At 62.9% G+C, this 57,115-nt stretch carries 52 protein-coding genes and 1 tRNA gene (1 of these 53 only partly in view); 23 read left to right on the forward strand and 30 right to left on the reverse strand.

Features of this window, described 5'->3' with window-relative positions; translation table 11 throughout:
- The first annotated feature begins 82 nt into the window (after positions 1-82).
- On the forward strand, positions 83-484 hold the full coding sequence (locus tag KIO76_RS08625; RefSeq protein ID WP_213322647.1) for a lysozyme inhibitor LprI family protein: 402 nt from the start codon (positions 83-85) through the stop codon (positions 482-484).
- 118 nt (positions 485-602) lie between these two features.
- On the opposite strand, the gene KIO76_RS08630 is transcribed toward KIO76_RS08625, so the two are convergent.
- On the reverse strand, positions 603-1,892 hold the full coding sequence (locus KIO76_RS08630) for an MFS transporter (RefSeq protein ID WP_213322649.1): 1,290 nt from the start codon (positions 1,890-1,892) through the stop codon (positions 603-605).
- 592 nt (positions 1,893-2,484) lie between these two features.
- Between KIO76_RS08630 and KIO76_RS08635 the strand changes: the two genes are divergently transcribed.
- Positions 2,485-3,498: a hypothetical protein gene (locus KIO76_RS08635; protein ID WP_213322651.1), complete on the forward strand. Its 1,014-nt coding sequence runs from the start codon at positions 2,485-2,487 to the stop codon at positions 3,496-3,498.
- A gap of 74 nt (positions 3,499-3,572) precedes the next feature.
- Here the strand turns inward: KIO76_RS08635 and KIO76_RS08640 are convergent, their stop codons facing one another.
- From KIO76_RS08640 to KIO76_RS08685, 10 genes are all read right to left on the reverse strand, one after another.
- Positions 3,573-4,088 carry a copper chaperone PCu(A)C gene (locus tag KIO76_RS08640; protein WP_249729541.1) on the reverse strand — a complete coding sequence of 172 codons (516 nt, stop codon included), beginning with the start codon at positions 4,086-4,088 and terminating at the stop codon, positions 3,573-3,575.
- A gap of 107 nt (positions 4,089-4,195) precedes the next feature.
- The gene (locus tag KIO76_RS08645) at positions 4,196-4,537 is read right to left on the reverse strand and encodes a DUF2946 family protein (protein ID WP_213322655.1); all 342 of its coding nucleotides are present in this window, start codon (positions 4,535-4,537) and stop codon (positions 4,196-4,198) included.
- A gap of 378 nt (positions 4,538-4,915) precedes the next feature.
- Positions 4,916-4,989: transfer RNA gene (locus KIO76_RS08650), tRNA-Gly, on the reverse strand.
- A 145-nt stretch (positions 4,990-5,134) separates the two neighbouring features.
- On the reverse strand, positions 5,135-5,926 hold the full coding sequence (locus KIO76_RS08655) for an ABC transporter ATP-binding protein (protein WP_213322657.1): 792 nt from the start codon (positions 5,924-5,926) through the stop codon (positions 5,135-5,137).
- Positions 5,927-5,978: 52 nt separating this feature from the next.
- Positions 5,979-6,773, reverse strand: a complete 795-nt coding sequence (locus tag KIO76_RS08660; protein WP_213322659.1) for an ABC transporter permease — start codon at positions 6,771-6,773, stop codon at positions 5,979-5,981.
- 10 nt (positions 6,774-6,783) lie between these two features.
- A complete protein-coding gene (locus KIO76_RS08665; protein ID WP_213322661.1) occupies positions 6,784-7,917 on the reverse strand; it encodes an NAD/NADP-dependent octopine/nopaline dehydrogenase family protein in 1,134 nt (377 codons plus the stop codon).
- Complete coding sequence (locus KIO76_RS08670) at positions 7,914-9,335, reverse strand: MmgE/PrpD family protein (protein ID WP_213322663.1); 1,422 nt, start codon at positions 9,333-9,335, stop codon at positions 7,914-7,916. The genes KIO76_RS08665 and KIO76_RS08670 overlap by 4 nt, the downstream gene beginning before the upstream one ends.
- Entirely contained in the window at positions 9,332-10,732 is a 1,401-nt protein-coding gene (locus KIO76_RS08675; RefSeq protein ID WP_213322664.1) for a dihydroorotase, read from the reverse strand. The genes KIO76_RS08670 and KIO76_RS08675 overlap by 4 nt, the downstream gene beginning before the upstream one ends.
- Before the next feature lie 30 nt (positions 10,733-10,762).
- A complete protein-coding gene (locus KIO76_RS08680; protein WP_213322666.1) occupies positions 10,763-11,899 on the reverse strand; it encodes a CobW family GTP-binding protein in 1,137 nt (378 codons plus the stop codon).
- A 51-nt stretch (positions 11,900-11,950) separates the two neighbouring features.
- On the reverse strand, positions 11,951-12,922 hold the full coding sequence (locus KIO76_RS08685; RefSeq protein ID WP_213322667.1) for an ABC transporter substrate-binding protein: 972 nt from the start codon (positions 12,920-12,922) through the stop codon (positions 11,951-11,953).
- Between the two features lie 178 nt (positions 12,923-13,100).
- On the opposite strand from KIO76_RS08685, the gene KIO76_RS08690 reads away from it, so the two are divergent.
- The 3 genes from KIO76_RS08690 (at position 13,101) to KIO76_RS08700 (ending at position 16,876) form a co-directional block, all read left to right on the forward strand.
- Complete coding sequence (locus KIO76_RS08690; protein WP_213322668.1) at positions 13,101-13,868, forward strand: IclR family transcriptional regulator; 768 nt, start codon at positions 13,101-13,103, stop codon at positions 13,866-13,868.
- Positions 13,869-14,245: 377 nt separating this feature from the next.
- Positions 14,246-15,364: a mandelate racemase/muconate lactonizing enzyme family protein gene (locus KIO76_RS08695; RefSeq protein WP_213322669.1), complete on the forward strand. Its 1,119-nt coding sequence runs from the start codon at positions 14,246-14,248 to the stop codon at positions 15,362-15,364.
- A 12-nt stretch (positions 15,365-15,376) separates the two neighbouring features.
- Entirely contained in the window at positions 15,377-16,876 is a 1,500-nt protein-coding gene (locus tag KIO76_RS08700) for a M81 family metallopeptidase (RefSeq protein ID WP_213322670.1), read from the forward strand.
- A 190-nt stretch (positions 16,877-17,066) separates the two neighbouring features.
- On the opposite strand, the gene KIO76_RS08705 is transcribed toward KIO76_RS08700, so the two are convergent.
- On the reverse strand, positions 17,067-17,819 hold the full coding sequence (locus KIO76_RS08705; protein ID WP_213322671.1) for a FadR/GntR family transcriptional regulator: 753 nt from the start codon (positions 17,817-17,819) through the stop codon (positions 17,067-17,069).
- Positions 17,820-17,903: 84 nt separating this feature from the next.
- Between KIO76_RS08705 and KIO76_RS08710 the strand changes: the two genes are divergently transcribed.
- The 6 genes from KIO76_RS08710 to KIO76_RS08735 all read left to right on the forward strand — a co-directional run bounded on the left by KIO76_RS08710 (position 17,904) and on the right by KIO76_RS08735 (position 24,875).
- Entirely contained in the window at positions 17,904-18,836 is a 933-nt protein-coding gene (locus KIO76_RS08710) for a dihydrodipicolinate synthase family protein (protein WP_213322672.1), read from the forward strand.
- A 14-nt stretch (positions 18,837-18,850) separates the two neighbouring features.
- A complete protein-coding gene (locus tag KIO76_RS08715; RefSeq protein ID WP_213322674.1) occupies positions 18,851-20,071 on the forward strand; it encodes an aminotransferase class V-fold PLP-dependent enzyme in 1,221 nt (406 codons plus the stop codon).
- 30 nt (positions 20,072-20,101) lie between these two features.
- Entirely contained in the window at positions 20,102-21,256 is a 1,155-nt protein-coding gene (locus KIO76_RS08720; protein ID WP_213322676.1) for an amidohydrolase/deacetylase family metallohydrolase, read from the forward strand.
- A 95-nt stretch (positions 21,257-21,351) separates the two neighbouring features.
- Positions 21,352-22,911: an ABC transporter substrate-binding protein gene (locus KIO76_RS08725; RefSeq protein WP_213322677.1), complete on the forward strand. Its 1,560-nt coding sequence runs from the start codon at positions 21,352-21,354 to the stop codon at positions 22,909-22,911.
- Between the two features lie 79 nt (positions 22,912-22,990).
- Positions 22,991-23,857, forward strand: a complete 867-nt coding sequence (locus KIO76_RS08730) for an ABC transporter permease (RefSeq protein WP_291976119.1) — start codon at positions 22,991-22,993, stop codon at positions 23,855-23,857.
- A gap of 64 nt (positions 23,858-23,921) precedes the next feature.
- Positions 23,922-24,875 (forward strand): ABC transporter permease, encoded by a 954-nt coding sequence (locus tag KIO76_RS08735; protein WP_213322679.1) that lies wholly within the window; start codon positions 23,922-23,924, stop codon positions 24,873-24,875.
- Positions 24,876-24,902: 27 nt separating this feature from the next.
- Here KIO76_RS08735 and KIO76_RS08740 read toward each other — a convergent pair whose 3' ends face one another.
- Entirely contained in the window at positions 24,903-25,511 is a 609-nt protein-coding gene (locus KIO76_RS08740) for a peroxidase-related enzyme (RefSeq protein ID WP_213322681.1), read from the reverse strand.
- Between the two features lie 11 nt (positions 25,512-25,522).
- A complete protein-coding gene (locus KIO76_RS08745; RefSeq protein WP_213322682.1) occupies positions 25,523-26,020 on the reverse strand; it encodes a CMD domain protein in 498 nt (165 codons plus the stop codon).
- A gap of 224 nt (positions 26,021-26,244) precedes the next feature.
- Between KIO76_RS08745 and KIO76_RS08750 the strand changes: the two genes are divergently transcribed.
- The 9 genes from KIO76_RS08750 (at position 26,245) to KIO76_RS08790 (ending at position 37,976) form a co-directional block, all read left to right on the forward strand.
- Positions 26,245-27,282, forward strand: coding sequence for a LysR family transcriptional regulator (locus tag KIO76_RS08750; RefSeq protein ID WP_502761844.1), 1,038 nt, complete (start codon positions 26,245-26,247; stop codon positions 27,280-27,282).
- The gene (locus tag KIO76_RS08755; RefSeq protein WP_213322687.1) at positions 27,279-28,793 is read left to right on the forward strand and encodes an NAD(P)-binding domain-containing protein; all 1,515 of its coding nucleotides are present in this window, start codon (positions 27,279-27,281) and stop codon (positions 28,791-28,793) included. Before KIO76_RS08750 ends, KIO76_RS08755 begins: the two co-directional genes overlap by 4 nt.
- Positions 28,780-29,640 carry an alpha/beta fold hydrolase gene (locus KIO76_RS08760; RefSeq protein WP_213322689.1) on the forward strand — a complete coding sequence of 287 codons (861 nt, stop codon included), beginning with the start codon at positions 28,780-28,782 and terminating at the stop codon, positions 29,638-29,640. Before KIO76_RS08755 ends, KIO76_RS08760 begins: the two co-directional genes overlap by 14 nt.
- Positions 29,637-30,560, forward strand: a complete 924-nt coding sequence (locus KIO76_RS31575; protein ID WP_213322690.1) for an ABC transporter permease — start codon at positions 29,637-29,639, stop codon at positions 30,558-30,560. Before KIO76_RS08760 ends, KIO76_RS31575 begins: the two co-directional genes overlap by 4 nt.
- Positions 30,557-31,408: an ABC transporter permease gene (locus KIO76_RS08770; protein WP_213322692.1), complete on the forward strand. Its 852-nt coding sequence runs from the start codon at positions 30,557-30,559 to the stop codon at positions 31,406-31,408. Before KIO76_RS31575 ends, KIO76_RS08770 begins: the two co-directional genes overlap by 4 nt.
- 4 nt (positions 31,409-31,412) lie before the next feature.
- On the forward strand, positions 31,413-32,594 hold the full coding sequence (locus tag KIO76_RS08775) for a M24 family metallopeptidase (RefSeq protein WP_213322693.1): 1,182 nt from the start codon (positions 31,413-31,415) through the stop codon (positions 32,592-32,594).
- Between the two features lie 16 nt (positions 32,595-32,610).
- Positions 32,611-34,107 carry an ABC transporter substrate-binding protein gene (locus KIO76_RS08780; RefSeq protein WP_213322694.1) on the forward strand — a complete coding sequence of 499 codons (1,497 nt, stop codon included), beginning with the start codon at positions 32,611-32,613 and terminating at the stop codon, positions 34,105-34,107.
- A 32-nt stretch (positions 34,108-34,139) separates the two neighbouring features.
- Positions 34,140-36,398, forward strand: coding sequence for a molybdopterin-dependent oxidoreductase (locus KIO76_RS08785; protein WP_213322696.1), 2,259 nt, complete (start codon positions 34,140-34,142; stop codon positions 36,396-36,398).
- Between the two features lie 186 nt (positions 36,399-36,584).
- The gene (locus KIO76_RS08790) at positions 36,585-37,976 is read left to right on the forward strand and encodes a chloride channel protein (RefSeq protein WP_213322698.1); all 1,392 of its coding nucleotides are present in this window, start codon (positions 36,585-36,587) and stop codon (positions 37,974-37,976) included.
- Positions 37,977-38,278: 302 nt separating this feature from the next.
- Here KIO76_RS08790 and cysW read toward each other — a convergent pair whose 3' ends face one another.
- The 5 genes from cysW to KIO76_RS08815 form a co-directional block, all read right to left on the reverse strand.
- Positions 38,279-39,136: a sulfate ABC transporter permease subunit CysW gene (gene cysW / locus KIO76_RS08795; RefSeq protein WP_213325164.1), complete on the reverse strand. Its 858-nt coding sequence runs from the start codon at positions 39,134-39,136 to the stop codon at positions 38,279-38,281.
- A gap of 2 nt (positions 39,137-39,138) precedes the next feature.
- Positions 39,139-40,014 (reverse strand): sulfate ABC transporter permease subunit CysT, encoded by an 876-nt coding sequence (gene cysT / locus KIO76_RS08800; protein WP_283771478.1) that lies wholly within the window; start codon positions 40,012-40,014, stop codon positions 39,139-39,141.
- A 78-nt stretch (positions 40,015-40,092) separates the two neighbouring features.
- A complete protein-coding gene (gene cysP / locus KIO76_RS08805; RefSeq protein ID WP_249729811.1) occupies positions 40,093-41,067 on the reverse strand; it encodes a thiosulfate ABC transporter substrate-binding protein CysP in 975 nt (324 codons plus the stop codon).
- 114 nt (positions 41,068-41,181) lie between these two features.
- Positions 41,182-42,288 carry a sulfate/molybdate ABC transporter ATP-binding protein gene (locus tag KIO76_RS08810; protein WP_213322702.1) on the reverse strand — a complete coding sequence of 369 codons (1,107 nt, stop codon included), beginning with the start codon at positions 42,286-42,288 and terminating at the stop codon, positions 41,182-41,184.
- A 169-nt stretch (positions 42,289-42,457) separates the two neighbouring features.
- Positions 42,458-43,564 (reverse strand): 2'-deoxycytidine 5'-triphosphate deaminase, encoded by a 1,107-nt coding sequence (locus tag KIO76_RS08815; RefSeq protein ID WP_213322704.1) that lies wholly within the window; start codon positions 43,562-43,564, stop codon positions 42,458-42,460.
- A 254-nt stretch (positions 43,565-43,818) separates the two neighbouring features.
- Between KIO76_RS08815 and apaG the strand changes: the two genes are divergently transcribed.
- Together apaG and argE are read left to right on the forward strand one after the other, a co-directional pair.
- Complete coding sequence (apaG, locus tag KIO76_RS08820; protein WP_213322706.1) at positions 43,819-44,211, forward strand: Co2+/Mg2+ efflux facilitator ApaG/CorD; 393 nt, start codon at positions 43,819-43,821, stop codon at positions 44,209-44,211.
- An 89-nt stretch (positions 44,212-44,300) separates the two neighbouring features.
- Positions 44,301-45,461, forward strand: coding sequence for an acetylornithine deacetylase (gene argE / locus KIO76_RS08825; protein WP_213322708.1), 1,161 nt, complete (start codon positions 44,301-44,303; stop codon positions 45,459-45,461).
- 11 nt (positions 45,462-45,472) lie between these two features.
- Here the strand turns inward: argE and KIO76_RS08830 are convergent, their stop codons facing one another.
- Genes KIO76_RS08830 through KIO76_RS08840 form a run of 3 tightly spaced genes read right to left on the reverse strand, consistent with a single transcriptional unit; the run spans position 45,473 to position 48,689 of the window.
- Positions 45,473-46,462 carry an Hsp33 family molecular chaperone gene (locus KIO76_RS08830; protein ID WP_213322710.1) on the reverse strand — a complete coding sequence of 330 codons (990 nt, stop codon included), beginning with the start codon at positions 46,460-46,462 and terminating at the stop codon, positions 45,473-45,475.
- On the reverse strand, positions 46,462-47,427 hold the full coding sequence (gene argF / locus KIO76_RS08835; protein WP_213322713.1) for an ornithine carbamoyltransferase: 966 nt from the start codon (positions 47,425-47,427) through the stop codon (positions 46,462-46,464). The genes KIO76_RS08830 and argF overlap by 1 nt, the downstream gene beginning before the upstream one ends.
- Complete coding sequence (locus KIO76_RS08840; protein ID WP_213322715.1) at positions 47,424-48,689, reverse strand: aspartate aminotransferase family protein; 1,266 nt, start codon at positions 48,687-48,689, stop codon at positions 47,424-47,426. The genes argF and KIO76_RS08840 overlap by 4 nt, the downstream gene beginning before the upstream one ends.
- 447 nt (positions 48,690-49,136) lie before the next feature.
- Between KIO76_RS08840 and KIO76_RS08845 the strand changes: the two genes are divergently transcribed.
- Complete coding sequence (locus tag KIO76_RS08845; RefSeq protein ID WP_213322717.1) at positions 49,137-49,676, forward strand: GcrA family cell cycle regulator; 540 nt, start codon at positions 49,137-49,139, stop codon at positions 49,674-49,676.
- Positions 49,677-49,792: 116 nt separating this feature from the next.
- Here the strand turns inward: KIO76_RS08845 and phoB are convergent, their stop codons facing one another.
- From phoB to KIO76_RS08885, 8 genes are all read right to left on the reverse strand, one after another.
- A complete protein-coding gene (gene phoB, locus KIO76_RS08850) occupies positions 49,793-50,494 on the reverse strand; it encodes a phosphate regulon transcriptional regulator PhoB (protein ID WP_213322718.1) in 702 nt (233 codons plus the stop codon).
- A 57-nt stretch (positions 50,495-50,551) separates the two neighbouring features.
- Positions 50,552-51,271, reverse strand: coding sequence for a phosphate signaling complex protein PhoU (gene phoU, locus KIO76_RS08855; RefSeq protein WP_213322719.1), 720 nt, complete (start codon positions 51,269-51,271; stop codon positions 50,552-50,554).
- Positions 51,272-51,303: 32 nt separating this feature from the next.
- Positions 51,304-52,083: a phosphate ABC transporter ATP-binding protein PstB gene (gene pstB / locus KIO76_RS08860; RefSeq protein ID WP_213322721.1), complete on the reverse strand. Its 780-nt coding sequence runs from the start codon at positions 52,081-52,083 to the stop codon at positions 51,304-51,306.
- Positions 52,080-52,937, reverse strand: a complete 858-nt coding sequence (gene pstA, locus KIO76_RS08865; RefSeq protein WP_213322723.1) for a phosphate ABC transporter permease PstA — start codon at positions 52,935-52,937, stop codon at positions 52,080-52,082. Before pstA ends, pstB begins: the two co-directional genes overlap by 4 nt.
- Before the next feature lie 5 nt (positions 52,938-52,942).
- Positions 52,943-53,938, reverse strand: coding sequence for a phosphate ABC transporter permease subunit PstC (gene pstC / locus KIO76_RS08870; protein WP_213325167.1), 996 nt, complete (start codon positions 53,936-53,938; stop codon positions 52,943-52,945).
- 284 nt (positions 53,939-54,222) lie between these two features.
- Positions 54,223-55,272: a phosphate ABC transporter substrate-binding protein PstS gene (pstS, locus tag KIO76_RS08875; protein WP_502761845.1), complete on the reverse strand. Its 1,050-nt coding sequence runs from the start codon at positions 55,270-55,272 to the stop codon at positions 54,223-54,225.
- A gap of 145 nt (positions 55,273-55,417) precedes the next feature.
- Complete coding sequence (locus KIO76_RS08880; protein WP_213322724.1) at positions 55,418-56,794, reverse strand: ATP-binding protein; 1,377 nt, start codon at positions 56,792-56,794, stop codon at positions 55,418-55,420.
- Positions 56,795-56,896: 102 nt separating this feature from the next.
- Positions 56,897-57,115 carry the 3' portion of a lysylphosphatidylglycerol synthase domain-containing protein gene (locus tag KIO76_RS08885; protein WP_213322726.1) on the reverse strand. 861 nt of this gene lie beyond the right edge of the window, so only the last 219 of its 1,080 coding nucleotides appear in the window; the start codon falls outside the window, past its right edge — the gene reads right to left on this strand; it ends in the stop codon at positions 56,897-56,899.

Genomic DNA, 57,115 nt, shown 5'->3' on the forward strand with positions numbered 1-57,115 from the left:
CCGTGCATTGCATAGGCGCTTCATACATCGCGGCAATCGTTCTATACCGGCGCGTCTGACGGTAGAGGAATGCGAAATGGCGATGAACAAGCCCCTTGTGATCCTGCTTGCGCTGAAGCTCGGCCTCGGCCTAGGTGTCCCGTCGGCATTGGCGGACGAGGCCTATGATCGTTGCATGAACCAGGCGAACGCGACCACAATGACGTTCAGCGCCTGTGGCGGCGAATGGATGAAGCGTGAGGACGGCAAGCTCAACGCGGCCTGGAAGCGCGTCTTCGCGCAGGCTGACGGCCAGACCAAGACAGACCTGCTCGATGAGCAACGAGCCTGGATCGCCTTCAAGGACAAGGCTTGCGCCTTCTATGCGAATGGCGATTGGGGTTCGGAAGGCCGCGCCATCCAGTACCCGGCGTGCCAGGCTGGCATCATTGCGGCGCGCACGCGCGATATCGACGCGATCGGCAAGTTCCTGGCGCCGAAATAGCCGCGGTAGGCACGTGGGCGCATCGAGCCGACGTGTGGCCGGCATCCAAATAATCCGAACCTCGGAAAGCGATAAAGCTGCAAGCCGCCCATGTGAGCACCGGCCGCTTTAGTGGCACTCATACGGTTGGGCTTGTGCTCTTCTGTTGTGCGCTGTGCACGGTGCCCGCGTGAGCTTGCGCGCGAGAGGACAGCGACAGGGCGGCGAGCAAGAGCCCGAGTATGATGATGGTGATGCCCCATACCTTGTAATAGAAGCCGATGTCGTCGATCCTCACCAAAGTGGGGAGCATATACATGGCCATGCCCATCGTGCTCGTGAGCATCGAGCTCAGAGCCTGTGTGCGGCCGATATGCGCCGGATCGGTCAATGTCAGCAAACGACCGTTGCACAACGACCGGGACAGGCAGAACAGACCGCCCATCACCGCATAGAGGACGAACGAAAGCGGCACCCACTGCGACAGGGCGAATCCGATCATCGCTGCGCCGAGAAGCGCGAGAAGCAGGAATTCGATCCCGCTCCTCCAGGTGCGCCGCTGCAGGCTCGCCGACATGAGCAGAACGAAACCGCCGCCGGTCGACCAGGCGGCCTCAAGCAACCCAAATACGTCGCTGCCGGCATGCAGCGTCTCCCGTACAAAGCCTGGCACGAGCGTATTGGTCATCTGGGCAACAGAGAAAAGAAGAGAAACTCCGATGATGGGAAGGCTAATCTGCGGCGAGTCGAGGGCGTATTTAAGCCCATCGCGCCAGTCATCAGAGAAACGTGTTTGTTTCCGTTCTGGTGGAAGTGACATCCCGCGGGTGAAATATTCACCAAGGAATAGCAGTGCGATAGATAACACAATAAATACGAGCACGCAGGCCGTCTCTCCCCAGATGTGCAATATGGTGCCTGTAGTGCCTGTGCCGAATATGAAGCCGACCTGTCCGACAATGGATAGGCGCAACACGATGTTCATACGCTTGTCGGAGGGAAAGAAGGACTGAAAAACGCCGCCCATGGCGCCGACACTCAGGGCGGGGCCGGCCGCGCTGAGAATGGTGAAGCTGAAGAGGCAAAAAGTCAGCCAAGCCTTGTCCTGAAGACCAGCGAGAAGGATGCTGGCGGCGACGATCCGAAGGCCCTGGCTGCGCAGGATCATGGTGCGGCGGCTGTGGCGATCGACGAGCACCCCGCCGATAGCGGAAAGAGTTATACTGACAAAACCGCCAGTGAAGTAAAGCTGTCCCACGAGCGCAACGGATCCATGCTCCGTCGCCACCCAGGACACAACGATAAGCCCTGTACCAATGAGGTACATAACGAGAAAAGAAAACAGAACATAGCAGTTGAAAGCCCATCCAACACCGCGATTTGCAGTGCCGGGACGTGAATGGAAGGTGTCGTTGTCCTGAGTGTGCATGTCTTAATCGTCGATCATGCGAGTTCGCTCGGGCTTGGGCCCGATGAGCTGATTGCTCCGCACGTCATCGCGCGGAAGCGTTTGATCTCAGAAGACGAATCTGCCCTTCCCATCGCAATGCTAAACCTTGATTTGAATTGTATTCAGATCATCGGGCCATTTCATCTGGAGAATCTATCCAGGATTTTCCGCGAAGATCTCAGTTGTGACTACAACGGAAGAATGAATTCCGTCAAATGAATAATTTGCGTATAAATTGTATCTATAGTTTGATGCTGAATTTGATATACGATTCCGAAGTTTTATTATTGATTGCCGGAATGGAGCGAATATTTTGTTGTCCGGACTTTGCATCCGGAGATTTGGCGAAGTCCGGTTGTCAGTAGGGCTAGCAAAAGGAAACTTCGATGAACGAGGATGTTAACGTGACGTTCGACCTCGATGCGATCGTGGGCAACATCGACATGTGTCTGCAGTCGCCTGAATGCTCGGACGGGCCGAGCGAGAGCACCACTCAGTCATAAGACAGCCTTGATCGGGGCGGCCAGCCAGGTCAATCGGCTGATGCGTGACATGACACATGGCCTGACGAGTGGAGGCTTTTTTGGCGAGCAATGGTCACAGAAGAGGGGAGTGTCGGGAGGGGGCGATCGTTCGCCTGCCTCTGGATGGCTGCGCCGACTTCATCAAGATACTGCAAAGTGAAGGGCGGTGCCCTGCTACTCTAGCACTGTTGCGGGGCTCCGCCTTTTTCTCAGATTATACATTCCTCATCGAAGGATTGCTGGAAGATAACCTCCAGTTCATCCGCGAGCGACTTGATGATGCTACCTGCGGGATTGTCGGTGTCGATGTGCCGCAGGGGATCGTCGCAGATTCAACTGCCGACGCATTGATGGGGAGCATCGTTGCATCCGCCATCGTTTCGGCCTTCATGATGCCTCTGCTCGACCCGCGCAACGGGACACCCTTCACAATCTACACGGCATCGCAGGACAATGAAGCGGCACTGCAAAAGGCTGGCGTCAAGTTCTACGCTCCTACGGAGAAATTGGGGTTCCATACGGATGGAATGCTGAAGAATTCCGCTGTTTACGTGCCGCGTTACATTGGGCTTTACAACATCGTTATAGCCTATAACAAGCCGGGTTGCTTCTACTGGGTTCCATTTGCCGACTGGCCGCAATTTGATGAATGGGCGGGCGTGCTGGGCTGGAACAGGACTTATCGCTTCGCTGCGACGCCAATCGTGTACGCGGGCGCGCTGGACCACGTCGAGAAGGCTGCAGCTCGTATCATCGAAGCGCCTGTTTTCTGGCGGGATGCCGACGAACATCAGCGCGCAGTGTTCATGAACGGGGATCTCTTGGGGCCCGTGGACGACGATGGCGACTTCGACAGTAGCCTCATTCAGCGCATGAAGCGATCCATCGCATGTGACGCCCGTCGCATCGTGTTGCCGCAGCGGCAGCGCCGTCTCTTTCTCATGAACAATACGGCAGGCTTCCACGCCCGGGACCTGTTCGACGCGCCCATCCCCGGCGCGCGCTACACACGCTCCTTCTTGCGGAGTGTCGCGTCTGAAGGGCCGCAGATCTCGGCGTGAGCGGTCCGCGGCCGGCGCGCGAATTGACAACGGGAGGAGAGAGCAGCCCTCTCCACCCGCTCTGCTTACATGTGTCAGTGTTGGTGGCCGCCCTTGTCTGCGGGTGAGGCGCCGATCGCTTCCACCACGAAAGATACGGAAACGGTGCCGGCCTTTTCGAAGGTCAATGTTCCGGCGAAGGGTTCACCCTCCTTCGGCGCTTTCTGCAGGTTGAGAAACATCATGTGATAGGAACCGGGCTTGAAGGCCACCTCGCCTTTTGCGGGGATCTCGATGCCGTTTGGCAACTCGCGCATCGTCATCACGCCGTCCTTCTCGCTCATCTCATGGATCTCCGCGCGGCCAGCTATTTCGGCTGTCGCGGAGACCAGACGGTCGGCGGTATCGCCGGTATTGACGATGACGAAATAGCCCCCCGCCACCTTGGCCCCAGGCGGCGTGGCACGGGACCACGGATGTTTGATCTGCAGGTTCCCCAGCTTGAACTCATGGGCAATGGCGGCAGATTGGGCGGCTGCGGCGATGAGCGGAGCGGCCAAAGCCAGCGCGGCTGCAGCACGGACGGTTTGGCGGACGAGAGACTTCAACATAGGAGAAGTTTCCATTGGATTCGTGGGCCCTGCGTGTAGCGGGCCAGGACTGAAAGGTGGGCGGGACCGGCTCGAGCCTGATCGCCGCCCCGGTCAAGAATTGGATTTCAGGCCTGGCGGGGCGGTGCGCGCGCTCTGCCTGTCACGCGCGGATGCGCATGCGGCGGGGCGTCCTGGACCCATGCATAGGAAGTGTCTATCGCATGGGGAGGGGAGCCTGTGGCCGGAAGAGCAGGCGGCGGCGCCATGCCCTGCCCCAGCATGCTGCATCCAGGCATGCAACAGGCCGGAAGATGCGTGCGGTCAGGCGGAGAGGAGGGTCGCTCCCCGCTAGGGGTGCAGAGGATGGTGGCGGGGCCGGCGGGCATGGCCGTCGCCTGCATGCCCACCATCATGCCCATGAGCAGCATTTGCGCGGCGACGAGATAGGCCATGCCGAGCGCGATCATCGCACTCCAGCCGCCGCCACGCCGTTGCCTCTGCCTGCTCAGAACGGTCCACCCATGTTTGATGCGATATCGGCCTAGCATGCCAATGCTGGGAGGGAAATGACCCGCCCATCGGTTGCGGCACTGTGACCCGACCCGAAGCACTCTCGCTCGATGAAGCTTCGAGCGTCACGCACCGATAGAGACCAGGGGAGAGGGCGTCGTCCACCACCGTCGGATTGAATTATCGACCCGTTACACCAGCTGATGTCCGCAAGTCGCCGGCTCGCCGGCGGAACGTACCGTTTCGCTGGCGCATCCATGGAATGCGCGGGCGAAGGCCTATCGAGGCGCGTTGCGCCGATGGCGAATGCTTGATGCGATCTGACGAGGAAAATCTGGAGCGGGCGAAGGGAATCGAACCCTCGTATGCAGCTTGGGAAGCTGCCGTTCTACCATTGAACTACGCCCGCCTAAAACGCCTTTGAAAATACGGCGCTTCTACCGAAAGCGCCCCCCAGGAATAGGATGTGGGGCACTCCAGGCTCGTGATTGGTACTCTACCGGCCGGTGCCGATCAAGCCCATAGATAGGTAGTTTTAAGCGCCCAGCCCGAGCTCAGCTGAGCTGCATGCCAGCGCGGACCTCCTGCTCGATGAGCTTCCATATATGGTCGACGTACCCGACGAAGGCGCTGCTGCGCTTGACCTCCAGGTCGCGTGGGCGCTGCAGATCGATGGCGATTTCCTCGCGGATCTGACCGGGCCGGGCGCTGAACACGATGACGCGGTCTGAAAGAAAAACGGCCTCATCGATCTGGTGGGTGATCAACACGACCGTCTTCCTCTCCCGCTCCCAGATGTTGAGCAGCTCGGTCTGCATGATTTCGCGGGTCTGCGCGTCCAATGCCGCAAAGGGCTCGTCCAGGAGCAGGATGTCCGGGCTCACAGCAAGCGCGCGCGCGACGTTCACGCGCTGACGCATGCCGCCTGACAACTGATGGGGATAGTGATTCTCGAAACCGGAAAGGCCCGAGACCTTGATGAAATAGCGCGCGATCTCATCGCGCTCCTTGCGCGACATGCCGCCAATGGCAAGGCCATAGCCCACATTGTCGATGACGGTCTTCCAGGGCAGGAGCGAATCGTGTTGGAAGACCATCGCCCGGTCCTTGCCCGGCCGGGTGACCGTCTTACCGCCGACAGCGATGCGGCCGGCGCTCGGTGGCATGAGCCCGTCGATAATGCGCAGCAGGGTGGACTTGCCGCTGCCGCTCGCGCCGACGATCGAGACGAACTCCCCCTTGCCGAGGCTGAGATTGATGTCGCGTAACGCTTCTACGGTGGGGCGGCCGGGGCGCTCAAAGACCTTTGAGACGCCTTCAATGGTGAGCGAGGGTGTTTCGGACATGGTTGGCTCCGCATTCAGGGGCAACGGGAGAGGACGGTGGGGACCGCCAGCCTCACTCGTGCCGCCAGGGCGCCATGCGGCGCTCGATCGTCTCAAACAGGAGGCTGCCGATGACGCCCATGGCGCCGAGCAGGATGACGTAGGCCAGGAGCGTCGCGGTATCGAACGTCTGTCCTGCCGCCAGGATTGCGAAGCCGAAGCCGGCGAAGGAGCCGAAGAACTCGGCGACAACGATACCGACGAGGGCGCGCGCCCAGGCGACGCGAATACCGCTGACCACGTAGGGAAGGGCATAGGGCAGCGTCACGGTCGTAAAGATCTGCCATCCATTGGCATTGAAGGATTTCGCGGCATCGATCAGACCCTTATCCGTGGCGCGGAGACCGACCTCCGTTGTCACGAGCACAGGAAAGACCGCCACGAGCGTCACCAGCACGAATTTTGACGCGAAGCCGAGGCCGAGCCAGGCGATGAACAGCGGGGCCAAGGCAACGACAGGCACCGAATAGAGCGCCATCAGCATAGGCCCGGCGGTGAGTGAAACAAGCCGATTGGAGGCGAGCATCAGACCCCCGGCCACGCCGACCAAAACCGCGACCGGGAACGAGATCAGAAGGGCGAGGCCGGTCGCCGCGCCGTTTGTCCAGACAGCCCCGCTCTTCGTCTCCGTGAAGAGGGCCGCGAAAACTTCGGCGGGCGGCACGAGCAGCAGACGGTTCGTTACGACGGTCGAGGTCAGGAGCTGCCAGAAAAGCAGCACGACGATAACCGAGAGCATGATCCGGACAAACCCGGCCGAACGGGAATCTCCCTGCAGAAAATCGTAGCTTTTTTGCCAAGCCGTCATGGCTGTTGTCCTATCGGGAGACTTGCGGGTCGAGAGACGCCGGACCGGAGCTTCGCTGGCCGGAGCTTTGCGGGCGATCACGGAAACCGTCCGTGGCGAGTTGCAGAAGGCCCTGTGGTGTCAGTTTTTCGAGCCCCAGCACTGGCAGAAGGTTGTTGTCCTGCGAGCAATCCTTCCCCAGCATGACGTCGGCGATCGCGATCACCGCGTCGTGCACGGGCGAGGCCACCCCGGCGAGATGTGCAATGCGGGAAGCAAAGACGATGCCGTATGGAATGTCCTGACTGAGATAGCGATGCGCCATGGACATGGGCCCGCGCGGGCCGCGGCCGTTTGCGTGGAGCGTCGCGTTCATCTCAGCCATGCTGCCGAGCGGCACCCGGAACGACCGGTGGAAATGCTCGTTGACGCTGTGGATCTCGATACCGAAAGCCGAGGCGATGGCGAGGCGCTCGCCATCAAGCGCTTCCATCAGCCGGCCGACCGCCGGCGTCGTCTGGTGATAGGGCGCCCACGTCTCCCTATGCTCGATGCGGCTGGCATTGAGAAGACAAACCGGCACATGAAACACGGGGTTGCAATTTGAAAGCAGGGCGATGGCGAGCGCGTCGGTGCGTTCTTCAAACTGCGCGGGGAGCAGGGCGCGGCAGAGTGCAAGTGCCTCCGGTGCCGCCTCCGTGGGCATGACGGCCGCCTCGATGCGCGCGCGGACGGTGCGAATATCCACATGTCCGATTGCCTCGCGATGGGCGGTGCCTGGGCTCGTGTTCCACGAGACGATCGGCACCACCACACCGCGCGCTTCGAGGAGCCGCGCCAGGTAGAGCGCGCTCAGCGAATGCGCCGCACTGATGATGAAAGGCACGCCCTGTCGCAGGACGGGGGCGACTTGATCCATCACCGGCCGGTGGCCCGCGGCATCCACCACCAGGAGGACGGCATCGGCGCCTGCCACCGCTTCTGACGGGTCCGAGGCAACCGCGATAGCCCATTCACCCGTGAGCGCGCCCGTTGCGGTGACGGTTGTCAGGCCGTGGGTCGAAGCGCCGGAAGGGGACCAGAGAATGGGTTCGTGACCGCGGGAGGCGAGGACGGCGGCCGCCGTCAGGCCCATCGCTCCGGCGCCGAGAACAGCCACCTTCATGGCCGTCGCTCCTCATCCGGAAACAGAAGGCGTATGTCCTCAAGGCTTTCGAGAGCCCGAATCCGCCCCAGAAGATCCTTTGCAAGCGGGACGGGCAGAACTTCCGCCATGTTGGCGAAAAACTTCTTGTCGAGAAGCGCGTCGCTGATCGGATTGATCGGCTTGCCTGTCGAGGCGTTCTGCTGCGCGCAGAATTGCTTACCGTCGCGACGGGTCACGGTGATGCGGGTCGCCTCGGCGGCATCGCGTGCCTCCGCCTCGCTCGCGAAGGTGAGGCCGCTTTGCATGGTGATCTTCGCCATCTCTGCCCGAATCGCGGGATTGACGAGATCATCCGCATTTAGATCGGCCGCCACGAAGTCGCCCCGATGCAGGATGCAACCCAGGGCATAGGACAAAGAGAATTGCGCCTGGGTCACATTCTGGGGATTTTCAAAAGCGAGATTGGCGGCGATATGCGGCGTGACCTCGCACCGCACGGCCGTGACGTCCTGCGCCGACAAAGCATGATCCGCCAGAATCCGCACGAGCGCCTCGGCTGCCGCCTGCACGGACGAGCAGGCGGGATAAAGTTTGTAGGAGGCGCCGGCATCCTGGAAGCTACCGAGCCCGGCAAAAGCCTCGTCGGTCCAACTGCCCGCATTGATGACCCGAATGAAGCCGCGTGGCCCTTCGAAGGCGTCAAGTGGCGCCTGTACGCCTTTGCGCGCCAGCAAGGCGGCTCTCAGCCCGGTTTCACTGGCGCGCGCGCACAACAACGGCTTCATGTCCGAACCAACGCCGATCCGCAGACCGCAGGCCTGCACGGCGGCGATCGCTAGCGCCTGCGCCGTTTCCTCGCGCGGAAGGCCCAACAGCCACGCCGCCGCGCCGGCGACGCCGACAGGGCCGAGAACGCCCGTGTTGAACCAGCCCTTGTAGAACAGGCTGTCGCGATCCTTGCGATAGGGAATGTCGGACAGGCTCTCGGCGAGCGTCCTGACGATCTCTGTGCCGATCGCAAAGGCCGCGAGGAAGCGCTCACCCGAGGCGCTCTCGCTTTCGGCGAGAGCAAACAAAGCGGGGAACAATGCGGCCGGCCCGAAAACCATGCCGCGATTGAAATTGGCGTCGAAGTCCAGCACATGCGCGGCGGTCGCGTTGGCCCGCGCTGCCGCGATGGGGGCTACGCGACGCCTTGTGCCGAAGATACGGGACGGTCCTGGCGCTGCCTCATCCAATACCTCCTCGCGAACGAGCCGCGCGAGCGGCATGCCCAGGCCGGCGTGGATGACGCCGACGACGTCGATCAGCGAGCGGCGCGCTGTCGCCCGCGCCGCCGCAGGAATGCCAGCGGCCGTGAGCCCCGCCATCCAGTCTGCCACGTGCTGCGCGACCGTAACCGGCTGGTCGTGCGGCGTCATCGCGACCATGCTCATGCGGTGCGGGCCGCGTGCTGCGCCTTCGCCTGGCGACCGAAGCCCTTTTCGCCAACCACCTTGCCGTCCTGGTAGATGGTCTTGCCCCGGAGGATCGTGCGTACAGGCTTGCCGACGAGTTTGCGACCAGCATAGGGGCTCCAGCCGCAGAGGCTGAGCACATCCTCGTCACGCACTTCATATTCGGTCTCGAGATCGACCAAGACGAGATCGGCGTGGTAGCCTTCCGCGATATGACCCTTGTCCTTGAGCCCGAAGAGCCGCGCGGGCGTCTGGGAGGTGGCTTCCGCGACGCGTTCGAGCGCGATCTTCCCGTCACGGGCGGCCGTGAGGAACATGCTGAGGTAAAACTGTGCGGATGGCGTGCCGGTATGGGCCTTCCAGCCATCTGTCCAGCCGATTTCCTTCTCCTCGCGCATATGGGGCGCGTGGTCGGTGGCGATGATGTCGATGGTGCCGTCGTTCAGCCCTTCCCAGAGGCCCGGCACATTCTTCTCCGGGACCCAATAGGAGAGCGCATAGGAGCCGAGCCGTTGGATGGACGACCAGTCGCAACCGAGAAAAAGCGCCCACGGATTGATTTCGCAGGTCACCTTCTGCCCGGCCGCCTTGGCCTTGCGGATCAGGTCCACACTACCGGCTGTCTGGGTGTGGAGGATATGGAGATGGCAGCCGGCGGCCCGCTGCAGGCGCAGGAGCGTCGCGATGGCCGTTTCCCAGATCACGCCATCATAGGCGGCGTAGGCCTTGGCATAGGCCAACGCGTCACGCTCCCCGCGCGCCCAGTATTCCTGCTCGATGACATCCATGAGAGCCTGGTCATGCGGATGCACCATCAAGGGGACGCCTTCCCGGGCGCAGGCCTGCATGATCTCGAGGATCTTGCCGTGGTCGTGCACGCCGATGCCGGGCATATGCGGATAGTCGCGGCCGGTATCGACCACCATGAAGAACTTGAAGGCGGCGATGTCCTGTTCGGCTAGGCCGGCGACCTCTTCCAGGATCGTTGGCGCCGGATTGAAATTCCAGTCGACCACGGCATCCGTCTCATAGATGGCCAGTTGGTCCTTCAGCAGCTTCAACGTGTTCGGGGGCGGGTTGACGTTGGGCATCGCCACGGAGGTGGTGACGCCACCGGCCGCGCATTGGAGTGTCGAGGTATAGATCGTGTCCTTGTACTCGAAACCCGGGAGGCTGCCCTGGCGATGGTGCGAATGCATGTCGATGACGCCGGGGAACACCGCGAGGCCTTTTGCGTCGATGATCTCCGCACCGTTCGCCTCAGGCGCGACGTTCCCCTTGAAGATGCCGCTGATCCGGCCGTCGGTGACGGCGATGGAGCCTTCGAAACGGCCTTCCGGCGTCACGACGAGTCCATTCTTCACTAGGGTGTCCATGAGGTTTCCTTTTCTGGGAAGCAGGCGTTTTCAACCTGCGCGCCGCGCAGGCTCCTGCCGGCTTGAGATGGTCGCGAGGACGCGGGAGACGTAGTCGCGCGTGAGGCCTCGCGTGATGAAGACGATGCGTGAGGATGCCCCGCTTGCGGGCCAGCTTGGCAGCTGGAACGGCGGGTGGAAGAGGCGCTGCACGGATTGGACGACGACCGGTTTGTCCTGGCCCTCGATGTCGAGGATACCCTTCACCCGGAGGAGGTCGTCACCATGGGCGATGACCAGCGCGTCCAGCCAATGTGCCACGTGCTCCCAGGCGAGCGGCTCATTGAAGGTCAGCGTGAAGGTCGTGAAGTCGCTGCCATGATGGTGGTGCGAATGTTCATGGGTGTGGGCTCGCCCATGGCCGTGATCGGCCTGGGCATGGTCATGATGATGGTGGTCGTGCGCGTGATGCCGATGGGGCGCGCTTGGGCGCGAATTCTCATCGAGATCGGCGGGGGCGAGGCCCGAAGCCACGAGCCAGGCATCCATGTCCCTGACTTCCGCCTGGGGGTTGAACGCCCCGGGTTCCAGCAATTGTGTCGGCATCACCGGCGCGGCGGAAGACGACAGCAGAACGCGCGCTGAAGGATTGCGCGCCTTCAGGAGCGCCATCAGCTCATCGGGCACTGCCGCAAGATCTGTCTTCGACAGGATGATGTCGTCGGCGACGACAACCTGACGCGCGGCTTCTTCGAAATCCGTGATGGTGCGCTGCCCATGCAGGGCGTCTACCACCGTGATGATCCGGTTGAGCACGTAGCGGCCGGCGACTGGGAAAGTCATGAGCGACTGGATGACCGGGACCGGGTCAGCCACGCCGGTGGTCTCAATGAAGACCCTCGTGAACGGACGGATCTCGCCGCGTGCACGTTTTTCATTCAATTCACGCAAGGTCGTCACGAGATCGCCGGACACCGAGCAGCACAGGCACCCCGTGCTGAGTTCGATGGTGTTGTCGTTACTCGCGGCAATCAGAGTATGGTCAATACCGATCTCGCCGAATTCGTTGACGATGACGGCAACATCGGCAAAGGCTGGATCCCGTAGCCACGAGTTCAATAGGGTTGTCTTTCCGCTGCCAAGGAAACCTGTCAGCAGATTTACGGGAATACGTTCCTGGTTCATCATGTCCATTCCGGCGAGGGCATGCGCGGACCGGGGGCCGCGCATGGGCAGGCCTCAGTTTCCGGCGAGGAAGCTCGGATCGTAATAGTTCTTCAGATCGAACGGCTTTTCGCTTTCCTTGGCGGCTCCCACGGCCTCACTGATCTTCAGTAGATTGCGCAGGCTGTCGGGGGTTACTTCAAGCCCGCGACCGATAGCCTTCTGCTGCTCGACAATAAAAGCGTAGGATTCGGCGCAGATTGCCGGGTCGACCTTGGTGTAGGCAGCAAGAATATCGATAGCCTTCTGCTTGTTAGCTGGATCATAAATCCAGTTGGCGGCGTCGCGTGTTGCTTGTGTCAGCCCGACGGCAGCCTTGCGGTTGGAGGCGGCCCAAGTCTTGTTCAGGATCAGGGGCGTCTGCAGATAGTCTTGCGTGTAGTCCCCAAGAACTTTCATGCCGTCGCGCTGTGCCATCGAGTCGAATGGAGCAATCAGCAGGGAGCCAGCGACCTGGCCATTCTGCATGGCGACGATGCGGTCCTTGGAGTTCGCCATGGCAACAAGCTTTGCGCCCTTGCCGTCGACACCGGCCTCGATCATTAGATAACGCAGGAGATTGGCGGTGCCTCCCTGGACGCCACCGGCGGTCACCGGCTTGCCTTCGAGATCCTTGGCGCTCTCAACGCCCTTGCCGCCGACGAAGCGCAGGATGGAATGTCCAAGGATGGCGCCGGAGATGACAATCGGCGCGTTCTGGTCGATGGCGCGCATCGCGAGATCTGCAACGGCGACACCGGCCTCGACACTGCCGCTTGAAACCGCCTGCAGCAGGGCCGGGCTGGTCGCGGCGACGAGTTCCTTCACCTCGATGCCATGCTTCGCGTAGAAGCCCTGATCCTTGGCGATCGCGTGAAGCCAGAGCAGGGCGCTTGGCGCCAGCATGGCGACGCGCACTTCCTGCTTTTCTTGAGCTCGAACCATTGCCGGAGCAAAAGCGACTGTCGCTGCGAACAGACCCGTCGCAAGTGTCTGCAGAAGTTTCATGTCAATTCCCCATCACTGGTGGCAGGGGCCTCTCCGGGGCCCCTTATCGCCTGCGCAATCTATTGCTGTCGCATAGGAGCAATCAAGCAAAATTGTCGTATATTGTCAATTTTGACGATTTGCGTCTTAGTTGCAAAGCCCATAAAGAGGCTCCACAGACGGAAGTGACGAATTTCCCATGACGCAGAGCAATCTCCTCGCCATCCTGCAACTCTTCGACGGCGATGCCGTCGTCCTGACGGTCGAGGACATAGCGCGCGAAATGGGCATCTCGGTCCGCACGGCCTACCGCAACGTGCGCGAACTCAGCCAGGCGGAGTTCCTCGATCCGGTCACCGGAGCGGGCTATGCGCTTGGTCCCGCTTTCATCCATTTCGACAGATTGATCCGCCAGAGCGATCCGCTCATCCACATCGCCGATCGGCCGATGCAGGGGCTTCTCGACAAGGCCAATCAGGCGGCGGCGGTCATCCTATGTCGCCGTTTCCGCGATCGGATCATGAGCGTCCACAAGGTCGACGGGGCCGCGCCGCATCTGCCTGCCAGCTATGAGCGTGGGGCCGCGATGTCGCTGTTCGTTGGGGCTCCCGCGAAGGCGATCCTTGCGTTCCTGCCGGATCGTGCGCTCCAGGCGCTCTACCTCAGGCATGAGGAGGAATTGCGCCACGCAGATGGCCCCTCGTGGAATGACTTCCGGACGACGCTTAAGGAGGTGCGTCGGAAGGGGGTTTCGGTGACCACCTCGGAAGTGGGGTCGGGGCGGTTGGGCATCGCGGCGCCCGTATTCCGCCGCTCGGTGGTTGTCGCAAGCCTCAGCCTAGTCCTTGACGCAGGGCTTGATTCAAACGCCGAAAAGATGGCCTTCTATTCAGAAGCGGTGATCGAGGCGGCCCAATCGATATCCGCAGAGCTCGACAAGCACGAAGCGCAAATATCGCGTCCATAATACGTCGATAGACCAGAATCCAATTGGTCGCCATAGAGGTCGCCTGTCCTCAGAATATTGAAGATTTCAAGTGATAGCACTTCTATGCTTTTTACGTCTGCAAGCTCTGGAAAATAAAAGCCGCGCATAAAGCGAGAGGCCTAGCGCCCATTCCGCGCTGACGGCTTGCGCGCGGCAGCGCGGGGCTGGGCACCAGCCCCTCTTGCGCGGAGAATGTAAGTTGTATATTTGTCGAACATCATCGAGGCGCTTTTCGAGGAAGGCACTTCGCACAGGCGGGCGTTGCTGTTTCGTCCAATCTCGATTGGGAGCGGGAAATGGCGATGCAACCCGATAATCCGGCGGCCAACGCCGGCTGATTCAGGTGGGGAAAAACCGTGAAAATAACGGATGTCGAGAGCATCATCCTGAGGCTTCCGGTGGTGCGCGCCATTGGGGATGGTTGCCAGTCGGTGCTTCTGATCCGGGTGCATACGGACGAGGGGCTCGTCGGCATCGGGGAGGCCCATACCAATCCGCTCGTCAGCAAGGCGATCCTCGATGCGCCGTTGTGCTCGGTCTCCGCGGAGGGGTTGCGCAGCCTGCTGATCGGCGAGGACCCGCGCGACGTCGGCCGCCTCTGGGACAAGATGTACAAGCACTCGGCGACTTACGGCCGGCGCGGCGCCCTCATGCATGCGATCAGCGGGATTGACATCGCGCTGTGGGATTTGCTGGGGAAGGTCTCCGGACTGCCGATCCACCGGCTGCTGGGGGGGCCGCGCCGTGATGCGGTCCCCGCTTATGCAAGCGATCTGTCCCAGCCCGACCTTGGCGATACCATCGCCCTTGCCCGGCGCCACCGCGATGCCGGCTTCAAGGCCATGAAGTTCGGCTGGGGCGGCCTCGGGCAGGATCCCCGCGCCGATGTCAGGGCGGTTGCGGCGATCCGCGCGGAGATTGGCGACGCGATGGACCTCATGATCGATATCGGCGTGCCGATGCCCCTCGACGACGCCCTCTATCTCGGCCGGGCCTTCGCGGACTCTGGGGTTTACTTTCTGGAGGAGCCGCTGTCGCCGGATGACGTCTCCGGCTTCGCGCGGCTCGTCGCGCAATCGCCGACGCCGATCGCCACGGGCGAGAAGGAAACCACCCAATATCCTTATCTCGATCTGATGGATCGTGGGGGCCTGCGCATCATCCAGCCGGACGTCGCGCGTGTCGGTGGCATCTCGGAGGCGGTGCGCATTGTTCACCATGCCGAGGCGCGTGGCGCGCGCGTGATCCCGCATTGCTGGTCCACGGATATTCTGGTCGCTGCGACTGCGCATGTCTTGGCGGTGCAGCGGGACGCACCCTATCTCGAATTCAACGCCACGGATAATCCGCTGCGGACGGACCTCCTTGTCGAACCCATGCGCGTCGTCGACGGGCTGGTCCGGGTGCCGGACGGGCCGGGCCTCGGCATCACGCTGAATGAAGACACGATCGAGCGCTATCGCTGGAACGGCTGAGGATCTACGGACATGCCCAATATCGCCATTGCTCGTTTGGGGCACGAAGGAAACAGTTTCGCCAGCATCAAGGCGACGCTGGACGACTTCAAGAATTTTGAATGGGCGAAAGGCGAGGAGGCGGTATCGTTCTATCGCGGCAGCAACACCGAGATCGGCGGGGCGGTTGCTTTCTTCGAAACTCATCCCGAATGGCGTCCTACTTATCTGCGCTGCACCTTCGCCACGCCTTCCGGGGAAGTCACGCGCGACACTTACGAGGAGCTTCTCGCGGAGCTGCTTTCCGGGCTGGCAGAGGGTCCGCCCGATGGATCCGGCCGTTGGGATGCGGTCTATCTCGGCCAGCACGGTGCCATGCAGGTCGAGGGCATCGACCACGCCGACCACGACCTTCTCATCCGCGTGCGCGAGATCATCGGTGACACGCCCCTCGGCGCAACCTATGACCTCCATGCCAACATCACGCAGCCGCAGATCGACCTGTGCGATATCGTCGTCGGCTACAAATGCCACCCTCATACGGACATGGCCGAGACGGCGCAGAAGTGCCTGTCCTTGCTCCTCAAGCGTGTAGCCGGCAAAATTCATCCCGTGGGTGTGGTACGGCCGATGAATGCGCTCTTGCCGAGCATCAATGCGCGCACCACTGACGGTCCCATGGCTGAAGCCGCGGCTTTCGCCAGAGGGTTCGCGGAGGGCGCGGGCCTCCTCGATCTGACGATCTACCAGGGTTATGCCTATGGTGATCGGGCGCATGCCGGCGCCTCGGTCGTCGCCTATGCCGATGGGGATGGCGCGGCGGCGGAGCGGGCGGTCCGTGCCACGCTCGGTGAGCTTCGGCGGATCCGTAATCGCCTGTTCATTGCCATGCCGACGGCCGCGACCGGAATGGCGCGCGCACTCGGCATCGCGCGGCAGGGCCAAGGTCCTGTCGCCGTGATCGATTCCGCGGATTATCCTGGCGCCGGCGCCAATGCGGACACCCCCGGCCTGCTCCGCGCCGTGCTCGACGCCCGGCCCGACGTGCCGACGGTGATGGCGTTTTTCTGGGATCCCGTGACCGTCGCCAAGGCGGTTGAGGCGGGTATCGGCGGAGAGATCGAGGTTGCGCTGGGCGGGCGGCTGACACGTGACTTCGGTGCTCCCGTCACGGCGCGCGCACGCGTCACGCGCCTGACAGACGGGCGGATCGTCAATACCGGCCCGTTCTGCAATGGCCTTGCGTTCGACTATGGCCAGACGGCCGTTCTCGACATCGAAGGTATTCAGGTCATCATCACGGAGACCTGCCTGACCGTGACCGATCCCAGTTTCTTCGATCTACACGGCATCGATCTCAGCCGCATCGGTATTCTTGCCATCAAGGCGAAGAACCAGTTCCGCGCGGCGTTCACCAGCGTCTTCCCAACCATGATCGACGTTGATGTGCCGGGCCCCGCGGCGTACGATTTCGCCAGCCTCCCGTTCCGGCGCGTGCCGCGGACGCATTTTCCATTCACGCGCGACGCGTGAGGGCGTTCAAGGTCGCCGTCATTCCGGGGCCTCGCGTCAGCGAGCAACCCGGAATCCATGAACACGAGGCCTGACAGGAGGACGCGTCGGACTGTGTCCTCTCCCGATTGATCGTCGTGTTCATGGGTTCCGGGCTCGGGCCTTTCGGCCCGCCCGGAATGACCCTGCGGTCGTATAAAATCAGCGTGACCTAAGGCTCGGTATCGGAAACCAGCCGCGTCCGGGCATTGTCGATGTGATGGCGCATGGCTGTTCGTGCCCGATCGGCGTTACCTTCGACGAGCGCTGAGATAATCGCCGCATGCTCGTCCTGGACGAGGCGGTGGCGTTCCGGGCGCTTTTTCAGCGACAGCCCGCGCGTCATCTTCAGGCCGGCATCGAACAGGGGGCGGAGATTGCGCAGCGTTGCGACGAAGAGTTCGTTGTGGGCCGCTTCAGCGATCGCCTCATGCAACTCGATATCGATTTCGCTTCCCACCTGGTGCGCGCCGATGATGGCCTCGAGCCTTTGATTGATCGACTGGATATGCGCGAGATCCGCCTCGGTGCGACGTTGCGCGGCGTGGTAGGCCGCCTCGCCTTCAATGGCGATCCGCAGTTCGAAGAATCGCAATACGTCGGCGACCGCGCCCTTCGGCGCATAGTCGAAGAACTCCGAGTTCGGCCGGCGCTGCACGTAGGTGCCGGAGCCTTGCCTGGCCGCGACGAGCCCATCGACCTGCAGCCGGGACAATGCCTCGCGCACGATGGAACGGGAAACTCCGAAGACGTCAGACAACTGATTCTCTGAGGGCAGGCGAGCCCCTTCCGCATACTCGCCAGATACGATGCGCTGGAGGATCTGCTCGTAGAGCTGGTCTCCCAGGCGCAAACGCTGCGCCGGCCGATATTTCGCAACATTACTGCCCATCTCGGCCTCGTCACCCGACATATGTTTCGACATTGCTTCCTTTAGCACTCCGGTCGCTTGACTCGGGATTCATGCAAGCTATAAATACATCTGACATTTATACAAGTGGGGAGCGGCATGAAGATTGATGCGGTCACCTTTCACGATCTCGCTCGGTCCGTTATCGCCGTTCCTCCGCTGGCCCAAACGTCCGCGCTGACCTTGGCGAAGTCTGCCAACGCCGCCCTGATCAAATATCTCGAGCAAGGCGGGGTCTCGACTTTGATGTATGGCGGCAACGCCAATTTTTACAACCTGCCCGTCAGCGCCTATGCCGAAACGCTCGCCTTTCTCGTCGAAGCCGTCTCTCCACAGACGTGGATCATTCCGGCGGTCGGGCCGGACTTCGGCCGCATGGTCGATCAGGCACACATTGTGCGCGACCTCAAGTTTCCGACCGCGATGGCGCTTCCCGCCTATGCCGGCAGCTACACCTCCGCCGGGCTTGCCACGTCGCTGCGCTACTTGTCGGACAAGATCGGCGCGCCAATCCTCATGTATGCCAAGCATGATCGCTGCATTGCGCCATCAGATCTCCGGCGGCTCGTGGATGACGGTGTCGTCGGCTGGGTGAAATATGCGGTCGTGCGCCGGGATCCCGCTGAAGACGATTTTCTACGCGCGCTCGTTGAGGTCATCGATCCTCGGCGCATCATCAGCGGTATTGGCGAGCGTCCGGTCATCACCCATTTTGAGAGCTTTGGCCTGTCGAGTTTCACCTCGGGCTCCGTGGCGGTCGCCCCGCGCCTGTCGAGCGCGCTCTTGGCGGCGCTCCAGGCCGATGATCGCGCCGCGGCCCATGCCATTCGAGAGCTTTTCATGCCGCTCGAGGATTGTCGCGACGCCTTTGGTCCGGCCCGTACAATCCATGATGCGGTGACGCTCGCGGGTGTGGCCGATATGGGGCCGATCGCGCCATTGCAGAGCAATCTCGACGAGGCGGAGCGGGCTCAAGTCACTGCGGCAGCGCGCGCCCTTGCCAATCATGACGTCGCTGCCATGGCAGCCTGAGCGGGACCATCGATATGCCGGCCTTTTTCGATCAGCACGGGCTACGTCGCGTCATCAACGCATCTGGCACCGAAACGGTGCACGGTGCCAGCCGGTGCTCGCCGGCCGTCATCCAGGCTGTCTGCGATATTCTGCCGAGTTGGGTCGAGATTGCGGACCTGCAGCGCGCGGCCAGCGACACGATCGCCGCCGTCACCGGCGCGGAGGCTGGCATCGTCACCGGCTGCTCCGCGGCAGGAATCGCGATCTGCGTGGCCGCGGCGATGACCGGCCCGGATCTCGCTAAGGTCGAGCAACTGCCCGACACGACCGGGATGAAGAAGCGCGTGGTGCTGCAGAAGGGCCACGAGGTCAATTTCGGCGCGCCCGTCAGCCAGATGGTCAGGATTGCGGGCGCTGAGGTCGTGGAGATCGGGACGGCGACGTCCTGCGCGGTCTTTCAGCTGGAGGCGGCGCTGAACGGCGAGGTCGCCGCCGCTCTCTATGTCATTTCCCATCATACCGTGCAGAGCGGGATGATCGATCTCGCCACCTTCTGCGCGATATGCCGGAAGCGCGGCGTGCCGGTCATCGTGGACGCGGCGGCGGAATATGACTGGCCGGCGATGATTGCGGCCGGAGCAACGGCTGTGATCTTCAGCGCGCAAAAGGCGGCCGCCGGAACAACCGCCGGGATCATTGCCGGCGAGGAGGCTTTCATCCGCGCCTGCTACTATCAGGACCGTGGCGTCGGCCGGGTCATGAAGGCTGGCAAGGAAAGCATCGCCGGGGCGATGGCTGCGCTTGCGCAATGGCAGGCCGCCGATCGCGCAGTGATCAAACGAGGCGAAGAGGAGCGTCTGGCGTTGGCCGAGACGCTGCTGACCGGCATTCCGGGTCTACGTCTGGAGCGCCAGCCCGACCCGCCGGGCAATCCCTTCGAGCGGCTCATGCTGCACGTCGATCCGGCGGTGGCAGGCCTGAACGCGCATCAACTGGGGGAGGCTCTCGCCGCAGGCGATGTCAAAGTGGTGCTGCGCTCGCTTCATGCCGATCGTGGCTATCTCCTTTTCGACGTTCGCCGGATCGATGATGCGGAGCTTCGCCTGGTCGCCGACAAGATCCGTGCAATTTTGACCAGTGCCACTGACGCTGCCGGCACGTCTTCCGTTCCGTCAAAGGGGGACGTCGCGCGCCGCGCGCTTGAGGCTTGGCCCGCTCGATCAACCGGGAAAATGCCAGCTGATACCGCCTGAACCATAGAGCCTGACCTCGCGGAGTTCGATATGGCTTATGATTTGCTGATAAAGAATGGCCATGTCATCGACCCCGCCCAGGGTCTCGATGGCCCCCATGATATCGCCTTCGTCGATGGCCGCGTTGCGGCTGTCGCTTCCTCGATCAGCGATGCCTCGGCGAAGGAGGTGCGCGATGCAGATGGGCTCTATGTCGTACCCGGCTTGATCGATCTGCATACTCATGTCTATTGGGGGGCGACCTTTCTTGGCGTCGAGGCCGACCGCGTTGCCCGCGCATCCGGCATGACGACGGCGGTCGACGCAGGCAGCGCGGGCGCGGGCAATATTCGTGGCCTCATTGACCTTGTCGCGCCTCTTTCCCCAGTGCGGATACTCGCTTTCATCAATCTTAGCCTCGTCGGCATATTTGTCGGAGACGGCGTGCACGTCGGGGAGGCCGAGGACCTTCGCTTTCTTGATATTCCCCTCTGTGTGCAGGCCGCCAGGGCCTACGCTGATCATGTCGTGGGCGTGAAGATCCGCGTCGGCGCATCGACCACCGGTGCGCTCGGCGCTATCCCGTTGCACATGGCCATACGGGCGGCGGAGTTGGCCGGCAACTTGCCCGTCATGGTGCACATCGGCGCAGGCATGCCGCCCCGCATCGAGGATATCGTCGATCCGCTGCGACCCGGCGATGTGCTGACCCATTACTGCACGCCCAAGGAAAACTCGCCCCTGACCAGGGGGGGGCAGCTTCGTGACTGCATGATCGCCGCCAAGGAACGCGGCGTTATCATGGACGTCGGGCATGGGTCCGGCTCTTTCGGCTTCGATGTGGCTCGCGTCATGTTGGAATCCGGCCTCGCCCCGGATGTGATTTCCAGCGATGTCCATATGAAATGCATCGATGGACCTGCCTATGACGTCCTCGCGACGATGTCGAAGTTCCTAGTACTTGGCATGCCGCTTGCGGAGGTGATCCGCGCTGCCACGGCGGCGCCTGCCGCCGTTTGTCGGCGGCCCGATCTCGGCACGCTGCGACAGGGCGCTCTCGGCGATGCAACGCTTCTCGAAATTCGCAAGGGTCCGGTGGTGTTTACGGATAGCATCGGTGGAACGCTGCAAGGGGATCGACGTTTCGTGCCGCGCGGCAGCGTCATATCCGGCCAATGGTGGCATGACGGAGCCGCTGCCGCTTAAGACTTCGGCATACACATACTCAAGACTATGGTCTTGTGCAGACATCAAAAGAAAAAACAATCAAACTCAATACAAACATGAGGGGATACCAAACCATGTTGATTTCACGCAGAGGATTGATCGCGGGCGCCCCGGCGACGGCCCTGATGTTGACGAACCGCAAGGCTTTCGCGCAGACCGCCGGTAAGAAAGGCGGCGACATCATCGTCGGCATCAACAGTCCCATTCCGTCGCTCGACATCATGGGCACCACTGACGATGTCGGGCGGATCATCAACCTGCATCTCTACGAAGCACTCGTGACACGCGACGAGAAATTGCAGCCCTCGGCAGGTCTCGCGGAATCCTGGGAGATCTCTCCCGATGGGCTGACCTACACCTTCAAGTTGCGCAAGGGGGTGAAGTTTCACAACGGCAAGGAGATGACCGCGACGGACGTCAAGGCGTCCATCGAGCGCTACCAGCGCATGAGCCTGCGCCGACGCTATCTCGACCAGATCGCGGAGGTCAGGATCGTCGATCCCGGCACTGTGGCGATCAAGCTCAAGGCGCCGCAGCCGCTTTTTCTGAACAACTTCAGCCAGCCGGAAGTTCTGGTGGCGATCCTGCCGGCAGAAGATGGCGACAAGGACCCGGGTAAGACAAGTTTCATCGGCACAGGCCCTTACAAGCTCGTCGAGAACAAGGCCGACAGCCACGTGAAGCTGGCACGTTTCGATGACTACGCGCTTGATACGCGCTATCCCGGCCCGAGCGGCTACGGCGGTCGTAAGGACGCGTTGTTCGACACGCTGACGTTCCGCATCATCGCCGAACCGTCTGCCATGGTCGCGGCCATTGAGACGGGTGAGATCCATCTCGCCGACCTCGTGCCGGAGCACGCGGTTCCCGGCCTCAAGAACAACAAGGCGCTCACGGTCATCAACCGCATGCCGACGGCCATGCAAAATCTGGCCCTGAACATGGCCGTTCCACCCATGGACAAGTTGCCGTTCCGGCAGGCTATCACAGCCATCCTGGATATGGACGAAATCCTTGCTGGTGCGAGCGACGGTAACTATCGCCTCAATCCTTACCTGCAATATCCGGGGTATCCCCTGTATCCGGAAGGCATCAAAGCGCCTCTCTATAATGTGAAGAACGCAGAGCAGGCCAAGAAGCTGGTTGCGGAAGCGGGGTATAAAGATGAAGTTATTCAGATTATCAGCGCAAGCACCTTCCCCTGGCATTCGAATACCGCGCTCATCATCTCGGAGCTGCTGAAATCGATCGGCATCAAAACGCAGATCGAAACGATGGATTGGCCGGCGGTGGTCGCGTTGCGCGTGAAGAAAACCGGCTGGTCGCTCAACCCGGGCCAGTTCGGCACCGGCCCCTGGCTCGGCGATCCGGTTCTGTCGATCGGCGACCTCGGCGGGAAGACGTCCCCGAACAATGTCGAGGATCCCGCCCTGGCGCAGATGGTTGCGGATATGCAGCTAAAGCCCACTGCGGAAGAACGCAAAGAGGCGTGGTACAAGGCGCAACAGCACATTCTCGACAATGTTCTGTCGATCAAGCTGGGCGACATTGGCCAGACACAGGTGCGCAGCAACAAGGTTGTCGGCTTCACGCCGTTCCGCACCACGCGTCTGTGGGGCGTCAGCTTTGCATGAGAAAGTCAGCCTGAGCGAGGCCGCCGACATTTCACCTGTTGTGGCGTCTCAAACGCAAGTCTCATCTGAGGTGTCCCCAGTGGAACCCCGGCAGCGCTTCTGGCGCTCCCGGGTCTTCCGCCAGTTGATTGCACATCGCAGCTTCGTCTTCGGATTTACGATCGTTGCATTTGTGACCCTGGTCGCGATCATGGCGGGGTGGCTCATCACCCATGATCCTCTCCGCATCCAGATGCGCTTCCGCTTCCAGCCACCCTTCAGCGGACAGTTCTGGTTCGGAACCGATCATCTCGGACGCGATCTCTATAGCCGCCTCGTGATGGGCGCGCGCGTGTCACTGCGGATCGGCTTCTGGGTCATGATCGTCTCCGGTGTACTTGGAACGATCGTTGGGGCGTGCGCCGGATACTTCCGCGCGTTCGATGGCATCATCATGCGCTGCATGGATGCCTTGATGGCATTCCCCTCGATCATGCTGGCGATTGCGATCGCCGCTGCGCTCGGGCCTTCCGACCTCAATGTCGTGCTCGCCCTCTCCGCGATCTATGTTCCGAGCACCGCGCGGATCGTCAGGGCGTCCGTTCTCGTCGTGCGCGAGATGAGCTACGTGGAGGCGGCGATTTCCTCGGGCGTGAGGCCCCTCGTGGTGCTTCTGCGTCACGTCCTGCCGAACAGCTTCGCCCCGCTGATCGTGCAGCTCAGCTTCATCTTCGCCTATGCCGTCCTCGCCGAGGCGGTGCTCAGCTTCCTCGGCGTCGGCACGCCGCCCCCCACACCTAGCTGGGGCAACATCATCGCTGACGGGCGCGCCTATATTCGCGAGGCCCCTTGGATCACCCTCATCCCAGGGCTTGCCGTGACCTTGACCGTGCTTGCGCTCAACCTTCTCGGCGATGCGCTTCGCGACGTGCTCGATCCACGTTTGAAAGACAGGGCGGACGCATGAGCGCGCATGAGGTTTCCATCATCAAATCCGCCCTTGCTCATTGTCGGCGCCGAGGGAGCGTGGAATGACACGCTATGTTCTGCATCGCCTGATCGCATCGATCCCGGTGATCTTTCTGGTCACGCTGATCGCTTTCTCGATCATGCAGCTCGTGCCCGGCGATCCCGCCGCGGTAATCGCCGGCTCGAATGCCACGCAGGAGGAGGTCGAGCTGGTGCGCCAGCAACTCGGGCTGAACGAGCCCTTCCTCGTGCGGCTGATGCATTGGTACGGCTCGCTGTTGCAGGGGGACCTTGGCCAGTCGATCCTGCTTCAGCGCAGCGTGACGAGCGCCATCATCGAGCGTATTCCCGTGACGGTGTCGCTGACCCTCTATGCCATGGCGTTGACGGTGACCTTCGGTGTTACGGCCGGCGTGATCGCGGCCGTTTACCGCGGCAGCTGGGTGGATCAGGCCTGCATGGCGAGCGCCCTGCTCGGCGTGTCCCTGCCAAATTTCTGGCTGGCGCTGATCCTGATCTTCGCCTTCGCGGTGGGGCTCGGCTGGTTTCCCACCGGCGGCTATGTTCCCTTCAGCGAGGATCCCGCTGGTTGGCTGAGGGCGCTTACTTTGCCTGCCTTCACGCTAGGTTTCCTGCAGATGGGCCTCCTCGCGCGCATCACGCGGTCAAGCATGCTGGAGGTCCTCAACCAGGACTATGTGCGGACCGCACGTGCGAAGGGCCTGCCGAGCTGGCAGATCATCAACAGGCATGCCCTGCGCAATGTCGTTGTGCCGGTCGTGACCGTCATCGGCATCATCACTAGCCACATGGTGAGCGGCTCAGTGGTCATCGAGACCGTTTTCTCGCTGCCCGGGATCGGGCGGCTGGTGATCCAGGGCATCCTGCGTCGCGACTATCCTGTTATTCAGGGCGGCCTGCTCGTGACCGCAGTCGCCTTCGTCCTGATCAACCTGATCGTCGACGTTCTTTATTCGCGGCTGGATCCACGCATTCGCCTCGCCGCGCGAGCGTGACGAGGCGCTGTTGATACCGCCGGCCTGTCAAGCCGCGGGCTTGGCGGGCGGGCGGCGCGGCTCGCCGAGGGTGTGCATGAGCCGGTTGGCCCAGCCGAATATGGCCGCGGACAGCACGAGGTCGGCAATTTCCAAGGCTGAGAGGCCACAGTCGCGCAGCACGGCGGCATCCTCGTGGGTCACGGCCGGAGGCGTCTCGGATAGCTTCACCGCAAAATCAAAGATCACCTGCTGGTGTTCCTCCAGTTCCGCGGCTGCCCCATCGGCGAAGATCCGCTCGATGACATCCGTGCGTTCCGTGAGGCGGTTGAATTGAGCCGCGTGAACCGAGGCGCAATAGACGCAGTGATTGACGATCGAAGCACCGACCGCGCCAAGCTCGCGCTCCGCGCGCGACAGACCGTCCCGGCCGTACATGATGGCGTTGAATAGCGGCGAGCGCACCGCGAGCGATTCCGGATCATGCGCCAGGGTCAGCACATAATCGGACACCTTCTTGTTGGACGGCGTGACCTTCATTGCATCAAGCTGTTCCGGCGTCGCCTCCTCCAGCCGCACCGGCGTGAGATAAGGCACCCATTGCAGGGGCTCGGCCGTGAATTCATGAACGGGGCTGTTCTGGACTGGTTCGCTCATGACATCTCCCCTCACAATACGCCCTGAAGGCTGCGGAAGCCTGCGATGACGCGGGCCTGATAATTCACAAAGGCGGTGAGCTCGGACAGCCTCACGATATCCGACTCTTCGACCCCCGCGGCCCTGAGCGCCTGGATGTCGTCGCGTGTGGCGGCTCTTGGTTCCCGGGTCAACAGGTCGGCATGGCGGACGATTGCCGCGAGGCGCCGATCCCGCGGCGCGGCCTCCGGCGTCGCCACTGTGGCAGCGAGGTCGGAACCGGCTCTTCCTGCCTCGACGAGCAAGGTTCGGTAATGCCCCGCCAGTGCATCATCGCCTAGCCATACGGCCATGCGGGCGGCGAGCGCCGCGCGAACGGCATGGCTCAATCCTCCGGGTGCCTTGGGCCGCAATACGGCGTCATGACTCGCGTCGCTCAACTTCATGATCTCAGCCCTTGCCTTCAAGGCTTCCGCGAGGGGAGATCCTGCCGCGATGCCGGCGATCCGTTCGATGATGTCTGTCTGCATGGCGATGCTGCTTCCCATAGGACGGCCGATCTGTGCGGTCATTCCACGAGCACGGTTTCGGCCCGATGGCCCTTGCCTCTGCGCGGCTCGTACCGCTGGCGGCCAGCATGCGTTACGTAGATTTACATTGCCATATAATCCAAAAAGTGGATAGTGGATTTTCCAGAGCGCTGTCCGTACCGCGCAAAAAGCGAGTACTTGATAATAACCATAGATTAAATAATATGCGATCTATGAATTTTGAGACCTTAGACCTCAGGCAATTGGATGCTTTCGCAGCCGTTATGTCGGCCGGAAGCATCACCGGAGCGGCGCGTCTGCTTGGGCGCTCGCAGCCGGCCGTGACGCGCCTGATTCAGGAGCTCGAGGCCAACCTCGGCTTTGCGCTGCTGCACCGGAATGGTCCACGTATCACGCCGACCAATCGTGGCGTGCTGTTTCACGAGGAGGTCGAGCGCCTGCTCGTCAGCCTGAAACACATGCGCGAACGCGCCATCGCTATCAGCGACGATGCGCCGCTCGCGATCGAGATTGCTGCTATTCCGGCCCTGGCGGCTGGTCTTGTGCCAAGAGCGTTGGCGGTTATCGACGAGGCGCTCCTGCCAAGCCAGGTGCATGTGCAATCCGCGCCGGCGGAACGGGTCGTGCAATCCGTTCTGGCGCGTTCCGCCGATGTCGGGGTGGCGAGCCTGCCGCTGGAGCATCCCGGGCTTGATATCCAGTGGATCGGCGAAGCGCCCTGCGTGGCTGCGGTGCCGGCGGGGGATCCGCTCGCGCGCGGCGAGGTGGTCCGTCTCGCCGATCTGGCGGGCCGGCGTATTGTCACCATGGCGAATCCCTATCGGTTGCGGCGGCGCATCGATGAAGGATTGAGGGAGGCTGGCGTAACGCCGTCCGCCATTCTCGATACCAACGCGTCATTCACGGCGCTCGGTGTCGCGCGGACCGGCTTCGGAGTGGCGCTCGTCGAGCCGGCGACCGCCTACAGCCTGCCGATCGAAGGACTGGCGATAAGGCCGCTCGACGTCCACATCCCTTTCGTGTTCGGCATCGTCACGCCGCTTGCGAAACCACTGACACCAGCCATCGAGGCCTTGATCAGCGCCTTCGATGTGGTCTCCGCCGCGCTCGTGCCCGGATTGAAGCGGCTTGATCCCGGGGGGCGTGAGAGCCTCGCTGACGTCCTCTATGGTCACGACCGCCCGCCAGCGGGGGAGGACCGTGATCCATCGGCTTCCCGCCAGGAAGGGACGGACCTATGACTGCGACCGCAGGCGTGGCGGACACCACCGCAGTGACCGCCGGAACTGATGCGATCGGGCTCGAGGCCCTGGAGGCCCGCCTCCGGCAGGATCTCGCCTGGCTCGAACTGCCCGCCAAGGCTTGGGTGCCTGAGCGTGTGGTTGAGGGTGAGACCGTGCGCGACGTCGTGATCGTCGGCGCGGGCATGGCCGGGCTCGTCGCCTCGGGCATGCTGAAGCGCTACGGCGTCGCGAACCATGTGCTCTACGACAAGGCACCGGCGGGCCGCGAGGGGCCATGGATTACCTATGCACGGATGCAGACGCTACGTTCGCCGAAGCAGCTCACCGGCCCGGCGATGGGCCTGCCGGCATTGACCTATCGCGCCTATCACGAAGCGCGCTTCGGCGTGGCGTCGTGGGAAGCATTGGACAAGATCCCGCGCGAGATCTGGATGGACTATCTCGTCTGGTATCGCCGGGTGCTCGACCTGCCGGTCATCAACAAGACCACGGTAACCCATGTGGCGGCGCGGCCTGATGGGCTTCTCGATGTGGCGATCAACCACGGCGGGCAGTCCGGGCGCGTTATTGCCCGCCATCTTGTGCTGGCCACCGGCCGCGACGGCCTCGGCGGTCCCTATGTTCCCGACTTTGTCGAGCGGCTTGATTCTCGTTTTTGGGCGCATTCCGCCGACGACATTGATTTCGCGGCGCTGAAGGGCAAACGCGTGGGTGTTGTCGGTGCAGGCGCCTCGGCGATGGACAATGCCGCGACAGCGCTCGAGGCTGGCGCCGGACGTCTTGATCTCTTCATCCGCCGCAAAGACATCCCGCGCATCAACAAATTCACGGGCATCGGCAGTCAAGGCGTCGTCCATGGCTTTGCCGGCCTGCCGGACGCGTGGAAATGGCGCTTCCTGCACACGACGCTGTCGGCGCAGACCCCGCCGCCGCGCGACAGCACCCTGCGGGTGTCACGCCACCCCCATGCCTATTTCCACCTTGGCAGCCCGGTAACGGCGGTGCACGAGAAGGGTGATCATCTCGAAGTCGTCACGCCTAAGGCTAGCTACGACGTCGATTTCATGATCTTCGCGACGGGCTTCAACGTCGATCTTGGCCTACGGCCGGAACTCGCCGCCTTCGCGGCGCATATCCGCTTTTGGGGGGACCGCTTTGTTCCGCCCGAGGGCATGGCGAATGCCGAACTCCAATACTCACCCGATCTCGGCCCAAGCTTCGAGTTCCTGGAGCGCGAACCCGGCACATGTCCGGCGCTGCAGCATATCCACGCCTTCAATTTCCCGGCGACACTCAGCCATGGCAAGCTCTCCGGTGACATTCCGGCGATCAGCGAAGGCGCGGACCGGCTGGCGCGCGGCATCGTGCGTGCGTTGTTCGTTGAGGATCGCGAACAGCACTACGCCAATCTCGTGGCCTTCTCGACGCCGGAGCTCCAGGGCGACGAATGGGTCGACGCGGACCGGGCGAACACGGCAGATGAGGGGCTCGATCATGCAGCCGAATGAACCACGCCGCATTGACCTGAACGGCGCCACGTTTGTTTATGACGTAGCCGGCGAGAACAACGACGAGACGATCGTCGTGCTCCATGGCGGTCGCGGCATCGGCGATCACACGGGGGACTTCAAGGCCTTCCTGCCGCTCGCCGACAACTACAGGCTCCTCGCCTATGACCAGCGCGGCTGCGGGCTGTCGTCCCTCACGCCGCCTTACAATTTCGAGCAATACGCGGATGACCTCGAGGCCTTCCGCCAGACCCTCTGCGGCGGGCGGCGCATCATCCTGATCGGCGGCTCCTTCGGCGGCATGATCGCGCTGACCTATGCGGTCAAATATGGTAGCCGTGGCCTCTCGCGCCTGATCTTGCGCGGCACGGCGCCGAGCCACCACCATGAGGCCGAGGCGGTCGAGAATTTCAAGGCGCGGCTCCACAAGGCCACCAGCGCCTCGCTCGGCATGGTGGAAAAGATGTTCTCCGATAAGGTGGTCGATGACACCGAGCTGAGGCTGATCTGGCTCGCCCTGCAGCCGCTCTATTTCGAGAAGTTCGACCCTGACGCGGCGCTGGAGCGCACCCGCGTCATGCATCTCCACGCGGAGACGCACAATGCGCTTTTCACCCAGAAAGACTATGATCTGCGGGACAAGCTCCCCGACATCGACGTGCCGACCCTGGTCATCGTCGGCGGCGCGGATTGGATCTGTCCTCCGAGCCAGTCGCGGATCATCGCGGACCGGGTGCCGAATGCTGAGCTTCTAGAGATCGAAGGCGCCAATCATGCCGTGCATGTTGAGGCCAACGCGCGCGTGCTCGCGGGCATTCGCGACTTTCTCACCAGGACCGCCGCGTGATCCGCTATGTCATCGGCAAGCTCGGCGAGGCGCTCGTCGCCGTCTGGGGCGTCGTCACGATCGTCTTTTTCGTGACGCGCCTCCTGGGGGATCCCGCCGCCTTGCTGCTGCCGGTCGGTGCCTCGGCGGAACAGCTCGATGCCTTTCGCGCGGCACTCGGGCTCGACCAGCCGCTCTGGCAGCAATATCTCAGCTTCCTTGTTCAAGCCGTGCAGGGCGACTTCGGCCAGTCCTTCCTGTTCAACCGGCCCGCCATCACGGTCGTGCTGGAGCGCATGCCGGCCACGATTACCCTGGCGCTGACGGCGATGGTCTTCGGCGTGATGATCGGCGGGGGGGCAGGCGCCATCGCCGCGACCCAGCGCGGCAAGTTCGCCGAATTCGCGGTGATGACGCTGGCGCTGCTCGGCCAGGCGACGCCAGTGTTCTGGCTTGGGATCATGCTGATCCTGTTCTTCGCGGTCGATCTCGGCTGGCTGCCGACGGGCGGCTACGGCACCCTTTCCCATCTCGTCCTGCCGGCCTTCACGCTCGCCGTCTTCGTCAGCGCCTCCATAGCAAGGCTTCTGCGCTCGAGCCTCCTCGATTCGATGAAGGAAGACTATGTGCGCACGGCCCGCGCCAAGGGCCTGCCGCCCGGCCAGGTGTTCGTCTGGCATGCGCTGCGCAATGCCCTCATCCCGGTGGTCACCATGGTCGGCATCCTTTCAGGCGAGCTGCTCGGCGGCTCGGTGGTGACGGAGACCGTGTTCGCGTGGCCAGGCGTCGGCCGACTCATCGTGCAGGCTATCGAGTCCAAGGATTTTCCCGTGGTGCAGGCGGGTGTCGCGGTCATCGCGACCGTGTACGTGAGCATCAATTTCCTGGTCGACCTGCTCTATGGTGTGCTCGACCCGCGCATCCGGAGGAAGGAGCCATGAGGGCCTTCCTGCGTGCGCTCGTGCAGAGCCGTGGTGGGCTCTTCGGGCTCGTCATTCTTCTGGTCCTGATCGCCGGTGCGCTCCTCGCGCCCATGCTCGGTCTGCCGGATCCGGTCCGTGGCGACTTGCGCGCCCGCATGGCGGCTCCGACCTGGACCGGGCTCTTCGCCCCGGGCGCCCATCCGCTGGGCACCGACCAACTTGGCCGCGACATCCTGAGCCGGATCGTCTACGGCAGCCGCATCACGTTGACGATCGGTGCCTATGCCGTGGTGCTCGGTGGACTCGTCGGCGTCATGCTCGGCATAGTGGCCGGCTATTGCGGCGGCATCACGGACCGGCTGCTGATGCGGCTCGTCGATATTCAGCTCGCCATTCCCCTTATGCTGCTGGCGCTCCTCGTTGTCGCGGCGCTTGGCCCGAGCCTCACCAACCTCGTCATCGTGCTCGCGCTGACCAGCTGGATCCGTTACGCGCGCATCATCCGCGGGCAGGTGCTCGCGTTGCGAGAGCGTGAATTCGTGCAGTCCGCACGGACCATCGGCGCCAGCACCGCGCAGATCATGCTGCGGCATATCCTGCCGAATGTCCTGACGCCGGCTCTTGTCGTCGCCACGCTCGAACTCGCGCGCATTATCATCATGGATGCGGCGCTCAGCTTCCTCGGGCTCGGCGTGCAGCCGCCCGCGGCGAGCTGGGGGCGCATGCTCGCCGAGGGGCGGGTCTACATCTCCACCGCGTGGTGGGTTGTGACCTTTCCGGGCCTCGCGATCATGCTCACCGTGCTGAGCGTCAACCTGCTCGGCGATTGGCTGCGCGATTATTTCGACCCGAGGCTGAGGACCTGACGACATGAACGCGATGTCTCACCAACCCCGTCTGGAACGCCTGCGCCAGCGCATGGAGGAAGCCGGCATCGACGTGATGCTGTGTTTCAAGCCGGAGAACAGCTTCTATCTCACGGGATTCAACCCGATCATCTACAGCCACCCGGTGGTGGCCATCCTGCCCCGCGAAGGCAAGCCTTCGATGCTGGTGCATGCGCTGCGCGACGACCACGCGCGCGCGTCGACCTTTCTCGAGGACATCCGCCTGTACGGTGCCTGGTCCACCAAGGTCACCATGGGGCCGAGCTGGCTTGAAGCTCTCAAGACCATGCTCAACGAGGCCGGCTTCGCCGAGGCAGTTGTCGGCATCGAGGAAGATTTCATCCCGATGACGCGCTACCGCGAGTTGCAAGGCATCCTGCCCGGCGCCCGCTTCGCCGATGTCTCCCGCCTCGTCTTCGAGACACGGCTCGTGAAGGACGCGGACGAGATCGCCCACGCCCGCGCTGCTGCCGCCATCGCCGATGTGGGCATGAATGTCGCGGTGGACGCGGTCGGGCAGGGCGGAAACGAGCGCGAGATTGCGATCGCCTCCATGGCCGCCATGAACCGGTTCTGGACGGACAACTACCCCGATGTGGAGGTCTGCGATTTTGGCAGCCTGGAGGGCGGCGCGCAGAATGGCCTTTGGACCTGGGTTCTCACCAACGAACGCATCTTCCTGAATTGCGACAATCCGACCGTGCGCAAGCCCGTTAAAGGCGAGCCGGTCTTCATCGACATCTGGACGATCGTCAACGGCATCCACGCGGAGAACGAACGCACGGTCGCGGTTGGCACCCTGCCGGATGAGACGAAGCGGGCGATCGATTCCATCATTGCCATCCGCGAGAGCATCGTGCCGTTGATCAAGCCCGGCACGCCGATCGCCGAACTCTACGCGCAGGCCCGTCGCGGGCTGGAAGAGCGCGGCTATGGCCGCTTCCTGCCCGGCCGCATCGGCCACGGCATCGGCCTCGGCGCCCATGAGGGCCCGTCGCTCGATTCCAAGACGACCTATCCGCTGGAGGCGGGGATGCTCTTCACACTGGAGCCGAACCTGCGCATCCCGGGCGTCTGCGGCACCCAGATTTCGGACACCGTCCTCGTGACGCCGACAGGCTGCGAATTTCTAACCCGTTCGCCCAACGGCTTCCTTGAGGCATGAAGAAGAGGGAATTGTCATGGGTCACTGGTCAAGGATCATTGGTGCGACCGCGGCGACCATTGCGGTCAGCATTCCCGCCTTTGCGAGCGCCGCGACGCTCACCATCGCGCTTGGCACCAACGTCAACACGCTCGATCCCCACATGTCGGCATCCGTCGGCACGGATCTCAGCGTGCTCAGCCACATCTATCCCTCGCTCGTCATCCGTGGGCCGGACCTGAAGCTTCAGCCGGCGGTGGCGAAATCCTGGACGCAGGTGGACGATCTCACCTGGCGTTTCACGCTCGTCGATAATGCTGTCTTCGCCAACGGTGAGAAGATCGGCGCCGAGGCGGTGAAGTGGAACCTCGACCGGGTGCGGGATCCCAAGGTCAATGCCCGCATCAAGGCCTGGTTCGACCTCGTGAAGGACGTCAAGGTGGTGAGCCCGAGCGAGATCGAGGTGACTACCTCGGCGCCCTATCCGGCTTTCGCCGACCAGCTGTCCATGTTTTTCCTGCTGGCCCCGCAATGGGCCGCGAGCCACAAGCCCGCTACCGAGACACTGTCCGGCGGGCGCTATGAATTGGCCGAGAACGTGCCGGGCGATCACATTACCCTGAAGGCCAATACCAAATGGTGGGGCGAGAAGCCGGCCTTCGACACGGTGGTCTTCCGCAATATTCCGGAGAGCGCCAGCCGCGTCGCCGCGCTTCTGGCCGGTGAGGTCGATCTCATCACCGGCATTCCGCTCACCGAGGTCAAGCGCATCAAGGACAGCGGGAGTGCGGAGGCGGGCTCCGTGCCCAGCACGCGCAGCCTTTTCATCAAGTTCAACACGCAGAAGCCGCCCTTCGACAACAAGGCCTTCCGGCAAGCCCTGAACTATGCCGTCGACAAAGAGGGCATCGCCCAGGCCATATTCGACGGCGCGGCGGAGGTTTCGGCCTGCCAGGTGCTATCGCCCAACTATTTTGGTTTCAACGCGGAGCTGAAACCCTACGCTTATGACCCGGACAAAGCGCAGCAGCTCCTCAAGTCGTCGGGCGCCGACCTGAGCCAGCCCATCGCGCTCGATGTGCCGACCGGTGTCTATCTCCAGGGCACCGAGGTCGCGCAGGTCGTCGCCGACCAGCTCACGCAGATCGGCCTCAATGTGAAGATCTCGGAGATGGACTTCAGCACCTACATGAACAAATATCTGCGTTCGCGTGAGCTGGCGCCGATGTCGGTGCTGGCCCAGGCTTGGCCGACCATCGACGCGGATGGCCTGCTCACGCTCTTCGCGCCGGGCAACCAATATGCCTATTGGGACAATGAAGCCTTCGGCAAATTGCTCGAGCAGGGCCGCTCGACCACTGACAAGGCCGCGCGGCAGGGCTTCTACAAGCAAGCAACCGCGCTGATGTGCGAGGAGGCGCCGGCGCTTTTCCTGTATGTCCAGCCGGCCACCTATGGCACATCCAAGCGCGTGACGTGGGCCGCGCGCGGCGATGACTGGGTACGGTCCTTCGATCTGAAGCCCGTGCCGTAGCGAAGGGCCCCGTCCAACCTCGGAGCAACGACATGCACCTCTTCGGTACGCATTTCGGCACCTATGAGGTGGTGCATGACGGCGAAGGCCGCGCGGAACTGCGCGGCTTTCGGCGTGACCCGAAGCCCTCGCCGGTCGGCGCAGCCTTTCTCGAGCTCGCCGATCATCCCAGGCGCCTCCGCCAGCCCATGGTGCGGCAAGGCTGGCTTGCCGCCCCGGATGGCGCGCGCGATAGGAAGGGCCGTGGGCGCGAGCCCTTCGTGCCGGTGGACTGGGATACGGCCGCGAAGCTCGTCGCGGGCGAGATCACGCGCATCCGGGAGGCCTATGGCAACGAGGCGATCTTCGCCGGCTCCTATGGATGGGCAAGTGCTGGGCGATTCAACCACGCGCCGAGCCAGCTCAAACGCTTTCTCAATTGCTGCGGCGGCTTCGTGTCGTCTGTCAACACCTATAGCTATGGCGCGGCCGCAGTGCTGCTGCCGCATATCATCGGCCCCGCCTTCGTCGGCGCCACCGACGCTGCGCCCAGCTGGGATCTGATCGCTGCCAACGCGCGGCTTGTCATCTCCTTCGGCGGCTTCCGCGTTACCAACGCTCAGGTCGAGGCGGGCGGCACGGGCCAGCATCGTGCCGAGCGCTGGTTGGAGCGCATCGTGGCAAATGGCGCGCGCGTTGTCGTCGTGAGCCCGGTGCGCACCGATGTGCCCGAGATCGAGGGGCGCGAGCAGATCGAATATGTCGCCATCCGCCCGAACACCGATACCGCCGTCATGCTGGCCATGGCGCAGGTTCTGCTGGCGGAGGGCCTTGCCCGGCTCGATTTCCTCGATCGTTACACCGCTGGCTTCGACATTTTTGCCGCCTATCTCACCGGTGCCAGTGACGGCATCGTCAAGACACCGGAATGGGCTGAGGGCATTTCCGGAATGCCGGCGGAGACCATTCGCGAGCTCGCCCGTGCCTTCGCCGAGGCGCCAGCCCTCATCAATGCGGCCTGGTCGCTGCAGCGTGCCCGCTATGGCGAACAGCCTTATTGGGCGTCAATCGCGCTCGCAGCAATGGCGGGGCAGATCGGTCGACCCGGCGCGGGCTTTGCCTTCGGGTTGACGGCCGTCAGTTCCGTCGGCCAGCCGATTCGCCATCTCAGGGGTCCGGCCCTCCCGCAAGGGCAAAACCCAGTCGAAGCCTTCATTCCGGTCGCGCGGATCACGGAGCTCCTGACCCGCCCCGGTGAACGCCTTGCCTACAATGGCCGCGAGCTTCCGCTGCCGGATATCCGGCTCGTATGGTGGGCGGGCGGCAATCCCTTCCACCACCACCAGGACCTCAACCGGCTCGCTGAGGCGTGGCGCCGGCCGGAAACGGTCATCGTCAACGAGAGCGTGTGGACCGCCACCGCATGCCACGCCGACATCGTGCTGCCCGCGAGCCTGCCCTTCGAGCGCGACGACATTGCCGCCTCCTCACGCGACAGCTGGCTGGTGGCGAGCCGGCGGATCGTGGAACCGCCGCCGAATGTGTTCAGCGATTTCCGCATTTTCGTGCGCATCGCCCGGGAGTTGGGCGTGGAGGAGGCCTTCACCGAAGGTCTCGACGAAAACGGTTGGCTGCGCCGCCTCTATTCCGGCTATCGCGAGCGGCATCCCGAGCTGCCGGATTTCGAGACCTTTCAGGCGGAGGGCTTTGCTGGCCTCGATCTCGGGGAAGAGGCCGCCGCGCCGGGCGTCCCCTTCGCCGACTTTATCGCCGATCCGGTGGCGCATCCCCTCGCGACCCCGTCCGGGCGCATCGAGATCGCGTCGGGCGCCATCGCCGGGTTCGGTTATCCAGATATCGCCGGCCATCCCGTCTGGATGCCGCCGGAGGAATGGCTCGGCGCGCCGCTCGCCGAGATCTATCCGCTGCATCTTCTATCGCCCCAGCCGGCGCACCGCCTGCACAGCCAGCTCGAGCTCGTCGGCGAAAGCCAGCGCGCCAAGCTGTCCGGCCATGAGGTCGCGCTGCTCAATCCTGCCGACGCGGCGGCACGCGGCATCGCTGACGGTGATATCATCGAGATTTTCAACGCTCGTGGACGCAGTCGGGCAGGGGCGCGCCTCTCCGCCGAGGTGATGGCCGGGGTCGTGGTGCTGCCCACTGGCGGCTGGTTCGATCCGGTGGATGAGCCGGAAGGCGGCCGCCTGGACCGGGGCGGCAATCCCAATGTTCTGACTTCGGACCGGCCGACCTCCCAGCTCTCGGGCGGTCCTGCGCCGAATAGCTGTCTGGTCGATGTGAGGCGGGCCTGATCAACGTCCGATCACAGCGGTTACGTCGGCGGAAAATGTCTAAGCAAGAAAAGGCTCTGACGATTTTCTGAAGCGGATTTGGTCTGGCGGATGGACATGCGGGATAGGGGCGGGCAGGTTGTCACCATAGGATTCGTATGGTCCGATGTTGAAAGCCCCTCCTTCTGCAAAGGTTAATCCCCGCCAATGCCTCATCGTCCAGGAAAAATGAAGCTCTGGCGGAGGTCCCGCGTCGTTTGGGGTAATGCAGCACAATGGAAGCCACGGCTCGTTTTCTGGGCGGGAGCGATATCCATTGGGGTTTTCGGAGTCATCTTCGCGAAAGCTGCCGATTACGCACAGGATATATTCAACGCCATTCGTGCATCCGGCGAGTGGGGCTATCTCTTTCCCCTCGTCCTCACGCCCCTCGGCTTTCTGCTATGTGCCTTCCTGACGTTGAAGGTCGCACCAAATGCGCAGGGTAGCGGTATTCCGCAAGCCATGGCCGCGCAGAATGTCGCGACGCCCGAGGGCCGTTCGCGGCTGCTTTCGTTCCGGATCGCTGTCGTCAAGGTGGCGCTGACGCTGCTCGGGCTGGGTTGCGGCGCCTCGATCGGCCGGGAAGGACCGACCGTGCAGGTGGGCGCTTATATCATGCAGCTCTCCGCGCGGTGGGGCGGCATGAACAACGCGCGCGGGCTCATTCTCGCTGGTTCGGCGGCAGGCATTGCGGCGGCTTTCAACACGCCGCTGGCGGGTATCGTGTTTGCCATCGAGGAAATGAGCCGCTCTTACGAATCCCGGGCGAACGGGCTGGTTTTGAACGCAGTGATCCTTTCGGGTCTTGCTGCGCTGGCACTCGTCGGCAACTACACCTATTTCGGCAAGACCCATGAAGTGATGCTGCAGGCACACGACTGGCTGCTCGTGGTCGCCTGTGGCCTGGCCGGCGGGCTCCTGGGGGCCGCTTTCAGCCTCGCTGTTCTGCGCTGCACGCTCCGATTGAAACGCTGGGCCCAGCCGCAGAAGATGGTCCGGCTGGTGTTGGCGGCGGGAGTCTGCGGCTTCCTGGTCGCGATCGTCGGTGTCGTGTCGGACGGAAGCGCCTTCGGCTCCGGCTATGAGCAGGCGCGGAACGCCATCGAGGGGCAAGCCGCGCCGCCACTTTATTTTCTCAGTAAGCTGCTGGCGACCTTCCTCTCCATGATGTCCGGCATTCCTGGGGGGATCTTTGCACCTTCTCTCTCGGTCGGTGCAGGTCTCGGCAGCAGCATCGCATTGCTTCTTGGGAGTAAAGTCGGCCTCGGTGCCCTGTTCGGCATGGCGGGTTACTTTGCCGGTGTTGTCCAGTCGCCGATGACAGCGTTCGTCATCATCCTGGAGATGACGGAAAGCTATGACAACATCCTGGCGTTGATGACGGCATCAGTCCTGGGCTACGTGACATCTCGGCTCATCTGCCCTGAGCCGCTCTACCATGGCCTCGCGCGTAACTTTCTGGCGGAAGATCTGCGAGCCACCCGTGCCGAGGAGCGAGCGCCGGCTAATGCTTACGCCAGCGCCTCAGGCGCTGGCGCCAACGCTCGGGAGCGTTGAGGATGAAGAAGAAGCCGATGATGACGATGGCTCCGATCACGAGCGAAACGGCGATGACTTCCCAGGTATTCAGGATATAGACTTCTTCCATCATCGCCCCAATTCAAGTCGGCTCAAGAATGAGCTGTAGGCGATCACTCTAGAGCATCGCAAGGCGGAGCGGAAACCTCATTCCGGAAGGCCCGACGCGCAGCGTACGCATGCGTTTTGCCGCCATGGTTTGACCTATCCCCTTGACGGGCCTTTTGGAATCCTGGCAGGAGCCGGCGAACCGGCTTGCGGCACGCTGGCCAAGTTTAGACCTACCCTAAGCGTCGCTCAATGACCGCCTTGATGAGAAGGGTGATGAGTGCGATCACAGTCAAGGTGGAGGCTGCCGCGAAGGCGCCAGCGGCGTTGTAGTCGTTGTAGAGTAGCTCTATCTGCAGCGGCAGGGTGTTGGTTTCGCCGCGGATGCGACCCGAAACAACCGAGACCGCGCCGAACTCGCCGATGGCACGCGCGCTGCAGAGCACCGTGCCGTAGAGAAGAGCCCAGCGGATGTTTGGCAGCGTTACGCGGCGGAAGATCTGGAAGCCGGTCGCGCCCAGCGTGGCGGCTGCTTCCTCCTGCTCCGAGCCCTGTGCCTGCATGAGCGGCAGGAGTTCGCGCACCACGAAGGGGCTCGTCACGAAGAGCATGACGAGCACGATGGCCGCTGGCGTGAACATGATGCGGATGTCGTGATCGGCCAGCCATTCGCCGAACAGGCCTTGCGAGCCATAGACGAGCAGATAGGCGACGCCCGCCACGATCGGTGAGATCGAAAAGGGGATCTCGATCAGGCTGATGAGGGTCTTCTTGCCGGGGAAGCGGAACTTCGCGATAGCCCAGGCCGCCGCGACCCCGAAGACCATGTTGATGGGGACCGCGATCACGGCGGTGACGGCGGTAAGCCAGATCGCGTGCAATGTTTCCGGCTGAAGGATGGAGGCGCGATAGGCCGCGAAGCCGCGCGCGAGGGCTTGAGCGAAGATCACGGCCACGGGCGCGACGAGGAACAGGGCCGTGAAGGCGAGCCCAGCAGCGATCAGGAGGCGCTGCCCGGACCGCGTCGCGCGTGCATTGGCGCCGACGGTCGTGGCCTGTGGAACGGCACGCGGCGTCTCCAGGGCAAGCATGCTCATGATGAAGCCTCCCGGCGGCGCAGCCACCGGGCTTGCAGCGCGTTGGTGGCAAAGAGGATGATGAAGGCAAGCGCCAGCAGCACCGCCGCGATGGCCGAGGCTGCGGGATAATCGAACTCCTCCAGGCGGATGAATATGAGGAGCGCTGCGATCTCAGTCTTGAAGGGCAGGTTGCCGGCGATGAAGATGACGGCGCCGAATTCCCCGAGTGAGCGGGCGAAGGCGAGAGCGCAACCGGTGAGATAGGCGGGCGCGATCATCGGCAGGATCACCCTGCGGAAGATCGTGAAGGGATAGGCGCCGAGCGTCACCGAAGCCTCTTCGATCTGGCTGTCGAGAGTCTCCAGAACCGGCTGCACTGTGCGGATGACGAAGGGCACGCTGGTGAAGGCCATGGCGATGGCGACGCCCGTAATGGTGTAGACGACCTGGATGCCGGCCGGCTCCAGCCACTGACCATACCAGCCGGTGCCGGCGAAGAGCGTCGTCAGCGCGACGCCCGCGACGGCCGTCGGGAGAGCGAACGGAAGGTCGACGAGCGCATCGACGAAACGCTTGCCCGGAAAATCATAGCGCACAAGGATCCAGGCCATCAGGAGGCCGTAGGCAGCGTTGATCAGCGTCGCGATGAGAGCGGCGGTGAAGGTGAGCTGGAACGAGGCGAGAACCCGGGGGCTGCTCAGCACCTGCCAGAAACCATCGATGCCGATCTCGGCCGATTTGAGGATGAGCGCGGCCAGCGGCAGCAGCACGATGATGCCGAGATAGGTCAGCGTCAGGCCCATGGTGATGCCGAAGCCCGGCAGCACACGTCGCGCCTTGACGGGCTTCGCGGAATGCGGAGGGGTAAGCCCCTGCCCATGGGAGCCCAGTCCATGCTGGCCTTGTCCATGGGTGTGATGCAGGGTGCCCGCCACGGTTGCTGTCACGGCCTTGTTCCTTCGCAAGTCTCAGCGGTTGACGAAGACCTTGTCGAGGATGCCGCCTGAGGCGAAGTGCTCCTTCTGCACCTTCGCCCAGTCGCCGAACACGTCTTCGACTTTCACGAGGCGCACCTCCGGGAACTGCCCCTTGTATTTCGCGACGACGGCCGGCGCATGCACGCGGTTGAAGAAGCCCGCGAGGATTTCCTGACCTTTGTCGGTGTAAAGGAACTCCAGGTAGGCCGTGGCGACCGCGCGCGTGCCCTTGCGATCAACGACCTTGTCCACGACGCTGACCGGGAATTCGGCGAGAAGGCTGACGGGAGGAACGATGACCTCGAAACCCTTGTCGCCATACTCGCGACGAATGCCATTCACTTCCGACTCGAAGGTAATCAGGACATCGCCAAGGTTTCGCTCGACGAAGGTCGTCGTCGCGCCACGCCCGCCCGTGTCGAAGACCGGCACATTCGCGAAGAGCTGGCGTACGAAGTCCTGGGCCTTGGCTTGGTCGCCGCCATTCTTCTCCAGCGCATAGGCATAGGCAGCGAGATAGGTGTACCGCGCGTTGCCGGAGGTCTTCGGGTTAGGGAAGATAACCTTCACATCACTTCTGATGAGGTCGCTCCAATCCTTGATGCCCTTGGGGTTACCCTTGCGCACCAGGAAAGCCGGCAGGGAGTAGAATGGCGAGGCAGAGTTGGGCAGGCGCTTCTGCCAGTCGGCGGCGACGAGATTGCCCCGGTCGTGCAGGATCTGGACGTCGGTGACCTGGTTGAAGGTCACGACATCGGCCTGAAGGCCCTCCAGGATGGCGCGCGCCTGCGCCGACGTGCCGGCATGAGACTGCTTGATCTCGACCTTCTGGCCGTTCTTGGCCTGCCATTCGGCGGCGAAAACGGGATTGATCGCCGCAAACAGTTCGCGCGCGACGTCATAGGAAGCATTGAGGAGTTCCACCGGCTGGGCCGGCTTGGCGTCCTGTGCCTGCGCGGCGGGCATGATCGCAAGCGTAAAGACGCTCGCCGCGAGCGCGAGAGCAAGGCCGAGTGAGCGTTTCATGGAAAGTAACTCCGATCAGGGCCGGCGACCAGAGCGCCGCAGCCCGCTTTATCGTCAATGGGTATGGGCTGCCTGGGCGACCTTGCCATTCGGCACGGCCGCAGATTGGCGTTTCGGCGGATGGAAGATGCGGCCGCGCCGGATATTGACCCGCACGGCGTCGCCGCGGGTAAGGGCGCGCTCGCGGGTCGTCTCGCGCGCAAGCTCCACCTCGACCAGCTTGTCGGTTTGCGGCAGGGCGACCTCGTAGCGGATAAGGGCGCCGCTCGGCACGATATCCCTGATGACGGCGGTCCCGGCGGCATCCGGGAGGAGGTCGATCTCATGCGGGCGCACGAACAGCACGGCTTGGCCGTCGCCGAGCGCCAGCCGGCCGACGCGGCTGGTGTCCGCGCCCGCGACATGCACATGGCCGTTGCTGAGTTCGGCGGGCAGCTCGTTCACTCCGCCGAGGAACCGCGCGACGAAAGGGCTCGCCGGCTGTTCATAGATCTCGTCAGGGGTGCCGACCTGCTCGATGATGCCTTCGCCCATCACCACGACGCGATCGGCGAGCTCAAAGGCTTCCTCCTGGTCATGGGTCACGAAGATGGTCGTCATGCCGAGCTGCTCGTGCAGGCCGCGCAGCCATCGGCGCAGATCCTTGCGAATGCGGGCATCAAGCGCGCCGAAGGGCTCATCGAGCAGGAGCATCTTGGGCTGGATGGCGAGCGCCCGCGCCAAGGCGACACGCTGGCGCTGGCCGCCGGACAGCTGCGCCGGGTAGCGGCCGCCGTAGGCGCCCATCTGGACGAGTTCCAGGAGTTCGACAACGCGCCGCGCGATGTCGGCCTTCGGGGGCCGTGTCTCACGCGGACGGATGCTCAATCCGAAGGCCACGTTTTCAAAAACGGTCATATGCGGAAAGAGCGCATAATGCTGGAAGACGAAGCCGATCTGGCGTTCCTGCGGGCTCAGTCGCAGCCAATCACTGTCATCGACGAAGACCTCGCCGGACTGCGGCCAGTCGAGGCCTGCCAGAATGCGCAGCAAGGTGGTTTTGCCCGAGCCGGAGGCGCCTAGCAGCGCGATCAACTCACCATCGGCAATCGATAGGTCGACGCCCTTCAGGACCGGCGTTGTCCCGAACTGCTTGAAGATATTGCGAATTTCGATGCTCATGCCGTCCGCCTGACCAATCCCCTGATCTGCGGCTTCAGGGAGCGCGCCAATCGGCAAGACGATTTCACGGCAGCTTATGCGCGTCAATCATAAAATACGCGGTTGCATGTAAAAATAAAACTAAATACGGAATAATTTCGTTCTTTATGGTGGCGGCCCTTCTCCGAGCCTAGTCACCCATGCGGAAATGCTTGGAGAGCTTCAGGCCCTGTGCCTGGTAGTTGGAGCCGGCACCGGCGCCGTAGAGCACCCGCGGGCGTGCCGCCATGCGCTCATAGACCAGCCTGCCCACGATCTGGCCATCCTCGATGATGAAAGGGACATCGTGGGAGCGCACTTCGAGCACCGCCCGCGACCCTGCGCCGCCGGCACCCGCATGGCCAAAGCCGGGGTCGAAGAAGCCGGCATAGTGAACGCGAAATTCGCCGACCAACGGATCGAAGGGGACCATCTCGGCGGCGTAGTCCGGCGGCACGTGGACTGCTTCCTTGGAAGCCAGAATGTAGAACTGGCCAGGATCGAGAACCAGCGAGCCTTCGCCATGACCATGGAGCGGCTCCCAGAAATCACGCACGGCATAGGCGCCGATCCTGTCGACATCGACGAGGCCGGTGTGGCGCTTAGCGCGATAACCGATAAGCCCGCCCTTGTCGAAGCCCGACAGGTCGACACTGACGGCCACGCCGTCCTGTATCGACGGCGCGCTTGAGGTCACGACGCTTTCCCGGTGGTGAAGCGCGGTGAGAGCGGCGTCGTCAAGACGGCTTGCACCCGCCCGAAAGCGGACCTGCGAGAGACGTGCACCGGTGCGGACGAGCACGGGGAACGTGCGCGGCGAAATTTCCGCATAGAGCGGACCTGCATAGCCTGCATCGATGATGTCGAATTCGCGAGAGCCGTCCACAATCACGCGGGTAAAGACATCAAGGCGTCCGGTGGAGCTTTTTGGATTGGCGGAAGCTGCAAGTTCCGCGGGCAGGGCAAGGCCCTCCAGGATCTCGGCGATATAGACGCATCCTGTCTCCAGAACGGCGCCCTGCGTCAGATCTATCTCGTGCAGGGCAACGTTTTCGAGCCTTTCCTTGACGCGCCTTCCCAAGCCGGGCAGGAAGCTTGCCCGTACGCGAAAGGCCCTGCGCCCGAGGCGAAGGTCAAGACTTGCCGGCTGCACCTGATCGTCCGCAAATGGAACCGCGGTGGTGATCACGCCAGCCTTTTCCAGCTCCAGGATGGCTTCGGCCGGCTGAATGCCGGGTAGGATCTTAGGAGCGGGCATGGGTGTCTCGGCTAAAGGCTTCGTTGCGGTCCATAAAATGACCTCCTGCCCTTAGAGCAAGAGGGCTCGCCCGGCAAAGCAAAATGCGCCTTTCGTGGAGCGGCTGCGAAGTTGCCGCATTGCAGCGGAGTTCACTTTCACGGGATTGACGCTCGCCCACACACGGGCTTAACCAAGGGCGGGCCATCCCCATGGGCCCTGTGTTCGGGCGCCGGCTTACCTCTCGAGGCAGCGTCCCAATCGGAGGCGCAGCCATGTACGAAACGGTCACCCGCAACATTCGTGTCGGTGTCGTGCCGCGCTTTCTGGAGAAGGAATCGTTACCGGCTAAGAAGCGCTTTTTCTGGTCCTACACTATCGAGATTACAAATCTGGGGCAGGAGACGGTGCAGCTGATGGCGCGACATTGGCATATCACGGATGGTCTGGGCCGCCAGCACGAAGTCCGTGGGGAAGGTGTGGTCGGGGAGAAACCCGTCATCGAACCGGGTGAGACATTCAGCTATACCAGCGGCTGCCCCTTATCCACGCCGCACGGCACCATGCTCGGCACTTACCAGATGGAAAGCCAGGCGGGTGAGTCCTTCTCCGTGAACATCCCGCTTTTCCCGCTTGAGAGTCCCTATATCAAACGTGTCATGCACTGATACCTGGGCTGTCCATAGCGTCGCGGAATTCGTGTTCCGCCGCATGAGCTTCATACCGTGAAACCAGTTACGATGATCGGAAGACGGGAATGACCGGAAGACGTTTGGCTCCGCTGGATCTCTTGGCCGATCTCGTGGCCTTCGACACCGAGACGCCGAAGTCGAACCTCGCGCTCATCGCCTATGTCGAGGACTATCTCGCAAGCTGGGGGGTACCCTTCGTGCGGCTGCCGAACGCCGACGGCGACAAGGCCGCGTTATTCGCAACGATCGGGCCTTCGAGCGACGGCGGTGTCGTCCTGTCCGGCCATACGGATGTGGTGCCTGTCGCTGGCCAGACATGGACAAGCGATCCCTACCGGTTGCGCGTAGAAGAGGGGCGGGCCTATGGACGCGGTGCCGTCGATATGAAGGGCTTCGTCGCGCTGGCGCTTGCCCATGTGCCGGATTTCATTGCGGCCGATCTCACGCGGCCACTACACCTGTTCCTCTCCTATGACGAGGAGACCACGTGCCTCGGGGTGGTCGACGGCATCAATCGCTTCGGCATCGATCTCCCCCGGCCAGGCGCCGTGATCGTCGGCGAGCCGACCGACCTCACCATCGCGGACGCTCACAAGAGCGTCGTGACTTTCACCACAACCGTGCATGGCAAGGAGGCCCATTCGGCTAAGCCGGAGCTTGGCGCCAGTGCGGTGATGGCAGCTGGCCTCCTCGTGGCCGAGCTCGTGCGGCTGGCGGATGTCTATGCCGAGCGTGGGGACGCTTCCGGGCGCTTTGATCCGCCGTGCTCCACCATCCATGTCGGCACTATCGCGGGCGGCACAGCTCGCAACATCATGGCCAAGGAATGTCATTTCCACTGGGAATTCCGCGGATTGCCCGATCTTGATGGCGGTGAGATTCCGGCCCGGTTCGCAGCCTACGCGGATACGGTGCTTGCGCGCATGCGCCGCACCGCGCCGGAGGCGTCCATCGAGACCGTCTGCCACGCCGACGTCCCCGGATTGCGGCCGCTCCCAGGTTCGCCGGCGGAAGAGCTCGTCAAGGCCGTCACGGGGCGCAACAGCACGCTCACTGTGTCCTACGCGACGGAAGCGGGGCGCTTTCAAAATGCTGGTGTGCCGACGGTGGTTTGCGGCCCGGGTTCCATCAACCGCGCCCACCAGCCCGACGAGTACATCACGTTGGCAGAGCTCGAGGCCGGGGCCGACTTCATGCGCCGGCTCGCGACCAAGCTGAAGGGCTAAGACTGGCGACGTCAAGCGGGCTGGTCAGCGAGTTCCGCCGGTTCGATCTCGTAGTGACGCGAGCAGAATTCACAGGTGATGCCGATACGGCCATTGTCGCCGACCATATCGTCGCGGTCCTGCTGTGAAAAGCTGCGCAGGGTCGCGAGAATGCGAGGACGCGAACAGCGGCACTCCTCGTGTACCGGCTGGCCCTCGAAGACCCGCACGCCACGCTCGTGGAACAGCCGCAACAGCAACCGCTCGCTCTGCAACGCCGGATCGATCAATTCGTGATCTTCGGTCGTGTCGGCGAGAAGCTTGGCTTCCATCCAGCCATCGTCCTCGAACGCCTCGGTGAGCCCCACATCATGCCCATCCGGTGCATCACCGGGATGAAGATCGGCCTGTCGCTGGCGGTCGGACGAGGAGGGCAGGAACTGCACCATCAGCCCGCCGGCTCGGTAGCGCATGCCTGAGCCTTCCTCGTCGCTGGTGAAGGCTTCGCCGACGGCGAGCCGCACCCGGGTGGGGATCTGCTCCGACTGGAGGAAATACTGGTGCGCGGCTGCCTCGAGGTCGTCGCCCTCGAGGGCGACCACACCCTGATAGCGCGACATCTCGGACCCCTGGTCGACGGTGAGTGCAAGATGCCCGTTGCCGAGCAGGTCACCGGTTGCCAGGGTCCCTGTCTCGGCCAGACCTGCTAGACGCTCGGCGTCGAAACGCGCGCAGGCCCGCAGCCGGTCCGGCGCGTCGAAATCGACGACTAACATGTCGATGACGCCGTCGGTGCGCGTCTGCAACTGAAAGCGGCCATCGAACTTCAGGGCAGAGCCGAGAAGAGCCGTCAACGCGGTCGCCTCGCCGAGAACGCGAGCCACGGCCGGCGGATAGGCGTGGCGACGCAGAATGGTATCGAGCGCCGGGCCGAGCTTGACCACCCGGCCTCGCACGTCGAGACCCTCGACGGCGAAAGGCAGAACCCGGTCATCCGCGGTTTGAGCACTCACATCAGCCATTATTGAACGGCTCCCATACACCAGGCCAGGATGCCCTTCTGGGCATGCAGGCGGTTTTCTGCCTCATCGAACACAACGGATTGGGGACCATCCATGACTTCGTCGGTCACCTCCTCGCCGCGATGGGCGGGAAGGCAATGCATGAAGATGGCGCCTTCGTTGGCTGCAGCCATAAGTTTGGTGTTGACCTGGTAAGGCTGCAAGAGGTTGTGGCGGAACGTTTCATCCTCATCACCCATCGACACCCAGCAATCGGTGATGATGGCGTCGGCTCCCTTAACCGCAGCGAAGGGGTCGTCCGTCAGCATGATCTCGGCACCCTCGCGCTTGGCCCGCGCGATGAGATCAGCCCGCGGCGCGAGTTCAGGAGGCGTCGCGATATTAATGCTGAAATCGAGCCGGGATGCAGCTTCCACCCACGACGCGAGGACGTTGTTGGCGTCCCCCGTCCAGGCGACGGTGCGCCCCTTGATGGGGCCCTGGTGCTCCTCGAAGGTCAGGAGGTCGGCCATCACCTGGCATGGATGCGACAGCTTCGTGAGCCCGTTTATGACCGGGACCTCGGCGAATTCGGCGAGCTCCAGCATGGCGTCGTGATCCAGGATGCGGATCATGATCGCATCGACATAGCGTGACAGCACGCGTGCCGTGTCGGCGATCGTCTCGCCGCGGCCGAGCTGCATTTCCGCGCCCGTCAGCATCAGAGGCTCGCCGCCAAGCTCACGCATGGCCACGTCGAAGGACACGCGGGTGCGGGTCGACGGCTTGTCGAAAACCATCGCCAGCACCTTCCCGTCGAGGGGGCGGGTCGTCTGGGGCTGGCCCTTGCGGCGCGCCGCCTTCAGGGACGTGCTCGCCGCGAGAACCCGACGCAGCTGATCTCCGGAAAAGTCCGCAAGATCGAGAAAATGCCGAGGCGCGGAGCTGGAGATGATCTTTGGTGCATTCGTCGAGGAGGTCGTCATGGCGCCAACTCCGGTTGGCCTGCATCGGCCTTGGCGTGAGCCTCCGACACAGCCTTGGCGGCGGCTTCGATGCGCGCCAGGGCTTCCGAAATCTCAGCGTCCGTGATCGTCAGGGGCGGGATCAGCCGAACGACATTGCTGCCTGCCGCCACCACCAACGCTTTCTCCGCGCGGGCCGCATTGACAAAGTCGCCGTTCGGCGGCGTGAGCTTCAGGCCGAGCAGCAGACCCTCGCCGCGGATCTCGGTGATGACGTCGGGATAGCGGTCCTTGAGCTCCGCGAGGCGTTGCTTGAACAGCAGGCTCTTGCGGCGTACCTCTTCCAGGAACCCATCCGCGAGTATGACATCGAGAACGGCATTGCCGACGGCCATCGCGAGCGGATTGCCCCCGAAGGTCGTTCCGTGTGTGCCGGCCGTCATGCCCTTTCCGGCCTCGGCCGTCGCGAGGCATGCGCCCATGGGAAAGCCGCCGCCGATGCCCTTGGCGACAGCCATGATGTCGGGCGTGACGCCGGACCACTCGTGGGCAAACAGCTTGCCGGTGCGGCCAACGCCCGTCTGGACCTCGTCCAGGATCAGCAGCAGGCCTTTGTCGTCGCATATCTGGCGCAGACGCTTGAGATCGGCGGTAGGCACCGACCGAACGCCGCCTTCTCCTTGGATCGGCTCGATCAGGATCGCGGCGGTTTCATCGGTGATCGCCGCCTCGAGGGCCTTGAAATCGCCAAATGGTACTTGGTCGAAGCCTTCGACCTTCGGGCCGAAGCCCTCCAGATATTTGGCCTGGCCACCGGCGGCGATGGTCGCGAGTGTCCGACCGTGGAAAGCGCCTTCGAAGGTAATGATGCGGAACCGCTCGGGATGGCCGCTCACCGCGTGATATTTCCGCGCCATCTTGATGGCGCATTCCAGGGCCTCCGCACCGGAGTTTGTGAAGAAGACCGTGTCGGCGAAGGTCGCGTCGACGAGCCGCTGCGCGAGCCTTTCACCGCCGGGGATGCGATAGAGGTTCGACGTGTGCCAAACCTTGGACGCCTGCTCAGTCAAGGCTTCCACGAGATGCGGATGGGCGTGGCCGAGTGCGTTCACGGCGATGCCCGCGCCGAGGTCGAGATATCGTTCGCCTTGTCGCGTCATCAGCCATACGCCCTCTCCCTTTTCGAATTCGATGTCGGGACGCGCATAAGTCGGCAGCAACGGCGAAATCACGATTTCAACCTCCGCAAGAGGAAAGTTTCCAAAAGAACCATGGGCAGACATCACCGATATCGGGCCCGTGTCTCGGAAAATCAAAGTGCCGCCCACGGAGGGGCGGCACTCCATCAATTCTAAAGGTCATGTTTTCCATGTCAATTCAAAGACTGTGATACCTCTCATCAACGTCCGAGCCGCCGCGGACGGGCTGGCCGGATCGGATGGGAAAGGATCTCTGCGCGCCACCTGCAGGATTTGATATGTGCCGGAACCGAAGACGCTTTTCCCCTTGACTCTCGGACGAGGTTCTTGGGGAAAACGGCGGGTGTGGCAGGGGGACTCTTGCCCCCGAGTCGGGGCATATTGTAGTTTCGCCTTCAACGACTACGACATCTCGTGTAGCGGAACTTATCATTCGCGTTCGTTGTCACCATGCAACGGGGTTGGGCTCGTGTGGAGCTGGCCGCGAAAGATAAGGGATTCCATGCACTGCAACTGCTGACGGAGAAGGCGATGACCGACCCGAGCCAATCTTGGAGCGATGAGCGTGTAGAGCTCTTGCGCAAGCTCTGGTCTGATGGCCTCAGCGCCAGTCAGATCGCCGCCGAACTCGGCGGTATCACCCGCAATGCGGTGATCGGCAAGGTGCACCGCCTCGGCCTGTCAGGCCGCGCCAAGAGCACCGCCAATTCCGCTCCCCGTCCCCGCAAACCGGCCCGGCAGCCGGGTGCTGCCGCGCCGGCTCCCGCCGCTTCCGCGCCAGGCCCCGTGCGCACTAGTGCCGCGCTGGCTCCTCAGCCCGTCGCCGAAGCGGCTCCCGTGCTCGTTCGCCTGCCTCAGCCCCGCGAGGAAGTGGTGATCCCTATGTCTGAGAGGGTCACCATCATGGAACTCCGTGAATCCATGTGCCGGTGGCCCATGGGTGATCCAACGACGCCGGAATTCCGCTTCTGCGGCGCCCGGTCCGAGCTGGGTATGCCCTATTGCTCGCACCATTCGCGCATTGCCTATCAGCCCGTCGCCGATCGCAGGCGGGATCGTAAGCGGGCCTGAGGTCTTCGGCTGCCCGGTGACGCGGATAGCTGGCAAACATTCGAGCCCTTGAAAGGCCGCTGCGATGTGATCGCGGCGGCCTTTCTCATTGGGTCGACAGGTATCGATCCGCCAGTTCAGCCAGCCTTCGCGAAGGTCTCGTCAAAGGAATAGCCGGCGCCACGCACCGTGCGGATCGGATCAGGTCGGCGCATGCGGTTGATCGCCTTGCGGAGGCGCCCGACATGCACGTCGACGGTCCGCTCGTCGATGTAGACGTCGTGGCCCCACACCCGGTCGAGCAACTGCTCCCGGGTGAAGACACGGCCCGGGCTCTGCATCAGGAACTCGAGCAGCTTGAATTCCGTCGGCCCGAGATGGAGCTCCCGGCCGCCGCGCTTGACCCGGTGGGTCTCGCGATCGAGTTCGATATCGCCGGCAATGAGTTGCGCCGCAACCTGACCCGGCTTGGCGCGCCGCAGCAGGGCCCGCACGCGCGCCAGGAGTTCCGGCACGGAGAAGGGCTTGACGATATAGTCGTCGGCGCCGGTCGCGAGACCACGCACACGCTCGGTCTCCTCGCCGCGCGCCGTCAACATGATGATCGGCAGCCGCTCGGTCTCCTCGCGCGCGCGGATGCGGCGGCACAGCTCGATGCCGGAGAGCCCTGGCAGCATCCAGTCCAGCAATACGAGGTCCGGCACCGCTTCGCGCAGCCGTATCTCCGCTTCGTCGCCACGGGCGACGCTGTCGACTGTATAGCCCTCGGCCTCGAGGTTATAACGGAGGAGCAGCGTGAGCGGCTCCTCATCCTCGACGATCAGAATACGTGGTCCCATCGAAAGTCCTATGGTTCCACTGTTGTCCTGGCCCCCCGGTTCACAGGATCAGTGGGATCAGTTGCTAGGATCGGTTGGCGCCTTGGTGAAGCTGGAGGTATCCCCCTTCGGGCGGTCGGCAGCCAATGTGACGCCTGTCGCCAGATAATGGACCGTCTCGGCGATGTTGGTGGTGTGATCGCCGATACGCTCGATGTTCTTGGCGAGGAACAGAAGGTGCGTGCAGAACGTGATGTTGCGCGGATCTTCCATCATATAGGTGAGCAACTCGCGGAAGATCGACGTGTACAGCGCATCGATGCGATCATCGCGCTGCCAAACGTCAAGGGCTTGCGCGTCATCTCGCTGCACATAGGCATCGAGCACGTCCTTGAGCTGCTCCTGCACGAGATCGCTCATGTGTTGTACGCCGATCACGAGCTTCTGAGGCTGTGTTTCGCCGCTGATGGCGACGACACGTTTGCTCGTGTTCTTGGCAAGGTCCCCGATGCGCTCGAGATCGGCGGCCACGCGAATGACCGAGATCAGTTCGCGCAGGTCGACCGCCATGGGCTGGCGTCGCGCGATGGTGAGCACGGCGAGTTCTTCGATGTCACGCTGCAACCCGTCGAGGCGGGCATCAGCGGAGATGACGGACTGGGCGAGAGTGCTGTCGCGCTTGACCAGCGCCAGCGTGGAGTCCGTGAGCATCTTCTCGGCGACGCCCCCCATCTCGACGATCCGGGTCCGCAGTTCGTCGAGATCCTCGTCGAAGGATGAGACGATATGTTCAGGCATTGCCTCAGGTCCCCTAGCTTTGGCCATCAGGATCAGCCAAACCGGCCGGTGATGTAGTCCTGCGTACGCTTGTCTTGCGGTGCGGTGAAGATCTTCGAGGTATCGTCGAACTCGATGAGGTCGCCGAGATACATGAAGGCCGTATACTGAGAGACGCGCGCCGCCTGCTGCATGCTGTGCGTCACGATGGCGATAGTATAGTCGCGCTTGAGCTCGTCGATCAGCTCCTCAATCTTGGCCGTCGAGATCGGATCGAGCGCAGAGCACGGCTCGTCGAGCAGGATGACTTCCGGCTTCACCGCGACGGTGCGGGCGATGCACAGGCGCTGCTGCTGGCCGCCGGATAGGCTGAGCCCGCTGGCGTCGAGCTTATCCTTCACCTCTTCCCAAAGCGCGGCCCGGCGGAGCGCCGATTCCACGCGGTCGTTGAGCTCGCTCTTGGGGAGGTTCTCGTAGAGGCGCACCCCGAAGGCGATATTGTCATAGATCGACATCGGAAACGGCGTAGGCTTCTGGAAGACCATGCCCACCTTGGCGCGCAGGAGGTTCAGATCCTGCTTGGGCGAGAGGACATTCTCGCCGTCCAGAAGCACTTCGCCCTCGGCACGCTGTTTCGGATAGAGGTCGTACATCCGGTTCAGGACGCGCAGCAGTGTTGACTTGCCGCAGCCGGACGGGCCGATGAACGCGGTGACGATGTTCTCGTAGAGGGGCAGGTTGATGCCCTTCAGCGCAAGCGAGTCACCATAAAAGAACTTGAGGTTCTTGACCGAGACCTTCTCGGATTGGGGCTTTTCCGTAGCAGTGGTCATCTTTGTTTCCCCGGCGAAGAGAGCGTCCGTGCCGTGATGCTGAGGGCGAGAACAGCGAAGGTGATGATGAGGGCGCCGACCCAGGCAAGTGCCTGCCAGTCCTTGTAGGGGCTCAGGGCGAACTGGAAGATGACCGAGGGAAGGCTGGCCATCGGACCGTTGAGATCCGTGCTCCAGAACTGGTTGTTGAGAGCCGTGAAGAGAAGCGGCGCGGTCTCGCCGCTGATACGCGCCACGGCGAGCAGCACGCCCGTCACCATGCCGGCCTTGGCGGCACGATAGGCGATCTTGCGGATCACCACGTGGCGGGGCAGGCCAAGCGCGGATGCCGCTTCACGAAGCTGGTTGGGCACGAGGTTGAGCATGTCTTCCGTGGTGCGCACGACGACCGGAACCACGATGATGCCAAGCGCCACGCCGCCGGCCCAGGCAGAGAAGTGGCCCATGCGTGCCACCATGATCTCATAGACGAAGAGGCCGATAACGATGGAGGGCGCGCTGAGCAGGATGTCGTTGATGAAGCGTATCACCATCGACAATTTTCCATAGCGTCCGTACTCGGCCATGTAGGTACCGGCGAGGATGCCGAGCGGCGTGCCGAAGAGCGTACCAAGGAAGGTCATGATCAAGCTGCCGACTATGGCGTTGATCAGACCGCCCTGGCTGCCCGGCGGTGGCGTGTTCTCCGTAAACACCGCGACGGACAGGCCGCCGAAGCCTTCCCACAGGAGCGTGCCGAGGATCAGTACCAGCCAGCCGAGGCCGATGGCTGCGGCGGCGATGCACAGGCCCATGGCGATCGTGCTCGCGCGCTTGCGCTTTGCATAGGCGGCGGGGTTTTTCGCAACGTCCATGACAATCAACCCCCGGTGCGCTTCTCGATCCGCATCAGCATCAGGCGCGCTGCCGCGAGAACGAAGAAGGTGATGACGAAGAGGATGAGACCGAGAGCGACGAGGGAGGACGTGTAAACGTCACCCACCGCCTCGGTGAATTCGTTCGCGATCGTCGCGGAGATCGTCGTACCGGGCTGGAGGATCGAGGCTGAGATCCGATGGGCATTGCCGATCACGAAGGTGACCGCCATCGTTTCGCCCAAGGCGCGGCCAAGGCCGAGCATGACTCCGCCGATGATGCCAACCCGGGTGTAGGGGATGATGACATTGCGCACGACTTCCCAGCGCGTGCAGCCGAGCCCGTAGGCGGCTTCCTTGAGCACCGCCGGAACCGTCTCGAAGACGTCGCGCGAGATCGAGGCAACGAAGGGCAGGACCATGATCGCCAGGATCAGGCCTGCGGTCAGTGTACCGATGCCGTAGGGCGGCCCGGCGAAAACCGAGGAGAGAACCGGGATCGGCCCAAATAGCGAGATAAGGAACGGCTGTACCGTGCTCTGCAGGAAGGGCGCGAAGACGAACAAGCCCCAGATGCCGTAGATGATGCTGGGGATGCCGGCGAGGAGCTCGATGGCTGTGCCAATGGGCCGGCGCAGCCACGGCGGGCAGATCTCAGTGAGGAAGATCGCGGTGCCGATGCCGATGGGAATGGCGATCAGCATGGCGATGAGCGATGTCACGATGGTCCCGTAAACCGGCGCGAGCGCCCCGAATTTTTCCGTGACCGGATTCCAGGACTGCCCCCAGAGGAAGCTGATGCCGAAGGCCTGGAAGGCCGGCATCGAACCCTCGATAAGCGCGACGATCACGCCTCCGAGAATGACGAGAACGGTGACGGCCGATCCCAGCGTGATGTATTTGAAGGTCGCGTCGCCAACCTTGAAGCGGGTCAGAACGCGGCTCCGGTCGACGGATGCGCTCGATGATAACCCGCTATTCTGCAGCGCCAAGTCTGCCATAGCCCGTTGCCTTTGCGTGGTTGTCATGGAATTCGGCTGCCTTCGTCCCTTGCCGCGCTAGCGGACATTAGGCGAGGTCGAGCATTGTGCGCCAGCCTCCAGAGGCGAGGTGGCCCGTAATCGCGTGGATGTTCCGGAGACAAGCCAGGTTTTCTCGACGGAACCTTATGAGGGCAGAAGAGGCCCCGGTGCATCTCGCCCGACGTGCCGGACTGTCATGCCGGGAGTGGCAGGCACTGAGAGCAAGCAGGCGGGCCAGAGGCCCGCCTGCTGTCTTCAGGGATTTATTTCGAAGCGCTGTAGAGCGACTTGCCGCTGGCGTCCTTGATGTCGGAAGCCCACTTGGCCTTGACCGTGGAGACGACATTGGCAGGCATCGGAATGTAGTCGAGCTCCTCGGCGAGCGCGCCACCCTTGGTGTAGGCCCAATCGAAGAAGCGCAGGGCTTCAGCGGCGTGCTCGGCGTTCGCCGGAACCTTGTGCATGAGGATGAAGGTGGCGGCCGTGATCGGCCAGGAGTCGGCGCCCGGCTCGTTCGTCAGCACCACGGCGAAGCCAGGAACGCTGTTCCAGTCGGCATTGGCAGCAGCAGCCTGGAAGGTCTTGGTGACCGGCTCGACAACCTTGCCGTCCTTGTTGACGAGCTTGGTGTGCGAAAGCTTGTTCTGCTTGGCGTAGGCATACTCGACGTAGCCGATGGAGCCCTTGGTCTGGCTGACGTTGTTGGCCACGCCTTCGTTACCCTTGGCGCCGATACCGACCGGCCATTCGACGGCGGTGGCCGAACCGACCTTGGACTTCCAGTCCGCGCTGACCTTCGAGAGATAGTCAGTGAAGTTGAAGGTCGTGCCCGAACCGTCCGAACGGCGAACCACGGCGATGCCCTGCGACGGCAGGTTGATGTTGGCATTCAGCTTCTTGATCGCCGGATCGTTCCAGTTGCTGATCTCGCCCATGAAGATCTTGGCGAGCGTGTCACCGTCGAGGACGAGCTCGCCGGGCTTTACACCATCGATGTTCACGACCGGAACGATACCGCCCATGACCATCGGGAACTGGACGAGGCCATCCTTCTCGAGCTCTTCGCCGCCCAGCGGCGCGTCGGTCGCTCCGAAGGTGACCGTCTTGGCCTTGATCTGCTTGATACCGCCGCCGGAACCGATCGACTGGTAGTTGATGCCGTTGCCGGTTTCCTTCTTGAAGGCTTCAGCCCACTTGGCATAGACGGGGTAAGGGAAGCTGGCGCCGGCGCCGGAGATGTCGAGGGCAGCCGCAGGCGTTGCGAAAGCCGCAACGGCAAGCCCTGCCACGGCGATGAGTGAAGACAATTTCACGAGAGGTCTCCCAATTGGCGAACGTAGCCTTTGCACCGCATTCGCGGACTGATCTGAAGGCTGAATGAGCGAACGCGGTATCCCTAATGTCTCAACGCCTCGTCTCTATGACGCTTGCGTGACAGTTAAATGACAGCGCTTGAGCTTAGCCGGCTTTGGCTACGTGCGACCGGCCGGGCTCCGCAGCGGCGGAGGTGGGTGGCGCTGATGTCGCAGGCAGGGGCCGCGCCGGATTGCTCGCCAGCGGCAATATCACACGGAAGGTCGCCCCTTCGCCATAGGTGGATTCGATTAGCAACTGCCCCCGATGGCGGTTGACGATATGCTTGACGATCGCAAGCCCGAGCCCCGTTCCGCCCTTCTGGCGGCTGTCGGTGGCGTTGACGCGATAAAACCTCTCCGTGAGCCGCGGAAGATGTTCTGGCGGGATGCCGGGCCCGAAGTCGCGGATCGATACCTCGACCTCGTCACGAGCGCCGGAGCGCTCCGGGGCCTTCGTCACCGTCACATCCACCCGTTCCCCAGATTGACCGTATTTGACGGCGTTTTCGATGAGATTTTCGAAAACGCGCAGCAGCTCGTCGCGATCGCCCTTCACCTCGATCGGCCCTTCCGGCGCGTTGAAGGTGATCGCCACACCTCCCTCACCGGCAAGCGGCGTCAACGTGTCGATCATATGCCGCACGATGCCGAGGAGATCCACCGTCGTGGAGGGCTGCACATGCGCGTGCATCTCGATGCGGGACAGCGACAGAAGGTCGTCGATCAGGCGTGACATACGCCGTGCCTGGTCACGCATGATGGCGAGAAAACGCTCTCGCGCGTTGGCGTCATCACGGGCAGGGCCCTGCAGCGTCTCGATGAAGCCGAGCACCGAGGCGAGCGGGGTTCGCAGCTCATGGCTCGCGTTGGCGACGAAATCGACGCGCATATGTTCGAGTTGCCGGGCCGCGGTGAGATCGCGGAACATCAACACTGCACCGCGCTGCTCGGCGTCTGCGGCGCGGGGCGCCTCCAGCGGTGCGATATGGACCTCATAGCTGCGCTCGATGGGCACGCGCTCGATGAGTTCGACGCTGCGCGTCTCCCCGTCGCGCAGGACGGCTTCGATCCCATCCAGCACATCCGGTGAACGCAGCGCGAAGGAGAGGGGGGTTGCCTCGCGAAGGCCAGGCAACATCGTTTTCGCAGCGGCGTTCATGCCGGTGACCAGGCTGCGTCTGTCGACGACGACGACAGGTTCGGGCAAAGCGGCAAGCACCGCCGCCGGTGGAATGCCCTTGTCCCGCCGTTTGGCCGGTGTGTTAAGACGTTGCTGGATGGGCGTGGTGTTGCGAAACAGCGCGAAGGCCGCTGACAGGGTCAGCAAGGCGGCACCCGTGGTCCACAGGAACGAGCCGTCGCCCAGGATCGCCGTCACGGAGAAAATGCCGATGGCGACGAGGGCCGTGCGGACAGCGATGCCACGGGCGCTGAGAGACAGCGACCTGTCCCGTCTCGCGGTATCTCCGCCATCCGCCATTCTTGTCACCTTCCCATCATCCTTTTTCGCATCCATGCGAAGCAGGACGGAAATAATCTATTATTGGCGAGATGTGTGACAGTTTCACTGGGAAGTCAGTCGCTAAGCCTTGCCGTTGGCGCGCCTGACACGTCTGCGCGCCTCATGAATGAAGAGCATTGTCAGCGCCATGACGAACGGTACCAGATAATACAGCAGCCGGAAGAGAAGGAGCGCACCGAGAACACCTCCCGTTGGCAAGCGGTCGAGGGCGATCAGTATGGTCGCCTCGAAAACGCCGATGCCACCGGGCGCATGGCTGGCGATGCCGAGCATGCAGGC

Source organism: Chelatococcus sp. YT9 (genome assembly GCF_018398315.1).
Taxonomy (GTDB): domain Bacteria; phylum Pseudomonadota; class Alphaproteobacteria; order Rhizobiales; family Beijerinckiaceae; genus Chelatococcus.

Coding starts and splice junctions, on each gene's coding strand:
- KIO76_RS08785 (WP_213322696.1), top strand. CDS start 34,140: ATGCACCTCTTCGGTACGCATTTCGGCACCTATGAGGTGGTGCATGAC.
- KIO76_RS08645 (WP_213322655.1), bottom strand. CDS start 4,537: ATGATCGCGCTCGGCATGGCCTATCTCGTCGCCGCGCAAATGCTGCTC.
- KIO76_RS08780 (WP_213322694.1), top strand. CDS start 32,611: ATGGGTCACTGGTCAAGGATCATTGGTGCGACCGCGGCGACCATTGCG.
- KIO76_RS08750 (WP_502761844.1), top strand. CDS start 26,245: ATGCGATCTATGAATTTTGAGACCTTAGACCTCAGGCAATTGGATGCT.
- pstA (WP_213322723.1), bottom strand. CDS start 52,937: ATGGACGTTGCGAAAAACCCCGCCGCCTATGCAAAGCGCAAGCGCGCG.
- KIO76_RS08705 (WP_213322671.1), bottom strand. CDS start 17,819: ATGTCGAAACATATGTCGGGTGACGAGGCCGAGATGGGCAGTAATGTT.
- KIO76_RS08640 (WP_249729541.1), bottom strand. CDS start 4,088: ATGTTGAAGTCTCTCGTCCGCCAAACCGTCCGTGCTGCAGCCGCGCTG.
- KIO76_RS08710 (WP_213322672.1), top strand. CDS start 17,904: ATGAAGATTGATGCGGTCACCTTTCACGATCTCGCTCGGTCCGTTATC.
- KIO76_RS08755 (WP_213322687.1), top strand. CDS start 27,279: ATGACTGCGACCGCAGGCGTGGCGGACACCACCGCAGTGACCGCCGGA.
- KIO76_RS08770 (WP_213322692.1), top strand. CDS start 30,557: ATGAGGGCCTTCCTGCGTGCGCTCGTGCAGAGCCGTGGTGGGCTCTTC.
- KIO76_RS08725 (WP_213322677.1), top strand. CDS start 21,352: ATGTTGATTTCACGCAGAGGATTGATCGCGGGCGCCCCGGCGACGGCC.
- phoU (WP_213322719.1), bottom strand. CDS start 51,271: ATGCCTGAACATATCGTCTCATCCTTCGACGAGGATCTCGACGAACTG.
- KIO76_RS08810 (WP_213322702.1), bottom strand. CDS start 42,288: ATGAGCATCGAAATTCGCAATATCTTCAAGCAGTTCGGGACAACGCCG.
- KIO76_RS08745 (WP_213322682.1), bottom strand. CDS start 26,020: ATGCAGACAGACATCATCGAACGGATCGCCGGCATCGCGGCAGGATCT.
- KIO76_RS08740 (WP_213322681.1), bottom strand. CDS start 25,511: ATGAGCGAACCAGTCCAGAACAGCCCCGTTCATGAATTCACGGCCGAG.
- KIO76_RS08685 (WP_213322667.1), bottom strand. CDS start 12,922: ATGAAACTTCTGCAGACACTTGCGACGGGTCTGTTCGCAGCGACAGTC.
- KIO76_RS08840 (WP_213322715.1), bottom strand. CDS start 48,689: ATGTCTGCCCATGGTTCTTTTGGAAACTTTCCTCTTGCGGAGGTTGAA.
- pstB (WP_213322721.1), bottom strand. CDS start 52,083: ATGACCACTGCTACGGAAAAGCCCCAATCCGAGAAGGTCTCGGTCAAG.
- KIO76_RS08880 (WP_213322724.1), bottom strand. CDS start 56,794: ATGGCGGATGGCGGAGATACCGCGAGACGGGACAGGTCGCTGTCTCTC.
- argE (WP_213322708.1), top strand. CDS start 44,301: ATGACCGGAAGACGTTTGGCTCCGCTGGATCTCTTGGCCGATCTCGTG.
- KIO76_RS08830 (WP_213322710.1), bottom strand. CDS start 46,462: ATGGCTGATGTGAGTGCTCAAACCGCGGATGACCGGGTTCTGCCTTTC.
- KIO76_RS08625 (WP_213322647.1), top strand. CDS start 83: ATGAACAAGCCCCTTGTGATCCTGCTTGCGCTGAAGCTCGGCCTCGGC.
- pstC (WP_213325167.1), bottom strand. CDS start 53,938: ATGGCAGACTTGGCGCTGCAGAATAGCGGGTTATCATCGAGCGCATCC.
- KIO76_RS08720 (WP_213322676.1), top strand. CDS start 20,102: ATGGCTTATGATTTGCTGATAAAGAATGGCCATGTCATCGACCCCGCC.
- phoB (WP_213322718.1), bottom strand. CDS start 50,494: ATGGGACCACGTATTCTGATCGTCGAGGATGAGGAGCCGCTCACGCTG.
- KIO76_RS08715 (WP_213322674.1), top strand. CDS start 18,851: ATGCCGGCCTTTTTCGATCAGCACGGGCTACGTCGCGTCATCAACGCA.
- KIO76_RS08690 (WP_213322668.1), top strand. CDS start 13,101: ATGACGCAGAGCAATCTCCTCGCCATCCTGCAACTCTTCGACGGCGAT.
- KIO76_RS08790 (WP_213322698.1), top strand. CDS start 36,585: ATGCCTCATCGTCCAGGAAAAATGAAGCTCTGGCGGAGGTCCCGCGTC.
- KIO76_RS08670 (WP_213322663.1), bottom strand. CDS start 9,335: ATGAGCATGGTCGCGATGACGCCGCACGACCAGCCGGTTACGGTCGCG.
- apaG (WP_213322706.1), top strand. CDS start 43,819: ATGTACGAAACGGTCACCCGCAACATTCGTGTCGGTGTCGTGCCGCGC.
- KIO76_RS08760 (WP_213322689.1), top strand. CDS start 28,780: ATGCAGCCGAATGAACCACGCCGCATTGACCTGAACGGCGCCACGTTT.
- KIO76_RS08735 (WP_213322679.1), top strand. CDS start 23,922: ATGACACGCTATGTTCTGCATCGCCTGATCGCATCGATCCCGGTGATC.
- KIO76_RS08700 (WP_213322670.1), top strand. CDS start 15,377: ATGCCCAATATCGCCATTGCTCGTTTGGGGCACGAAGGAAACAGTTTC.
- KIO76_RS08660 (WP_213322659.1), bottom strand. CDS start 6,773: ATGACGGCTTGGCAAAAAAGCTACGATTTTCTGCAGGGAGATTCCCGT.
- argF (WP_213322713.1), bottom strand. CDS start 47,427: ATGACGACCTCCTCGACGAATGCACCAAAGATCATCTCCAGCTCCGCG.
- KIO76_RS08655 (WP_213322657.1), bottom strand. CDS start 5,926: ATGTCCGAAACACCCTCGCTCACCATTGAAGGCGTCTCAAAGGTCTTT.
- KIO76_RS08775 (WP_213322693.1), top strand. CDS start 31,413: ATGAACGCGATGTCTCACCAACCCCGTCTGGAACGCCTGCGCCAGCGC.
- KIO76_RS08680 (WP_213322666.1), bottom strand. CDS start 11,899: ATGATGAACCAGGAACGTATTCCCGTAAATCTGCTGACAGGTTTCCTT.
- cysP (WP_249729811.1), bottom strand. CDS start 41,067: ATGCCCGCCGCGCAGGCACAGGACGCCAAGCCGGCCCAGCCGGTGGAA.
- KIO76_RS08665 (WP_213322661.1), bottom strand. CDS start 7,917: ATGAAGGTGGCTGTTCTCGGCGCCGGAGCGATGGGCCTGACGGCGGCC.
- KIO76_RS08845 (WP_213322717.1), top strand. CDS start 49,137: ATGACCGACCCGAGCCAATCTTGGAGCGATGAGCGTGTAGAGCTCTTG.
- KIO76_RS08815 (WP_213322704.1), bottom strand. CDS start 43,564: ATGCCCGCTCCTAAGATCCTACCCGGCATTCAGCCGGCCGAAGCCATC.
- KIO76_RS08675 (WP_213322664.1), bottom strand. CDS start 10,732: ATGGACACCCTAGTGAAGAATGGACTCGTCGTGACGCCGGAAGGCCGT.
- cysW (WP_213325164.1), bottom strand. CDS start 39,136: ATGCTTGCCCTGGAGACGCCGCGTGCCGTTCCACAGGCCACGACCGTC.
- KIO76_RS08630 (WP_213322649.1), bottom strand. CDS start 1,892: ATGCACACTCAGGACAACGACACCTTCCATTCACGTCCCGGCACTGCA.